Below are 57,671 nucleotides of genomic sequence, written 5' to 3'. Positions count from 1 at the left end.
CCTCGTTGGACACCTCGCCGGTCTCTGGGTTGTACTCGTAGAGCGACACCTGCATGTTGGCCAGGCGCTGCTCCTTCTGGTACTGGAGCGCCGAGTCGGGGTCGTTCTGGTCCTTCTGGCGGTCGAGGTAGCCGTCGATGAGGTCGATGTTGTCGTCGCTCGGGTCCTCCGGGTCGTCCATGGGGATGCCGCCGTCGTACATGTCGTCGCGGAAGGTGACGCCTTCCACGGTGACGGGCGCGCTGATGCCCACCTGGTAGCTGGTCATCTCGGCGTCGTAGGCGCGGTGGATGCGCTCCGGGTTCTCGAACACGTCGGTGTTGGCCGGATCGAGGAAGTAGTCCTTGTCGTAGGCCACCGGGCGAATCTCGAACGCCTCGGCCGTGGTGGCCACGAGCGCCGTCTCGTCCACGTCCGGGGTGTCCGGGTCGTCGGCGCGGTGCTCGATGTCCATCACGTAGTCAGCCTCGCCGTCGCCGTCCTTGTCCGGGCCGATGGCCAGGGTGGTCAGCGTGTAGCCGGAGTACTTCTTGGGGAAGGTGAAGCGCAGCTTGTACTTGCCGGGAATGATGTTCGACATGATCCAGTAGCCCTGGTTGCCGTAGTAGTCGCTCTCGGTGGTATAGGTGTAGGGGCCGCCCGCGTCGGCGTTGATGTAGCCGCCGCCGGCGTTGAGCAGAGGCTCGCCGGTCACCGGGTCGCACTGGATCCAGCGGCCGGTGCCATCGCCCGCCGCGCCCTCGAGCCACAGGGGAACCTGGCCGTCGCGGTTGACGGGGAAGCCGTTCTCGTTGAGCAGCTCCACCACCACGCCGTTGACGCCGGGGTCGTTGGTCTCGCCGTCGAAGTCCAGGTCCTTCAGCATATCGTCGCTGCGCAGCGTGGCCGGGTTGCCGTCCTCGTCGGTGCCCTCGTAGACGCCCTTCCACGTGCCCGTGGCCTCGTCGTACTCGGTGTCGGTCGCCAGCATGTAGCGGCCGTTCGGGCCCTTGTGGTAGGTGGTCGGGCGACCCTGGGCGTCGGTGGTGACGGGCGCGCCGTCCTTCGTGTCGTTCTTGAACTTGTCCCAGTTGAGGTCGATCCACACATAGTCGCCCACGTAGCCGCGCTCGTCGGGCGCAGCCACCACGGCGCCAGCCTGGCGGTTCTCCACCAGGCGGGCCGACGCGTCGCCCAGGGCGTCCGCGCCGGTGACGTTGACGCGCTGCGCGAAGCTGTTCCACTGGGTCACCTCGGCCAGGCGGGCAGCGCCGTTCGGGTTCAGGTTGGGGTCGGTGATGTCGAGGTTCATGTCGAACAGCGCGTCGCCGGTGGTCGAGCCCAGGTACTTGGGCAGGTTCAGCGGCGTATGCATGTCGTAGGCCAGCGAGATGTAGCCGGTGGGCGGCAGGTACACGCTGTCCTTCTCGGCCTGCACCCAGAAGCCGCGCAGGGCGTGGCGCAGGTTGAGCGACTCGTCCGGATGCGCCTCCACGTAGGCCTTGAGCTCCTCGAGCGGCATGAGGCCCGCCTCGCGCAGGCGCATGCCAGTCGGGTCCTCGCGCATCTCGTTGATGGCCTGGAGCTGGAGCGCCTGGCTCGGCTGCTTCCAAAGCGCCGGCAGCGCGTCAGCCTCCAGGGCCTTCACGTGGGTCACGTTGCCCTTGGCGTCGCGGGTCACCTCATAGGGGCCGGCCCACACGCTCACCTCGCGGCTCGGGCCCTCGCTGATCAGCTCGCGGCCGTTGGGGTGATCGGCGTCGCGCGGGTCGAAGCTCATCACCTTCACGGAATCCAGGTCCTCCACCCAGCCGTGCCAGGTGGACTTGCGGGGCACCGCCACGCGCTCCGGCTCGCCGGCCTCGTTGTACTCGAAGCCGCCGTCGAGCACCTTCGGGTCGCCCTCGTAGGGCAGCACGTCGAAGAGCACGGCATGGACGTACTGCTTGGCGATGGCATCGCTCGCGCCCAGGTTCTCGGCGCGGGACAGGTAGTCGTAGTTGCCGCCCTCGCCCACCATGACCGGGCCGTTGACGGCCTGGGTGTAGAGGGTGCCCAGGTCAGACGACGAGAACTTCGACTGGGCCTGGGCCGTGTTGGCCACGAAGCCCGCGCCCTCCAGCTGCAGGGAGAGCAGCATCTCGTTGGTGTTGTTGTCCAGGTTCACGTCGCGGGTGTCAAGGATGAAGCCCGTCTTGTTGTTGCCCTGCTGGGTGGGAATATAGGGGTTGTAGTTGCCCGACTTGTAGGCATAGCCGGTGGTGGTCATGAGGTCGGAGCTGATGGAGGAGTTGGCGTCCGCGCGGATGGGCATCATCATCTCGATGATGACGGCCTCGCCCTGCTGGAGCGTGCCGCGGATGTTGCCGCCGGCCGCCGACGTGAAGCGCCAGTTCATGAACTTGCGGTTGTAGCCCGAGCTCACCGAGCCCAGCTTGTCGGCGGTGGTGAGGCTGCCGCCCACGGTGGGCTGGGTCAACGTGACGTTGGGGTTCTCCACCACGCCCTGGGACACGAAGCTGTCGTCGAGCTTCTCGACGTGCCACGTCCACAGCGGCGTCTTGCCGTCCAGGTTCTGGGCGTACCGGTCGTAGACGACCTCCTGGTAGGTGTTGCCGTCCTCGTCCTTGAGCGGGTTGCCGTTCTCGTCCAGGATGTCCACCATGTGCGTCTCCGCCTCATCGCGGTAGCCGATGTTGAGCGGGCTCAGCGGCTTGCCCGAGGCATCGGTCTTGAGGCTCTCCGCATAGGGCACGTACTGGAACGACTTGCCCGACATGGTGGCCGCCGCGCCGAAGCCCTCGATGAAGGGCAGCACGATGGACAGGTCGGGGTTCGAGCAGAAGTCGCCCTGCTGGCCCACCACGCCGAGGGCCTTGAGCTGGGCGGTGCTCAGGTTGGTGAGCGTGATCTTGTAGCGCATCATGAGCGATGCGGCCGGGTCGATGGCCGGGCGGCCCACCACCCACTCGTAGCGCTCGGACGCGTTGCCGTTGTAGTAGGCCTGCTCCATGTCCAGCTTGAGCGTGGGGTACTCGGCCACGCGGTAGAAGCCCACGCGGTCGCGCTCGGGGTTGGCGTACTTCGTGTCGTCGTAGCGCAGCACGGTGGACACGAAGTGGTTCAGGTGGGCTTCCTTCGACACCTGGGTGGTGCCGCCATCGCCGTCGCCCGAGCCGTCGCCCGCGTCGCCGCCATCGGCCCCGCCGTCCTGCGCGAGCGGGCCGTCGGCCACGGTACGCAGGCCCATGGTGGAAAGCGTGAAGTCCTCCAGCACGAAGGTGTGGCACATGATGCCGGCCGCGTTGGAGTAGAGGCCCTGGGGCATCTGGGCCTTGGTCTGGAGCTTCTTGCGCTTGCCGTCGCTCGTCATGACGTACTTGCCGGTGGCCGCGTCCTTCTCCCACTTCCAGCCCACGTTCAGGCGCTGCGGGTCGAGGAAGTCGGCCTCCTGCTTGCCGATGGTGTCGCTGTAGTCGTTCAGGCCGTCGTCGTCGGCGCCAGTCACGTCGGGCACGGCGTCCACGTCCAGGCGGAAGCCGCGCGGCACCGGGTTGCGCTGCGCCATGGAGTCGTCGATGATGGCGTCCCAGCCGGTCTTGACCGGGTTGCCCGCGTCATCTTCCTCCACGGCCTTCACCACCCAGCGCACCTGGCGGATGTCGTAGCCGCCCGCGTTGCTGTACTGCGTGGTGTCGATGCGCGTGTTGGTCTTGTCGCGCACGGGATAGCCCGCCGGGTCGCCCAGGATGACCCAGGTACCCGCCTGGGAACCACCCCAGGTGCTCGGATCCAGGCCGTCAGCGGTGTTGCCGTCAGGATACTGGGCGCTGCCGCGGTCGTCCTCGCCGAAGAAGTAGTCGCGGTCGGCGTCGGTGCCCGGCAGCGCATAGTTCTCGCGCTCGTTGGGCGTGGGGCCGTTCTGCTCGCCGAAGACGGACTTCGCCTTGTCGGCGTCCTTCGTGGACGTGTTCACCACGCGGGCGAGCACGAACACGCGCAGCTTGTTCTCTATCCGCGCCTGCTCGTTGAGCGGCTGGTCGTAGACGTCCTCGTACTTGGGCTTCTCCTTGAACTTGGCCACGAACACGGTGTCCTTGTAGAACATGCCCGCCACGGCGGATTCGGCTTCGTCGCTCGCGTTGAGGTTCGCCTTCACCAGGTCGGGCGTCAGGGTAGCCGTTCCCGTGATATCGTCGTAGACCACCTCGATCCGGTCGTCGCGGTAGTCAGTCACCGTGACCACCGTGTTGTCGGGCAGCGTCTCCTCGCGCTCGAACTCGGTGCGCTTGTACCAACCCTCGAAGATGTAGCCCGTGTCGGGGATGGCCTTGGAGCCGGAGATGCCGTTGGTGGCCTTGTACGGCATGTCCAGGTTATAGGGGGTCTCCACGCTGCCGTGGGGACTCTTGTCCGCATCTGGGTCGAGCGGCTCAGCCAGGTAGTAGATGTTGTAGGTCTTCTGCTTGAAGTGAGCGGTGAACGTGGTCTGGCTGTACCGGATCTCACCGGTGGGCTTGCCGTCGGCGTCCGTCACCTCCGTCATGTTGAGGTTGGCGGCCACTATCTCGGGAGTCAGGGTGCAGGTGCCGTCCTCGGCCACCGGCACGTCGATGTCCTCCTCGTAGTTCTTGCCGTTCTCATCGGTGCGCATGACCGTCCAGCCCCTGACCTCGAAGTGGAGGTTCGGCGTGGCCGTCGACCCGCGGATGCCCTCGGTCGTGCCCTGGGGGATGTTGAAGTCATTCGTCACGCTCACCTTGCCGTCGATGCCGTCGGTCCGGTAGCTGATGCTGTACGTCTCGGACGGCGTCGACCCGCCGTCGCCGTCAGCCGCGCCTCCGTCGCCCTCGGCAACGGGCAGCGCGACCTCATCGGACTGCGGTGCCACGGGCTCGTCGGCCAAGGGCTCGTCAGACGCCGGGTCGGTGGAGTACGCGGCGATGCCCGCATCGTTCGCAGGCGCGCTGGCCGAGGCCGCGGCTGCGGTATTCGGCACCACCACCTGCTTGATGGACCACTCCGCGCCGGGCACCTCCCACACGCCGGTCTGCACGTAGCTCACGTAGGGGTAGGTGCGCACCACCGGCTGGCTCGGGTCAGCCAGCGGGGCGTCGTAGGACAGCGCGTTCAGGGTGCCGTAGTAGGGCACCTGCCAGTCGACGATGAAGCTGTTCACCGCCGAGCCGGTGTTGACGGCCTGGGTGACCAGAAGCTCGTTGTCGCCGGCCTGGTGCGAGTCGTCGGCCAGGTTGATGTCGAAGTCCTGGTCGGTCATGAGCGCGCGCTGGACGAAGGTGTCGCCGCGCACGCTGGAGCTGGGCTTCAGGATCTTGAAGAAGCCCGACTTGTCGTAGATGTAGCTGTCGGTGAGGTCGCCGTCGCGGTCGTAGTCCTTGGCGGGGATCTCCTCGCCCGTCACCGGGTCGATCTTGGCCACCTCGTCGTTGATGAGGCGCACGTAGCCGTTGTAGCGGCCCCAGCGAATGAAGCGGCTCATCTTCTGCTCGTTGAAGTCATAGGGCTTCTGGCCCGGCTCCGTGGCGGTAGGCGTCACGGGCTTGGTGGCCTGGGTGCCGGCCGGCGTGACGGCGCCGGTGTCGGGATCAGTCCAGTCGTTCTCGTAGACGTGCGTCCAGCCCGGGCCGCCGTTGGCCTGCTGGAGCCAGCGCAGGTTGGTGTCGTGCACCGTGGCGTACATGGTGGAGTTGCCGCCGTTCCACGTGCGGAGCTCCTTGAGCTGGTCGGCATAGCTCGTGTGCATGCCCGTGAGCGCGCTCTCCGCGTCGCCCAGGTTGTCGATGCGCGTGCGAACCTTGAGCGTGATGGCGTCGCCGATGAACATGTGGCCATCGGGATGCACGCCGCCCCACTGCGCCTGGAGCAGGCTGTCGTACTCGTCGAACTCCTCATCGGTGGCATCATCCGGCGGCGCCAGCTCGAAGACGACCACCTCCTCGTCGTGCGAGGCGGACTTGATGTTGTCGGGCGCCAGGTCATCAGGCTGGTCGGCGTCGGGCTTGCCGTAGTCGCTGCCGCCCTGGGTGGCATCGTAGTTGTTCGACGTGTAGTTGGGCTGGTCGACCACCTTCACCGTCCAGCCGTTGGCCACCAGCTGCTTGGGCGTGAGGTGCTCGGTCACGAACCCGTTCTGATGGCGATCCCAGTGGTGCCACTCCACCAGGAACTGGTAGTCGTCGCCCTCGTAGTCGGTGATCAGCTTGTAGGCCGCGTCCTTGGCCGCCACGGCCGGATCGTCGGTCAGCATCTTATCGGTGTAGAACGTCACCTGCTTGGGCAGGTGCAGCGCGAACACGATCTTGGCGTGCATGAGGCGGCCCGACTGGGCGTAGCCGTTGTTCAGGTTGGAGAACTTGGCCTGATACCACAGCGTGTCGCCGTACTGGAAGGCGTTGGCGTCGGGGATGGTGTTGGCCTGGCGGGTGCCGTCGCGGCCCAGCCAGTAGTAGAAGTCGTTGCGGCCGCCGCCCGACTTGAGGCTCTGGTCCCAGTAGGCGCCGTTGCCCATGGCCGAAGGCGTGGCGCCGTTGTCGCCGGTGCCGCGCGCCACCTCGTACTCCGCCTTCACGGTGGGATACGAGCAGCGGATCTTCAGGCCGGACATGAGGCCCTGGTCATCGCGGGAGTCGGCCACGCCGGTCTTGTTCCGCTTGAAGGCCTCGGTGCTGCGCACGGCGTCGTTGCCGTTCAGGCGATAGGTAGCCTGCGCGTCCAGCGCATAGCTCTCGCGGAAGCGGTAGTCCTCCACGATGACGCCCGCGTTGCCCGCCGGCGTCACGCTGTCCAGGCCGTTCTGGCTCTCGGTGTAGCGCTTGACGAAGCCGGGCAGGTAGTTGGTGGCCGGCTCGTTGGCACGGGTGTAGCTGCCATCGCTCACGGCGTTCTTGGGGATGACGCCCACCGAGCTGATGTTGTAGGGATACGCGCTGCCGCTGGCATTGCCCGTGTAGTCGGTGGTGTCCCAGAAGTAGTAGTTGTAGCCGTCGCGCTTGGACGTGCGGTACTGCGCCTGGCGGGCGTCGAGGCGCGTGTCATCGCCCACACCGCTCCAACGGCGGTACTGCACGGGCGAGCCCACCTGGTAGGGGTTGCCCGCTATGTCGGAGTCGGCCAGGAACTGGTAGCCGTCCATCTTCGACGACACGTAGGTGCGGATGTTCTCGTAGCTGCGCCACGTCTCGGGGTAGGCGGTCTCGTCCGCGTCGGAGCGGCTGGCGCCGGTGGTCATGATGTTGAACTTAAAGGTGTTCATGTCGTAGGCGCGGATGCGCTGCTCGCCGTTGCCCTTGCGGGTGGCGGCCACGTCAAGGTCTGCCGCGACGTTGCGCTTGGTGCTCGCGTCGGCGTAGCTGCTGTTGCGCCCGCCGTTCCAGGCGCCCTCCACGGCCACCTGATCCGGGTCGAAGCCGTAGGCGAAGTCGTCCACCTTCTCAGCGGAGGTGTCCACGTCGCCGCGGGCCTCGAAGCGGATGACGAAGCGGTACTGATCTACCGGCGGCTTGGCCGGCACGTTGCCCACCGCGGGCGTGCCCTCGTCCTTCACGTTCTCGTAGGTCACCGTGGCCTTGAAGTCGCGCCAGGCCTCCGGCGCGTCCATGTTGTTGGTCAGCTGGCCGGTGTTGCCCACCCGCGCCTCGCGGGCGTAGTTCACCGACCAGTCGCCGGCGGCGAAGCCCTGCTCCACGTCGGGGAGGCGGCTGTAGGGCTCGCCGTTGGCGCGCAGCGGCACGATGTTCTCGGGCAGCACCACGGTCACCACGGGCATGACGAGGTCGCCCTGCTGGCCGCCGTCGACGGAGTAGGTGTGGTACAGGCGCTCCCACCAGCCGCCCTCGTGGTACCAGTCTCCCGAGTTCTTGGTGGTGACGTTCTGGGCCGTGTGATCCCACCAGTAGCGGTTCTCCACGTGGACGTTGAGCTGGCGCACGGCGCCCTCGCTCTCCGCGTAGTACTCGGACAGGTTGCCGGTCACGCCGTTGGTTCCCAGCGTGTTCCACATGCGCACCACGGGCTTGCGCATCTGGGCGCGCGTACCCGTCTGGGCATACAGCGTGGGCGTGCCCTCCTCACCGTAGTCCTTGTAGGCGTTGTGCCAGCTGCCGCCAGCCGTGGTGTCGGTCACCTTCACGCCGGCCGGCACGGCCTTGCCGGTGTCGCGCCAGGTGCCGTCGGCGTTCTGCTCGAAGCGGGTGAGGCGCACGGTGTTGTTCTGCACCACGCGCCCGTTCACCGACGGCATGTTGGGCGAGCCGTAGGACTGGTCGTAGGTGCTGGGGAGGTTCCACGAGCTGTCGTTGTTGCGATAGCGCGCCGTCCACACGTAGTCCATGCCGAAGGGCTGGCTGTTGTTGGTGTCTCCATCGCCCTTGTTGGTGTCGGGCTCCCAGGCGGCCTTGCCCTCGTAGTGCTCGATGTCGAACAGCTGGTAGTAGGCGCTCGACTTGGAGGGCAGCTCGCCGGTAGCCGTGTCGGATCCGGTCACCTCGCGGGTGTCCACGGGGCGCGTGAGCACGCGGTCGTACCAGTAGCCCGACGTGTTGGTGGCGAAGATGTGCGACGGGATGTCCACGATCATCTTGTAGCCCTGGGTGCCGCTGTAGCTGTCGCGGTCGGCGGTGTTGGCAGCGTTGTTGTCGATGTCGCGGCCGAACCACTTGCCGAGCGGCTTGCGCACGGTCACGCGCACCACCCACGGCTGCGAGCTGCCCACGTAGTCCTCGCCGTGCAGGGTGGCGTCGCCGCCGCTCACGGCCTCGTAGCTGGAAAGCGCCGGGTCGACTGACAGGTCCTCGGAGCGGCGCGCCAGGCCGTTGCGGTAGTCGGCCGGGTTCTGCGAGTCGGAGGGCGCGTCATAGCCCTGGTAGGGGCCATAGGGCGTCTGGATGATCTCGGCGTCCACCAGGTCGTCTCCGATGCGCGCCCAGTTCTCCTGCACCTGCGCGTCGCTGTCGAGCCACGACGGCCCGCGGTTGTACCCGTTCAGGGTGTACGCGGCCAGCTTGAGGCTGCCGTCCTCGTTGAGCTGCGGCTCGGTGCCGCGCGGGAATATGTAGGTGAACTCCACCGCGTCGAGGTTGCGGTCGCCGTAGTTGAGCGCCTGGAGCCGCGTGGTGTAGGCCTGGTTGTACTGCATGGCGGTGTTGTACTGGTTCCACAGCACGCCCCGCTGGTCGCGGATGGTCTGCTTGTACAGGTTGTTGTAGTAGCTGTTGGTGTTCTCGTACCACCACTCGGTGGCGTCGCGGCCGCTCAGGTACTGGCGCTGCGTCTCATGGGTGCCGGTGGTGGCCCACAGGCCGCCGATGGCCGGCGTCGAGTCGTTGGTCGGATACATCTGGGACGACGTGGCCAGCCACGCCTTCTGCAGGTGCAGGCGCGTCTGCGACCAGATGAGCGGCGTCTCGGAGCCCCACTGCGTGGGCAGGCCCGTCGCGTTGCCCTCATCGTCGGTGTCCACGGTGTTGTCCACCCACGTGCGGCGGATGGTCACGAAGTTGTCGTAGTCGCGCCAGTAGCTGTAGCGGTAGTCGCGGTACCGGTCCGAGCGCTCGTTGACGCGCGCCACGGTGGAGTTCCAGCCCGAGCTGTACCCGTTCACCAGGTAGCGGGTGGTGGGCAGCGCGTTCTTGTGCAGCGCCGCCTGGCTTGCCGCGCTGAAGGGACGCTTGGGCGTGTAGCGCGTCCACTGCACGAAGTTCTGCGTCTTAGCGTCGGTGTCCAGGAACACGCCGCGGAAGCCGTCCTGGCCGTACATGGTGTTGGGCTGGCTGTTCCAATCGTAGCTGAGGTAGCGGTCGACGTTCTGGTTGGTGGCCTCGCCGGGGATGAAGGTGAGCGAGCCGTCCCACATCTCCCAGCGGTCGGTGTTCTTGGGCTTATCGGCGGTAAAGGCCGACTCGTGGAGCAGCGAGTCCATGTCCATGAGCACGCCGGCGTTGTTCACGTAGCTCGCGCCCGTGCCGGGACGCGACGCGCCGAAGCTGCCGCCGGAGAGCGGGTTGACGTAGACGCGGCCGGTGTTGGAATTCCAGCCGCCCGTGTTGCCGTTGGAGTGCCAGTACTCGCCGATGCGCGGGAAGTACGCGGGCTCCTTGCCGGTGGTGGTGGAGTACTGCGTCTTGGCCATGTCGCCGTAGACCTGGGGCAGGCCGTCGATGGCGGCGGTCACGTCGAACCACAGCTCGATGGTGTCGCCCACCTCCACGCACACGTTGCCCGGCTCCACCAGGTCGACGGGGGATATCTCCTCGCGCTCGTCGGGAACCACCGAGCCCGGCTTGGACGACGCCGGGTCGGGCACCCACTCGATGCGGAACAGCGCGAAGCGGGTGTCCTCGGTGGCGCCTGCCGTGGTGGGGTTCAGGTCGTTGAACGGCTTGGCGCCCATGTCGCGGGTGCTGTAGCCCACCGGCGCGTTGTTGTAGTTCATCATGCCGCCGTAGTCCTTGGCCACCTCCGGCGCGTCCTCCTCGGCTACGCGGGTGACCTGGAGCTTCATTCCGTTCAGGCGCGCGTCCTTCACGTCGCTGCCGTAGATGTCGTACCAGCGGATGTTGTTCTGCAGGCGCGCGGCCAGGTAGTCGGCGTCTATCTCGCCGGCGGAGCCGTCGGCCTTCTTCAGGTAGTCAAGCGGAATGCGCTCGTAGAAGACGGGATTGTACAGCTCGCCTTCCACGTCCATGTAGGAGTTGGTGCCGCGCGGCACGTTCCACAGGGTGTCCTTGTACCAGAACTTCTCGCCGGGGATGTAGCCGGTCTTCTGGGAGGCGTTCCAGCTCTTGGCACCCGTGCCCTTGGCCTGGGCCTCGGTCTGGAACACCTGGTTCTGGAAGCGGATGACGGGCGTGCGGCGGTACACCGTGAAGTTGACGTTCTTGCCGCTGTCCTGCTTGGTCTGCAGGACGCTCTTCGTCTGGCCCTCCACCGTCTTCTCGAAGTGCTTCACGGCCGGCGTCAGGATGGGGCCGCCCTTCTCGCCGTCGGCGCCCTCCTGGTAGAAGTCGAGCTGCGTCGTCTCAGCGTGGCGATGGGTGTAGCCGAAGTCCACCGGCACGCGGTCGGCCGTCCAGTACTCGTAGAGCTCGCCGGTGGAGTCGCGGTTGTCCTGGTAGCGGGCCACGCCCACCAGGGCCACGTCATCGAGCTTGTAGGCCGTGGTGCCGTCGTCGGACATGGTAGCCGGCAGGTCGTAGTAGGTCCAGCGCACCTGGGTGACGTAGCGGAACTTGTTGGAGTTCTTGTAGTAGCCCTCCACGGCCACGGTGGGCTCGCGGTCGGGCTGGGCGTTCAGGCGGTCGAGCTCGTCGATGGTGATCCAGGCGCCCTCGTAGGTGCCATCGGCGTTCTTGATGGCGCGGGTGTCCCAGTACTCGATGAGGATGGGGTCGCGGTCGCCGAGGGTCTCGGGCTCGTTGACGGACTCCTTGCTCAGACCCTCCTTCACGGCCGCCTTCTGGAACCGGGCGATGAAGGTGGTGTCGATGTAGAGGCCGGTGTCGTCCTTCTGCAGGAAGGCCTGGGCCTCCCAGGCGGAGAGCGTGAGCCCCGCGCCGTCGATCTTCTGCTCGACCTTCTGCTCCTGGATGGCGCCGCTCGCATCGGGCACGTACTCGATGGTCTCGACGAACCAGCCGACGAACTCGAAGCCGGCGTTGGCCTTAGCCGTGGCGCCGGTCACGCCATCGGTGCTCGTGGCGTCCAGGTTGGGGTTGGAGGTGACGTCGAGCGTGCCGTCCACCACCTTGTAGGTGACGGTGTAGGGGTCGAAGTCCTCGTCCGGCTCGTTGCCGCTCTTCTCGGCGAACTTGCACACCAGGAGCAGGTCGGCGTAGAGCCCGTCGGCGTCCTTGCGCTTCTCGAGCTCGGCCACCACCTGGTCCTTGGTGAGGGAGGCGCGGGCGCCCGCCACCAGCTCGTCCTTGGCGACGGACACGGTCTCGTAGACGAGGTTGCCGTTCTCATCCTTCTTGGGCTCCATGACGGGGTTGCCGTCCTTGTCGAGCACCGGCTGGAGGATGGGGTTGCCGTCCTCGTCCACGACCAGGCGATTCTCCTCGATATACATCGGCTCGCCGTAATCGTCGTACTTCTGGTGGCCGTCCTCATCGAGGACCGGAACCTTGACCTTCTCCCACTTCTCCTCCAGCTTGGGCACCATCACCTGCCGCTGCTCGTCCACGTAGGTGCGGACGTACCAGCCGGCGAACTTGTAGCCGTTGGCAGGCAGCGCCACCGAGCCGGTGACGCCCTCGGTGGAGAGCACCTGGATGTCGGCGTTGGTCTTGGTCTCCACCTCGCCGGCCGAGACCGACACCTCGGTGCCGTCGTCCTGCTCCTTGACGTAAGGGTCGGCCTCGTAGGTGACCGTGTAGGTGCGGTCGCCCTCTGCCTGGAACTTGGCGACGAACGCCGTATCGGCATACAGGCCGTCCTTATCCTTGGCCAGGCGCGCCTTGGCGTCGGCGGCGGTGAGCGTCAGGTCCTCGGTGACCTTGGCGTCGGTGTAGGTAGGCTCCCCGCCCTCGGACTCGGGCTCGCCGTAGGTGCGCAGGTACCAGCCGGCGAACTCATAGCCCGGCTTGACCGTGGCGGTGGCGCCCGTGACCTTGGCGGTGCTGAGCTTCTGGTCGACGTTGCTGGCCGCAGACACGGTGCCGCCCTCGGTGGCGGTATAGCTCACGGTATAGGTGAGCGCCGCGTCCGGCGTGAACTTGGCGGTGAAGGCGGTATCCGCGTAGAGGGTCTCGGCCGGCGTCTCGCCTTCCGCCTCGGTGGTGGTCGTGTTGAGCGCGGCGATGACCGCGGCGGCCGTGAGCTCGGCGTCGCTGCTGATGCGCTTCTCCGTGACGGCGCCATCGGCAGCCTTCTGGGTGACGTACCAGCCCTCGAAGGCATAGCCGGCCTTGCTGCGCGCCTGGACGCCGGTGACGCCCGCGGTGATGAGGGCCACGATGTCGGTGTTGGAGGCGCTCGCGCCCCACTCGCCGAAGCCCACTTCCTCGCCGTCCTCGACGGTGCCGAGGGTGCGCACCTCGCCGTTGCCGTCGGTGCCGTAGGTGACCGCGAAGCGCGCCTCGGTCTTGGGGCTGAACTTGGCCACGAAGGTCACGTCACCCGTGAGCTTGCAGCCCTCGCCCTCGGTGGTGAACAGGCCGGCCACGTCCTCGCGCGAGAGCACGGCAGCCTGGGTGACGGCCGTGTCGGTCACGCCGTCGTCGCCGGTGGTGCGCAGGAACCAGCCGTCGCACTGATAGCCCTCGGATGCCTGGGCCTCGGCGCCGGTGATGGTCGAGCCGTCGGCGGGAACCTTGCGGTTGTCCGCGCTCGTGCCCCACGCGCCGGGCTTCACCTCGTCGCCCGCGCCCGGCTTGTAGCCGGCAGTGCGCACCTGGCCCTCGCCGCTGGCGAGGTAGCTCACGGTGAACTTGCGCTGCGACTCGTCGACGAACTTCGCGACGAAGGCGGCGTCGGTGTAGAGGCCGTCATCGCCCTTGAACTGGGCGTCAAGCACCTCGCGCACGTCATCGGCGGTCAGCTGGAGCTCCTCGGTGACGAGGGTGTCCACCTCCGCGCCGCCCGCATCGCGCGTGCGCAGGTACCAGCCGTCGAAGATGAAGCCCGCAGCCGGGGCGGCGGTCGAGCCAGTCACCTGGGCGGTGCTGAGCGCCTGCATGGCAAGGTCGCCCTCGTTGGAGACGGTGCCCTTGTCCTTGTCGGAGGACGCGTAGGTCACGGAGTACTTCCGCTTGTCATCGGCCTTGAACTTGGCGACGAAGGTGGTGTCGTCGTAGATGGTGGCCGGCCCCGTGCTCGGCGGCTCGGCCTCGCCGGAGCCGTCGGCGTCGCCCGCGTCACCCGCGTCGCCAGAGCCGTCGCCAGAGCCGTCGCCGCCCTCGGCGTCGGCGCCGGGGCCGGGCTGCTCGGGCTTCTCGGTGTCCACCGCGGCCTTGGTGTTGAGGTTGGCCGCGATGAGCGAGGGGGTGAGCGCCGCCACGGCGCCCTCGATCTTGGTATCGGTGAAGGTACCGTCCTCGTTCTTGACGCGCTTGTACCAGCCCTCGAAGACGTAGCCGGGCTTGGCCTCGGCCGTCGAGCCCGCGATGTCGCCCTCGGCGTAGGCCGAGTTGGCCGGCAGCTTGCCGGCGAAGGACGGGTCGGTGCCCGGATCGACGTCCGGATCGACCTCGCCGCCCGTGTCGGCCACGTAAGATACCTGGTAGGTGGGCACGGTGGAGGGAATGTCCTCCACGTCGCCGCCGCCGCTCACGCCGCCGCCGGCCGAGCCGATGGAGCTCAGCACGTCGGAAAGCGTGCTGTCGCGGCTATCCAGGTTCAGGCTGGGCGGGATGTTGGACGGGTAGCGCAGGTTGATCATCTTGCCCTTGTCGGGGCCCTCTGCCGTCACGCGGCGCACGGCATCGGTGCCGGCAGCCAGCTTGGGCGTGTCGGTCAGCTCGAACACCTGGCGGCCGCTGCCGTTCTTGTCGAGCAGGCTCACCGTCACCGTGAGGTCGGTGGTGTGGTACGTGGGATTGGTGATGCCGCCGATGGTCAGCTGCGCCGTGTCGCCGTCCGCGCGCGGGCGGGAGTGCAGCAGCGTAGCCGGATCCTGGCCCGTGTACTTGAGGGTGATGGCGGGATCGTTGTAGTGATCCACGTTGCCGCGCGGACGATCGGCCCGGTGGTTGTAGAAGCGCACGTAGTTGTACACGCGCGAGCCGTACTGGCTGTGCACGCCGTCGGTGAGGTAGGTGCCGCGCTGATGCGCGGTGGTGTAGGAGCTGATCAGCCTCAGGCCCGTGTCGTTGGAGTAGCCCCACACGTCATGGTTGTTGTCACCGCCGCCGGGCACGATGTACTGCAAGTAGCCGTGCATGGGCGCGCTGGCCGCGTAGAAGTCGGCGCGCAGGGCGGCGTCGCGATAGGACGGCAGGTCGTTGGCGCTGCCGTAGGCTGCCGTGTTCTCGGACTCATGGTAGGCGTCGGTGCCCAGCTCTCCCGTCAGCTGGGTGATGATGCGGATGGCCACGTACTCGCCGGGCTCTACCTGGCGATCCTCCTGCGGGGTCATCACGTCCTCGTACACCGGCTCGCCCTGCTCGTTGACCTTGTCCGAGCCGTCGGGGTTCTTGGCCTGCTGCTCCACCCACTTGTCGGCGCCCAGCTTGATCATGAGCACGCGGTTCTGGTCGTACTGCTCCACGCCGCCCACGACGGAAAGGTCGGTCTGGGCCGGCGCGTCGCGCAGGGCCGCCAGGGCGTCGTCGCCTATCTCGGCGGTGACGGGCAGCCCCGTGGGGTTGTCCTCGGTCCAGGTGCCGTCGGCCTGCTTGACCTTCTGCACCTCCCAGCCCACGATGCGCTGGCCCTTCTCCACCTGGAAGCGGGCGTCCACCGATTCCAGCGGCACGTCGTACTTGCCGCCGGGGGCGTCGGCCGCCTTGTTGCCCACGCGCACCACGTATTCCACGTAGTCGCCGGCGTAGAGGGCGCCGTCGGGGATGTTGGCGTCCTTGGCCTGGGACTCCGGGCTGTAGGACACGGGCGAGGCCACGTCATTGTTGGAGTTGTCGTAGCCGAAGATGGTGGTGTCCACGCCGTTGAGGGTCACCTGCTTGCCGCGCACGCTGGAGGTCTCCATCTGCGCCAGGCGGTGGAACAGCACGTTGTCGGCGTAGGGGTCGTGGTTGAGCGGCCCCACTTGGCTCACATAGTTGGGATCGTTGACAGAGCAGTGGTTGGGATCGCGCGTGCGCACGCTCGTCACGGCGAGCGTCTCGCGGCAGTTGATGTCCGGATAGGCCATGCCCTGCTTGTTGCCGGCCGGCGTGGCGTACTCGTTCCAGTTGCCCTTCGTCAGGTCGGTGTAGGTGGTCTCCTGCGCGCTCAGGAAGTCGTCGAGCGTGCGGTCGACGTACACGCCGTCGTAGGCGAAGGCGTAGTTGTAGCGCCCGCCCTTGGCGTTGTCCGGGTCGCCCGAGAGGTACTGGCTCGCGTCGAGCATCGTGTCTTCCTGCTTGCGATGCGCCGTGGGCGAGTTGTAGCTGATGGTCAGGTCGCTGATGCGGCTGTTCACGTAGGTGCGGTTGACCGTGGTCAGGTCGGGCGCGTAGCCGGGGATGAGGTTGGTGGCCGACACGGCGGTGTAGGTGACCGGCTGGATGCCGTTGGCACCGCCGCTCGTCTTCCACAGGTTGAACTGCTCGCGCAGGTACTTCTCCAGGTCAACCTCGTAGCAGTCGGCGTAGGGGCCGCTGGCGAGCGGCGCGGCGGACACGATGCCCATGCCCGCGAGCGTCGGCCAGTCTACGGATACGGTACGTCCGTTGTAGACGAACGAGAAGTTCTCCACCGCCAGCCACGCGGGCTGGCCCTCCGCCGTCTTGGGGCAGCTCGGGTCGGTGGGCACGAGCTGCTTGGGGACGTAGACCTTCTGCATGCGGAAGTCGCCGGAGGTGGTGGCCTTGAGCGTCACCTGGTTGATGTGGGACGCGCGGCCGTAGTTATCCGGGTCGGGGTTCTGCGCGAGCGAGAAGCGGTCGCGGATGTTCCAGAAGCGCGCCTCGAAGGTGCCGTGGGCCGGTGCCAGGTTGTCGGCGGCGGAGAAGTGCGACATGCGGCCCGCGCCGGTGATGTCGTGCGTCGTGCCGTCGGCGCGCTGCATGCTGTAGTGGTAGCCGAAGGGAATGAGGTAGCCCAGCAAGAAGGCGTTGTCGGTGTTGACGAAGTCGTCGCCGCTGCCGGAGGTGCCCAGGCCGTCGGTGCCGTGCCAGTACTCCTGCTTGCCCTCGCCCAGGCCGTCGCCGTAGCGGCGCGTGAACGTCTGAGACGTGTTGTTCACGTCGGAGTTCACCGTGGGGGTCTGGTTGACGTAGGCGTAGGGACGGCCGTAGACGCGCACGTCGGGGTTGTCGCGGTCGGCGTCGTAGTCGGCGGCGTGCTTGCGGCCCACCTCCTGGGTATGATCGCCCGCGCCGCCGAACTCGTTGAGCACGATGTCGTAGCTGTCGACGAACTCCTCCGCGCCGAGGCTCAGGCGGTAGGCCGAGCCGTTGTCGATGGCCGCCTTGAAGTCGGTCGGCGACTCGGGAACGTCCTCCTTGAGCCCCTTCGGGCGGTTGAAGTAGATGTAGACGCCCTTGCCGGCGGCCTCCGCGGCATCCACGCCCAGGTCGGCGCGGCTCACCGTGACCGAGCGCGTGCCCGCGACGGTGCCGTCGGCGTTGTACTGCTCCAGGTGGAAGATGACCTCCTTCACGTGGGGCAGCACATGCTGGCTCGCGGCGTTGTCCTTGCCAAGGATCTGCATGCCGGTGGAGAGGAAGCCGTAGTAGTCCATCTCGGCATCCGGCTTGCACACGGGCATGACATCGCGCAGCACGGCCTCGTCGGTGAACGAGAGCTTGTTGCTCCACTGGTTGTACTGGGCCCACCCGTAGTGGCGCTGGAACGACACGGTGAAGTACTGGTCGCTCGCGAAGCGGATGGCGGTGCTGCCCTCCAGGCCGTTGATGCCGTCGCGGCCGTTGGTCAGGTTGCTCAGGTGGCCCTTGCGCGTGTAGGCGCCGGCCTCCACCACCGCCGCGCGGGCGCGCGTCCACAGGTGGCGCATCTTGTAGGGGGTGTGCCCGTGATGGCCGCTTTGCACGTAGTCCTGGTAGGACCAGTTGGAGCGGTAGGCCTGGGCGGCGTTGCGGTCGCCCGAGTCGTAGCGCACCTGCGCCTTGTGGTAGGGACGGTCGCCGCTGTTGCCGTTGTCCGTCGTGCCCGGCGCGGCGGCGGTGGAGGCGGTGTCGCCCAGGCGCATCTTCACGTTGGTGGTGGAGTAGACCTCGTTAGTCACCTTGTAGAAGCGGCCCGACACCTCGAAGGCGTCGTAGTTCGGGTCATTCCAGCGGAACCACGTGCCGAAGTCCACCTGCTTGGCGTGGGCCTCGGTGGCGTCGGTGTACTGGTCCTGGTTGATGGACACGTTGTAGACGATCTTGACCACGCGGTCGCCCGCGGCCGGGTCCGAGCTGTTCCAGTACCCGGAGTAGGCGTCCTTGAAGTAGGCGGCCTCGTTGTTGCTGAAGTCCGCCACGTGCTTGCCGGAGGCGTCCTTGGCCAGCAGGTTCAGGCGGAGGTACTTCTGGCCGTCCACGCCCGTGCCGTTGCCGTTGTGGCGGTTGGCCATGATGGAGGCCTTGTCCGCGACGAAGCTCGAGCCGTCGGCGTAGTAGACGGTGATGGAGTTGAGGTAGGGCACCGCCGCGTCGCGCACGCGCACGTAGTAGGCGTCGAAGGCGTCAGACGGGATGGTCTGCTCGAAGTCGAGCACGGCTGCGCTGTTGTAGGTGCGCCCGTCGATGGGGCTCGCGTGGTTGCCCGCGCGCCCTTCGGAGCACCAGGTGAAGATGTTGTAGCCCGTGCGGTGCTCAGTGCACCACTGGTTGCACCACTGGTCGTAGTGGCAGGCGGCCTCCACGCCGTTCGTCCCCGTCAGCTGGCGGAAGTCCACCGTGTAGGAGCCGAGCGCCTTGTAGCCTACCTCCAGCTGCTGGTCGATCTCGGTGCCGCCCCAGCCCCAGTAGCTGTTCCAGTAGTCATGATCCTCGTCGAAGGCGTACGACCAGTTCTCGTAGGCCTTGCTCTCGTTCGCCATGTCGTTGTAGGCCACGCGCGTGTTGGCGTCGAAGAACATCTTCGACATGCGCACCTCGGTGCGGTCGTTGCGCTTCATCTGGTAGTAGTAGTTGTCGTCTACCTGCGCGTTCTCGCGGATGTTGTTGAGGAACACCGTGGTGTTGGCGCTCAGGCCCGTGATGGTGGTGCCCAGGTCCTTGTCGCTGAAGCCGTAGAAGTAGATGCGCTGCACCTCCGCGCCGCCGGCAGCCTGGTAGGTGCGGCGCTCCATGTCGCGCCAGTCGAGCAGCTTGACGTTGGTGAGCTCCTGGATGCCCAGGTCGATGAGATCCTTCTCCGTGAGCTCGAAGCTGCCGTCGGCCTGGATGGCGAAGGTGCGCGCGCCGCTCTTGAAGCCGGCGAGGTCGCCGGTGGTCGCGTCGATCTGCGGCTCGAGGGTGGCCTTGAGCGAGGCGGTGGCCTCGGACGAGAGCGCGCCGGTCAGCTGGATCTTGCCTGGCTTGCCCCACTGCTGCAGGTACTCGGCCGCGATGACCATCTTGGTGGTGTGGAAGCCGGTCCACGCCGTGGCGCTGCCGGTCACGCTGCCGCCCGGGGGCGTGACGATGCCGCTCTCGCGCGCCAGGCCCAGGGCCAGGTCCACATCGGCGTCGTCGATCATGTTGTAGGCGTGGCTGTTCTCGAACTGCGCCCACAGCACGAAGTCGCGGTCATAGGGAACGCTGACGCGGGTGATGTTGTTGTCACTCGTGGCCGTGGTGCCGTAGCTGCCCTCGCCCATGTCCACGTACTTGCCATGGGTGGTCACGTTGAGGTAGGGGCGGCCCGTGAGCAGGCTCGGGTCTCGGCGCGTGGAGCGGGCGACGTAGTTGCCGCCGGGGAAGCCGGTGCCCGTCTGCACGGCGGTCATGACGCCGTCCATATGCACGGTGGTGTCGTAGTTCGACCACCACGTGGTCTGGCCCTTGAAGTCGGCGGTCATCTGCTGCCCGAAGTACGCCGGGTCTATCACGTCGTAGTTGAGCGTTACCTTGCGCAGGTACTTGGACGCCTGCGCGGTGAAGTCGGCGCCCGCCGTCAGGCCGGCATCGGCGTCGGTGTGCACCACCATCTTGTAGCTGCCGTCGGGCTGCTTGTAGGCCTGCAGCTGATCCGGGGTCAGTGACACGCTGGGCGTGGTGGGAACCGCGCCCGTAGCGGAGTCGACGAAGTAGAAGTTGACGGACTTGAGCGTGGACTTGCCCAGGCGCGAGTTGCCCGTGCCGTCATCCAGCTCGTCCCAGTACTTGCCCGCGTCCACCACGCCGGCGCTCAGCGTCACCTCCTTGGTAAGGAAGCCGTACACTTCCGCCGGGTTGCTCACCGTGAGCTTGTTGCCCACCGACGTGAGGTCGTAGGTGATGACGTTGTAGTCCGAGCGCGAGTTGGTGTTGTTGTTCGCGGTGAAGTGATAGCCGGAGCCGTCCGCGTAGTGTACGACCTCCACCGGGTCACCCTGGGCGGCGGCCATGAGCGGGGCCGTCTGGCCAGGGGCGGTGTACGCGTCGCGGTAGGCGTAGGAGCTCGACGCCCAGTCGAACCACCCGATGTAGCTGCGCCACGACTCCGTGCGGCCAATGGAGTGGTTGCCGGCAGCGTCGTTGTAGCGGTCGTCGATGGGTCCGAACGCGCAGCTGCCCGTGGTGTAGCGGTACTGGTACATGGGATCAGCCGGAACCCAGTAGCCGTTGTGCTGGCTCGTTGCCGGCACCCAGTAGCGGTTGGCGTTGTTCACGGCCGCGCCGTGGGTCTCCATCATGCCGTAGATGCGCGCCACCAGGGTCTTGTCGTCCTTCACCCACTCGTTGAGCGTCTGGTAGTTCAGGCGCACCTTCTTGACGCCGATGTTAGTCACCGTGCCGTTGACGTTGGCCTTGAAGGGCAGCGTCAGCACGCCCGAGGCGTCGATGAAGGGAGCCAGGTCGTCCATGGTCAGGCTCAGGGCCTTGGCGCCGGTGTGATCGTACACGTCGATGCCGTGCAGCGTGCCCGAGGAGTGCACCCACGCGCCCTTGTCGTTCTTGCTGAAGCCGGCTATCACCAGCTCGCGGCCGACGAAGCCGCGGAACTCGCCGCGGTTGGCGTCGGTGTCGGCGGCCATCTCGTCAACGGCCAGGTCGAAGTACACCTCATCGCCCGAGCACTCCGTGTTGTTGGTGAGCGAGTACTGGAACCACGCCTTCTCGCGGGCGGGGTTCTCTCCCCAGCGGTAGGGCACGACATCGGCCGCCACGTTGATGCCCGCGCGGTCGCCGGCGCCATGGCGCACGCCGGAGTCGTGGGCGGTGCCGTCAAGCGACCAGCCGGCCGCCATGGTGATCTGCGGGTTGATGGTGTTGGCCGTCAGCTTGGCCGACGCGGTGGAGGACTTCTCCTTCGTGTCGTTGTCGGCCTGGTCGCCCAGGTGCAGGGTGCGGAACGTGCCCGACATGGTACGCGTGCCCATCTGCGTGGGCATGCCGTGGATGATGACGGCCGTGTCGTCGTAGCTGCCCGTGGGCGTGGCGGTCACGTTGGGGTCGTAGCGGTCGAAGTACACCTCCACGCGGGCGAAGTACTCGCCGTTCCACGCGGAGGAGGGCAGCACGATGCTGCCCACGGCGTCGGCGCCGTACTCGGTCGCCTGCGCGCTGCCGGCCGCCACCAGGTACTGCTGGAGGTCGGCGCCGCCGGCCGCGCCCGCCCTCCAGGGGATCTCCACGTAGTTGTCAGCCTCGGCGTTCACCGAGTAGTACAGGCGCACCTTGCTGATCTGCCCCTTGGCCAGAAGGCCCTTGGTCAGCGTGACCGAGGAGGTGTCGTAGCCGCGCTTCTTCCCGTCGATCACCTGATAGGTCAGGTTGGACGTGCTGAACACGCCGGGGTCGACGTAGGAGTCGTTGGTGTTGCGCAGGCGGAAGTACCAGCCGGAGCGCTTGGAGTTGAGCGGGCCGGACTGGGTTCCCCCGGCGGCGCTGAACTTGGGGCTCTTCTTCACGTCGTAGGCATAGGCGTCCACCACCGGGCTGGCGTTGTACGGCGCCAGGATGGCCTCGCAGGGATAGCCGGCGATGTACGTGCCGTTCACATCCTTGCCGATGCTGCTGACGTTCATCGTCTCGTCGATCTGCTCATCGCCGTTGTCGTCGAGGTAGGTGTACCAGCTGCGCAGCTCGCCCTGGACCTTCAGCTGGCTGTCCAGCCAGGTGGTCGTGCCGTGAATCTTCACGCGCGGGCCATGGTCGTTGCCGCCGACAGCCGCCGATACGTTGGCGTTCATCTCGTCGAAGCGCACCTCGATGCGGCTGAAGTAGTTGTTGCCCCACTGGGCGGGCGTGAGCGTCACGCTGCCGTCGGCCGCCTTGAGCGGGGTGATCTGGTCGGTCGAGTCGTTCTTCTTCCAGGAGTAGGTGACCTCGTTGTTGTCGGCATCGAGCGCCACCACGACAATCTCGTTGACCGTGTTGTTGGTGCAGTCGAACACCTCGCTGGAGATGAGCACCGAGTCGGTCTCGAAGCCGCGGCGCGTGCCGTCATGCATCTCGTAGGGCATGGCGGTCGTGCGGAAGCGGCCGGGCTCGAGCGCGGTCGGGCTGTAGTTGCCCCAGTGGAACGCGAACCCGGAGCGATTGCGCAGCAGCGCCGAGGGACGCTCCCGGTTCCAGCTGCTCCATCCCAGGCCGTCCTCGTAGGCGTTGGCGTAGACGCGCGGCTGAGCCGGGTTGACGTTGAGCGTGCCGCTGCCCGTCGCCTTCACCGGCGTGCCGCCCAGCTGGTAGCTGGTGGTGAACGTGCCTGTCACCGTGTACTGGCCGGTGTAGCTGGTGGTACCGCGCAGGATGACGGTGGGCGTGCCCGTGGCAGCCGGCGAGGCCGCGTTGGGGATGTCGCTGGCGAACTTGTCGAAGGTGATCTCCAGGCGCAGGAAGTAGTTGTTGTCCCGGCCCGAGCCCGCCCACACCGACTTGGGAATGACCACGCTGCCGTCAGCCTGAAGGTAGGTGCTCGCCAAGGTAGCGCGCGGGATGTCCTTGTAGGTGATGTTGCTCGCGGACGATCCGGAGCCGAAGTTGTAGTTGGGGTTCTGGTACCACACGCGGATGCTGGAGATGTTCGAGTTGCTCCACAGCGCAGGCGAAAGCTCGATGGCGCTCGTATCGAATCCGCGATACTCGTTGATGCGCAGGCTGCCATCATACAGGCCGGTGAAGCGGTGGTCGGCCACGCGCATGTTGGTAGTGGTGAACGTGCCCGGCTCGATCATGGACGAGGAGTTGTTGCCCAGGTGGAAGATGAAGCCCGAGCGCGACTCGTTGAGCGGCGCGTTCTCGGTGCCGTTCCACGCGCTGAAGTTGGGCACGGCCGCGCCGTCGGGCGTGTCGAAGCCCGCGCCGCCCACCCAGGGACGCACGCCGCTCTCGGGCAGCAGGCTCGCCTGGGAGGTGGCGCCGTAGTACTTGGCGGTGTCGTACTTCTGCGCGGGGACCACCCACTGCTTGCGGCCGTACTCGCCGTCGACGGTGTTGGTGTAGCGGCCGTCCGCGCCGTTGCTGATGGGCGAGCGCATGATGCCGTGGATGGTGATGTCCACGGGCAGGTTGGTGTTCTTCGGCAGCTCGTTGGCCATGAGGAAGCGCATCTTGCCGGTGAAGGCCATAGACGTGCTCGTGCTGCCCACGACGGAGTTGCGCGGCTTGGCGGCGATGCCCCTGGCCTCCAGCTGCGCGGCGATGCCGTCAGTGCTGGTCGTGCCGCCCACGCGGTAGATGACGTAGGCGCTGTCGTTGGGGTCGGGGCCCACGTACTGCGGGCTTCCTGTCAAGGTCACCCACTGGCGCGGGGCGGTGGGGCCGCCCTTGTCAGGGCCGGTGCGCACCTCGAACTGGATAGCGCTCGCGGGGCTGCCCGCGCCGTCTATATAAAGGTAGTCGGACAGGTCGTAGGGGACGGTGTCTCCCGCCACCAGGTGATCCTTCTTCATGCGGAACTCGACGTTCACCAGCTCGTAGTTGTCGGGCATGGTGTCGTTGATCACCGCGCCAAAGGGCAGGGAGAGGTCGTTGGAGGAGACGGGCATGTTGCCCGTGGTCTTGATGCCGGAGATGCGGTACTTGGTCAGATAGCCCAGGCGGTCGCGCGCGTCGCCCGTCCAGTTGTTCCCCAGGCGGTTGTAGGCCTCCTTCGTGTACTCGAAGCCGTTCTTCGCCTCCTTGAACGAGTCGGAGTTGTAGAGCGTCTTGGCCCAAGAGTAGTCATCTTCGCCGCGGCCGCCGAAGTAGACGGTGGTCGTGGTGTCGAGCGACACGTTCGGATACACCTTGTTGCCGTTCATCGTGAACGGCGTGAAGTTGTTGGTATAGGGCAGCGCCAAGAGCATGACCATGTGGTCGTTGTCCCCCTGCGGAATGAGGGTGCCGCCTTCGTTTTCCGTAATACGGACAGAGATGGAGTTGTTGAAACCACCCGTCACGTACGGGAGCTGCGTGACCAGCGGCTCTCCCGTGGTCGGGTCGGTCTTGCCGAGGAAGTCGTCGATGTTGGTGAACTTGTCGAGGTCAAGGCCGCCGTTTTCCACGCCGCTCCAGATGATGTCATCCACATTGGTGACGTCATAGATGAGCACGCCGCCTTCCATCGGCTTGCCGATGAGGTTGTCGTTGCCGTTGGGGCCCTTCAGGTTGGCCGAGGGGTTCTTGATCGCCGAGCCGTCTTCGGCCCAGAAGGCCATGACGTCCTCAAGGCGCATGCCGCCGCCACCCTGCTCGTTGGTGGGGTACTTGAACACGTTGCCGAAGTAGTCGATGAGGGTGTCCTTGTCCTCCGACGTGTTCACCGTCTCCACGCGGTACACCATGTAGTTGTACCGGTCCCACATGGCAGGGCTCCACATGTTGGTGACCGTGGTGTTCCACTGCAGGTTGGTCTTGATGAAGGTCATGGTGCGGTTGTGGATGTCGCCCGTCTCCATCTTGCCGGGATCGCGGTGGAAGTTACCCGTGTGCTTGGTGGTCATGTCGTTGTAGAGCGTCGCGTCGCCGCCTATGAGGACGGTGGCGCCCGTGTTCTCGGGGATGGTGCCGCGGAACTCCACCTGGAACTCAGGGCGCTTGAAGTTGACGTCCATCTCGCCACGGGCGTTGAGGCCCTTGTAGGAGAACGTGAACGAGCCCACCAGGCCGTCCTTGTAGTGAATGTTGTAGGTGGATGCGGTGATGGAGCGGTTGCGGTCGTCCTTCACGTCCCACTGGGTGAAGAAGCTCGTATCGGGGATGAGGCGCAGGCTCATCTCGCGGCCGACGTTGTATTCGTGGTACTTCTTGATGGCCGCCTGGTAGTCGTCATAGGTGTAGGCCTGCCACACGGAGTACTTGTCGTCGAAGTACAGGTAGGGGATGTTCACCGTGAACTTCGTCTTGTTCTGCTGATCGCCCAGATAGCCGATGTTGAAGCTGAAGTCGGCCGTCAGGTTGATGCGGGTGATCTCCAATGACCCCTTGATGAGCCAGGTGTTCACCGTGCCCGGGAGCGCCTCGTTCTCGGTGAGGAGCGTGGAGTACGGATCCATGATGTTGTTCCAGTCCACCGCCGCACGCGAGCTGCCAGCGGCGCGGAGCGGAGAGCGCATGACGGTGAAGCTGCCGCCGACGGCCATCAGGTTGTCCACCGTAGGCGCCATCGGGACGGTCGGGCCGTCCTTGAGCTCGACCGACGGGCCGGTGGGCGGGGTGACGCCGTTCTCGTCGGGCTCGGCCGGGGCGGCGGGCTCGTCGGCGGCATCGGGGTCGTCGGCGGGCTCGTCATCGCCGGGAGCCGGCTGCTCGGGGGCCGCGCCGCGCTCGAAGGTGGCGGCGAGCTCGGTGATGTCGGTCAGGTAGACGGGCTTGCCGTCGTCCACCGAGCCGGCCTGCAGGCCGAAGGTGGCAATGACGGGCTGGTAGCCGGGCGTGGCGTCGGGCACGGCGCCCTCGGGCAGCGGCGCGTCGACGAGCGCCGACTCGGCGAAGGGCGCGGCCACCAGCAGCCGGCGCTGCTTCTCGGGCTCCACGCGCCCGGCGGCCTTGTCGCGCAGCACGCGGATGGTGCCGTCGGCAGCCAGCTCGTAGGGGATGGGCTCCAGGCCGAGCGCCTCGATGGTGGCGGGGTCGGCCGCGTCGATGGTGGCGATCTGGCGATCGGTCAGGTCGGTGACGTCCAGGATGACGGCGCCGCCCTGGCCGGGCACGCCGCGGTAGGTGTTCTGGGCCAGGGTCTCGGCGCTCACGTCGACGGCTGCGCCGGCGGCCAGCTGGTCGACGTAGCCAGCAGCGCGGGCGGCCTCGTCGTCCCCATCCTTCGCCACGCGGAAGCGCGCGAGCGATGCGGTGGAGATGCCGCCTTCGCCCTGCCAGTCGGCGCGCCACTGCGCAGTGAGCGCCAGGGAGCTCGCGGCCACCACGTCACGCGGCATGGCGAAGGTGGCCAGCGCGTGCCACCAGCCGGTGCCCGCACCGTCGGCTTGCGGCATCGTGGGGGTGCCCAGGCTGGAGACGGACAGCTCGGCCTTGGCCTTGGAGTCGGCGTTGGTGAGCGCGATGGCGCCCGACGCCTTGCGCAGGGCCTTGCCGACGGTCACCGTGGGCTGAGCCTCGGGAGACTCGGGGTCGATGGCCGCGGCGGCCTCCTGCTCCTCGGTGAGGGGCGCGGTGTAGCTCTGCAGCTCGAAGCCGTAGGAGACGTTGACGGACTCGTCCTCGGGCACAGCTCCGGTAAAGCCCAGCTCGAAGGAAGGGCTGGCCGCGGCCACGTCGACGGCGGAGAGCTGGCCGGGGCGCTCAGGGTCGGTGCCCTCCCAGCGCAGGATCACGCGGCCGGACACGCCGGCGCGCAGGTCGGCGTCGGTGAGCGCGACGTAGGCGCCGTCGTGCTCCTGCCACAGCGACCAGCCGGCCGGCACGCCGTCGGCGAACAGGGCCACGCGCGGGGCGCGGGCCGTGTCGTCGGGATTGGCGGCGCGGGCGGCGGCTGCGGAGGCCACGGCCTGGTAGTCGGCGGGCGCGTCGGCCTTGGAGGCCTCGGACCACAGCGCGGTGCGCAGGCGCCACTCCTCCTGCGAGAGCGTGGCGGAGAGCGCGTCATCGGACACGCGGTACAGGTAGGGCAGCTCGATGGTGGCCGTCAGCACGTCGCCGTCGGCCGAGCCGGCCACGTAGCCGCCCTCAAGCAGCTGGCCCAGGTTGCCCAGGTCAAGACGGGCCTTCGCGCGGTTGGACTTGGCGTAGAACGTGGTGCCCTCCATGAGCGGCGCGCCCCACACGTCGATGAACGGGTTGATGCGGCTCGCCACGGCGGCCGCGTCCTCGGTGTCGTCGGTGAGGCGGGGAAGCACGTCGGCCGCATCCGTCAGGGACGTCGGCTTGAGCGAGGCCAGCACGTCGGCGTCCAGCGGCTCGTCGGCCACCTGCTGCAGCAGGGCCGCCTTCGCGGCGGCGGGATCCTGAGGCTCGGCGGCGGGCTGGTCGGCAGCGGCGTCGTCCTCGGCAGAGGGCGCTTCGGTGTCGGTGTCGGCGCCGGTGGTGTCCTCGGCAGGGGTCGCGGCGTCGTTCGCGGCGTCTGCGGCGGCGGGATCGTCGGCATCCGCGGCGGCCGGGTCGTTCGCATCGGCGGCGGTCGGGTCGTTTTCGTCCTTCGTGGCGTCGTTCGCCTGCTCGGTGGCGGCGGTGGCGTCGTCGTTGGACACGTCGAACATCAGGGGACGCAGGCCCGTCACGTCGAACAGCGTGACGGCCAGGAGCACGGCCATCACCGCGGAGACCGCGCGCACCCAGGGACGCGTCCGGAACGAGTTAACCACCTGGTCAGCGGCGGTCTTCGCATCCCCGCTATATACGCGCGCGCGTGCGGCCGCGCGTGCGCGAGCGCGCTCAGCCCGCTCCAGGGCACGACGAGACGCACGGGAGCCCGTGGATCGCGCTGCTACGTACGCCTCGTATGCCTCCTCGCGGGTAGCGTCGTCGCGAGGAGGCTCGGCCGAATCTAAGCGCTGTCCCTCGTCCATGAGCGCCTGCATGCGCGACGGGTCTGCCTCGTGGTGATCGGGAAAGCCTGTTCTGCCGTTCATTGAACTCACCATTCTCACTCCAATGGAGCATCGCTGGACAGCGCAAAACGCCGCCCTCAGCTGATAGTTGTCCTTCTCAGAGCCGGCCTTGCCCCGCCGGCCCCTCCAAGAGCACGAAGCCCTCTGCCCAGAGCCTCGCCAATGCGCTTCTAGAAGGCACACTTCCCTCTGCCTTCAACCCCCAATTGTAAATATGGCGTTACATTTTTGCAATGAAATAGCTACATTGGGACCCCCCCCCGCACAAAAAAAGGGCGTGCCCCCCGTTAGGGGACACGCCCTTCGTGCGCGTGATAGCTGAGAGCTTGCTAGTTGCTCGTGGTGCCGCTTCCGCTCGCGGAGCCTCCAGAGGCGGGAGCGCCCGCGTCAGCGCCCTGCGCGTCGGCGCCCTGCGCGGAACCGGCGTCGGCGCTGCCCTGGTCGGCCGCACCCTCGGTCGCACCCGGGTCCTCAGCGGTCACGTCAGGCGTGGCAGCCTGGTAGGCCGAGAGGTCGATGGCATAGGGGAGCTTCTCCGGCATGGGGTTGATCACCAGGTCGGCCGCGTCACGGTAGTCGCTGTACCAGGAGTAGAACGAGGTCGTGCCCGAGCTGGCCGTCATGTTGGTGCGGACGGTCTCGACAATCTCCTCCGGCACCTGGCCGAGCTCGGTGATGCCGCCCTCCGGCACGTTGTACACGTCGGTGCACTTGATGATGTGGATGCCGTAGTCGCTCTCGACCAGGTCGCTCACCTGATCCTTCTCCAGGCCCTCGAGGGCGTTCTGGTAGCCGGTCACGAAAGACGCGGTGGCATCCCAGCCCACGTCACCGCCCTGGGCGGCGCTGCCGGTGTCGGCGGAGTACTGCTCGGCCGCCGCGGCGAAGTCTAGCTCACCGGAGTTGATGCGCTCGAGCACCTGCTCGGCCGTGTCGCGATCCTCGCTGTTGAAGAGGATGTGGCTCGAGCGCTTGGTGCCGTCAAGCAGCGACGCGCTGTCCTGCAGGTAGGCCAGCAGCTCCTCGTCGGACGAGCCGGTGCCTTCCTCGCTGGTGAGGGCCTCCTGAATCTTCTGCTGCAGAAGGTTGGTGCGGATGACCTCGTCGATGTACTCTTCCTCGGTCATGCCGCTCTGCTCGAGGGCTTCCTTCCACTTGTCCTCGCTCTCGAACATGGCCTTGGCCTGGGAGAGCTGGTCGTCGATCTCGGACTGCTCGATCTTGATGCCCTTCTCCTCGGCCGCCTGGTCGAGCAGGAGCTTGTCGGCGTAGAAGTTGATGACCTCCTCGCGGACGGACTCGGGCGTGTAGCCGTTGGAGACCATCCACTGGCCCCAGGCATCGTCGTCGGTGAGGTCGGCGGACTCGCGGAACTCGGCGACGTACTCCGTGATGGCCTTCTCGCCGATGGGCTTGCCGTTCAGGGTGGCGGCAGTGCCCTGGGAGGTATCGGAGATACCGTTGCCGCCGGCAGCGCAGCCGGCCATGGTGGCAACGAGCGCCGCGCTCACCGCCACGGCGCCGAAGCGTTTGAGATTCGAAAGTGTAAGCATCGTGTGGGTAGCCTTCCTGTTACGTTACGAAAACTGCCCCATTTTAGTCACTCGAACCTGAAAATAGGCTGAAAGAACCCCGAAACCGCCCCCGAAGCGCCAACTCTCCACATGATGGGACGACGAAAACGCGGCCTTTCACCGTCCCCTTCCTCCCCTCAGGTGCCCTTCGCTTCACTTCATCACTTGAGTCTCACTGAAATTCAAGTGATATGTCAGTGAGACTCAAGTGCGCCTCAAGTGAGCGCAAGGGTCGGGGCTTTTCCGGAGACAGACTCCTGGCGTTCTTGATAGCTAGCGGGAAGATTCGGGTCGGAGGCGCGCGCCGGATGCCACGCTGCGGTCCTCGGGCCACCCGGCGGCGGAACACGGAGGCGCGAGAACGCAGCGCAACCTGGATATATTACAGCTTGGCAACAAACCCTACAAGAGAGGCCGCGGCACTCACCGCCCCCTTCCTTCTGCTCAAAAGAAAAATCCTGCTTGTGAGCTCGCAAGGCGTCCGCTATACTACGTATTTGCTGCATCGGCGATTATCGCCGGTCGGCCTGTAAGCAGCGGAGAGGTGTCCGAGCTGGCCGAAGGAGCACGATTGGAAATCGTGTATGCGCCAAAAGCGTATCCGGGGTTCGAATCCCCGCCTCTCCGCCACTAAGAGTTAACAGCCCCCTTCCCCGTTTCACGTGAAACACTCCGGGAAGGAATGCGGCTCGGGAAGACGCAGCGCAAACCACCGCCCGCCTTCCGTCATAGGGAGCGTCCTCGGACGCCCGCCCCAAGCGGAGGGGTGGCAGAGTGGTTGAATGCGGCGGTCTCGAAAACCGTTTCACCGGTAACCCCGGTGACGAGGGTTCGAATCCCTCCTCCTCCGCCAGAAACAGCGAAACGCCCCGCCATCCGCGGGGCGTTTTTTGTTGCGTGGCGTGGGATGATGCCCGCGCGCATCGGATGATACGATGCAACCGGACGCATCACGCGGCACTGCAGCGGGCTCCACCCTTTCGCAACGTGTCACGTTGTTGAAGTCTCCCCGCAGAACCGTGGCGCGCTCTGATTATTCGCGACGTGACGTGTTGCGCTCCGACGATTCGCGGCGTGACGTGTTGCGCTGCCGAATGTTTCACGTGAAACATTCGTACGTTGATGACGAGCGCGGGTGAGCCAGTCCCAATCCCGCACGGCTCCTTCCATGCCCCCCTAGCCCCACGCACGTCATCGCAGCGCTCCGCATCGCACGCGGCCGGGTCTTCGCACCCCGCCGCAGCACGCCAGCGTATCGCCACGTCCACGCTATACACCCCGTCGTGCCGGCCCCATCGCATACCGAGCGCTCGCCGAGCGCCCCGACGTGCCAGCCCCATCGCACCCTGCGCTGCCGGCGAGCGCCCTCCGCGCCGGCCCCATCGTACCCTGCGCTACCGCAGAGCGCCTCATCCCACCAGCCCCATCGCACGCTCGCTGCGCGGTCGCCGAGCTCCCTCCACGCCGATTCTTCGTCGCAGCGTATTGCGGCGAAGAATGTTTCACGTGAAACATTCGTACGTCGAAAAACAGGAAGCCGATGGGCCCGGCGCTCGCCCGCGCCTCCCTTGGCCCTTCCTCTACGCAAGCAGGCCCCGCGTTCCCAGTGAAACGCGGGGCCTGCTCTTCCTGCGGCGGCTTGGTTATTGCTGAGCGCCCTGGGTTCCCTCGGCGGGCTGATCGGCGGCGCCTTCCTTCGCGGCATCGCCCTCGCCAGCGGCGGCGCCATCATCAGCGGCATCGCCTTCCGGCGCGGCATCGCCCTCGGTGGGCGCCTCGGGGGTCACGCCCTCGGTGCCGCCCTCGGTACCGGCCTCGGTGCCGGTACCCGTGTCGGGGTTATCCGCACCCTCGTCAGCCGTCTCGAACTGCGTCATGTCAACGTAGTAGGGCAGGCCCTCGGGCATCGGGTTCACTACCACATCGGCAGCCTCGCGCTGCTCGGTCAGCCAGGTGGTGTAGCCCTGCGAGCTCTGGCTCTGCGACAGCATGGTGCGGATGGAGGTGACGAACTCCTCCGGCAGCTGATCGGTGCTCGTCACCTCAGACGGCGCCGTGAACACGTCGGTGCACTTGATGATGTGGATGCCGAACTGGCTGGGCACCAGGCCACTCACGGCACCGTTGTCCAGATCGTTCAGCGCGGTCTGGTACTCGTCGACGAAGGTGGTCAGCTTGTCCCAGCCCACGTCTCCGCCATTAGCGGCCGAGCCGGTGTCCTTGGAGTACTGCTTGGCGGCCTCGGCGAAGTCGAGCTGCCCGGCGTTGATCTTCTCCAGCACCTCCTGGGCGGTGGCCTCGTCGCCCGAGTCGAACAGGATGTGGCTCGAGCGCTTGGCGCCGTTATAGGAGGAGGCGAACATCTGCGCGTAGGTCAGCATATCCTCGGCGGCAGGCTCGTCATCGGTGGCCACGGTCTCCATCAGGCGGTTGGAGAGCAGCGAGAGCTCGATGTTCTCGCGGTACTCTTCCTCGGTCAGGCCAGCCTGCTCAAGGGCGTCCTGCCACTGCTCGTCGCTCTCGTAGCGCGAGCGCATGCTGTCCACATAGCCGTCGATCTCGGCCGCATCCACCGTGATCTCCTGCTCCTTGGTGATCTGGCGAATGAGCTCCTCGTTCACCAGGCCGTCGATGACCTGCTCGCGCACGGTCTCGGGGGTGAAGCCGTTTTGGGCCATCCACTCGCCCCAAGCCTGCTCGTCGGTGAGGCCCATGCGCTCGCGAATGGCCTGCACTTCCAGCGTCACGTCGTCCTCGGGGATCTCGGTGCCGTTGACGGTGGCCGCCGTGCCACCAGTGAGCTTCACGCCGTTGACAGTGGTGCCGCCGCCGCAGCCGACGATGCCCCACGCACAGGCGAGGGCCAAGCTGGCAGCGCAGACGGATTTTGCGACAGATAGCTTCTTCATGATCGCCTTTCTCTATCATGGACGCCGGGATTGATGCACGATTTTAGGCATCGGCCCCCATGGTCATTTCGCGTGTATTCTTGCACACGGCGTAGAGGGGCGCGCGGCGGTTCACGATATGACCACTTTCGTTTCACAGCCGGTAAACAGCGCAGCAGGAAGTTTCCCGCTCCAAGCAAGCGTGTTTCACGTGAAACACGCTCTCGGGAAAACGAGCCGAGGGCCGTCAGGTCTCCCCCGACGGCCCTCGGCTCGTGCTTCTTCGGCGCCCACGCCGGCGAGAACGGCGACGCTCGGCAAACGCGTGGCGCCTCCATGCTGAGCATGTCCCGAGCGCGACCCGCTCTCCCGTCCCGCTCGCGACTAGCACGCTGCGGGCGTGCCCAGCCGCCGCTCTCTGCGCGGACGACGCAGGCGCGGGCGCACTCGGCGTTACGCGCGCTTGGCCGCCTTCTTGCGGTCAGTGGCCGAGAGCAGACGCTTGCGCAGGCGAATGGACTGCGGCGTCACCTCCACCAACTCGTCGTCCTCGATGTACTCCAGGGCCTCTTCCAAGGTGAAGGTGATGGGCGGCGTGAGCTGGATGGCCTTGTCGGCGGTGCTCGAACGCTGGTTGCCCAGGTTCTTCGTCTTCTCGACGTTCACCACCATGTCGCCTTCCTTGGCGGACTCTCCCACGATCATGCCCTCGTAGCACTCATCGCCCGGCGACACGAACAGCCGCCCGCGCTCCTGCAGCGTATCGAGCGCGTAGGCCACGGCCTTGCCGGTGGACATGGCAATCATGCCGCCGTTCTTGCGACCGGCCATCTCGCCGGAATAGGGACCGTACTCCTTGAAGTGATGGAACAGCACGGCCTCGCCGTGGCTGACGTTAAGCACGCGGGTCTTGAGGCCCATGGTGCCGCGCGAGGGGATGCGGAAGGTGAGGTGCGTCATGGTCTCATCCGACGCCATATCCTCCATGATGCCGCCGGCCGTACCCATGACCTCGATGACCTTGCCCGCGTACTCGCTGGGCACGTCCACCGTGGCCTCCTCGATGGGCTCGAGGCGGCTGCCGTCCTCGGCCTTCTTGTACACCACGCGCGGGCGGCCCACCTGGAACTCGAAGCCCTCGCGGCGCATCGTCTCCATGAGCACCGACAGGTGCAGCACGCCGCGGCCGGCCACCTCGATGCCGCTCTTGTCCTCAAGCTCGTTGATGCGCATGGAGATGTTGCTCTCCTTCTCGCGCAGCAGGCGCTCCTTCAGCTGGCGGCCGCCGACGATGTCGCCCTCGCGGCCGACGAGCGGGCTCGTGGAAGCCTCGAACACGATGGCCATGGTGGGCTCTTCCACCGCGATAGCCGGCAGCTCCACAGGGTTATCGGGGCAGGTGAGGATGTCGCCGATGTCCGCGTCCTCGATGCCGATGACGGCCACGATGTCGCCCGCGTGCGCCTCGGGCACCTCAACCTTGCCAAGGTTCTCGAAGGTGTACACCTTGCGAATCTGGGCAGTGCGCTCGGTGCCGTCGGCCTTCACCACGAGCACGGTCTCCTTCTCGTGGAGCGTGCCGCTGTGCAGGCGCCCCACGCCGATGCGCCCCTCGTAGCTGGAATGGTCAACCGTGCACACCTGTAGCGCCACAGCTCCGTCGGGGTCGACGTCCGGCGCGGGGATCTCCGCCAGGATGGTGTCGAGCAGCGGCACCATGTCCATGTTCCCGTCTTCCGGGTCCTTGCGCGCATAGCCGTTGACGGCCGAGGCGTACACGACGGGGAAGTCGAGCTGCTCATCGGTGGCGCCCAGCTCCACCATCAGGTCGAACACCTTATCCACTGCGCCTTCGGGGTTGGCGTTGGGGCGATCGATCTTATTCACCACCACCACGATGCGCAGGCCGCGCTCCAGCGCGTGCGACAGCACGAAGCGCGTCTGAGGCTTCGGGCCCTCGTAGGCGTCCACGATGAGCAGCGCGCCGTCAGCCATGTTGAGCACGCGTTCGACCTCGCCGCCGAAGTCGGCGTGACCCGGGGTGTCGATGACGTTGATCTTCACGTCCTTGTAGGTGATGGAGATGTTCTTGGAGAGGATGGTGATGCCGCGCTCGCGCTCCTGGTCGTTGGAGTCGAGCACGCGCTCCTCTACCTGCTGGTTCTCGCGGAACACGTGGGAAGCCCACAGAAGGCGATCGACCAGGGTGGTCTTGCCGTGATCGACGTGGGCGATAATGGCGACGTTGCGGATGTTCTCTTGCTGCATAGGTTCGGGGTTCTCTTTTCTCTTGCGATGGGATGCCCTGTCGACACGCGCGAAAAGCGGCTGCGAACACGGCGTTCGTGGTGCGTGCGTATTATACGCGCGCCGAACGCCACCAACAGATGTTTCACGTGAAACACGCGGAACGCCTCCTCGGCGGAGCCACCAGAGCCCCAAGTCGGCAGCCGGACGCGAAATCGGGGGAGCTACTCGTCGAGGAGCGCCTCGTATTCCCTACGCTGACGAGTCAGCTCGTCCAAATGCTCGTTGAGGGTCGTGAGGTTACGCTGCGACGACACTACCTGGACGATTCCCCACACCGTGGCGGCCGAGGCAGCGGCGGCGATGACGCCGAGAATGCCGAAGGGACGCCGCGCGGTGAGCAGTGCGAGTACCGCGCCGATGGCCGCCATGACCGCACCGTTTCGACGCTCGTCGAGCAGGGCGTCGCGCTGAGCCACCATCTGGACACGGGCGGCGGCGATACCTGCCAGCCGCGCGCGCAGCTCCGCGTCGGTGACGTATTCGACCTCGTTGCCATCCTCGTCCACCTCGACGTGCGGCCGCGCTGTTCCCGACGCCCCCGCGCCGGTGCTTGCGCCCGCGCTCTGCGCCCCCGCACCCTGCGTGCCGGCACCAGACCACCCCGCGGCGGCCGCCCCGCGGCGGCGAGCGCCCGCGTTCGCCCCGCCGGGGCGGCGCCCCGTCCTCCCCGCGTCCCTTTGCAGGAAGTCGTACGCCTCTTGCAGGCGCTTGAACTGCTCGGTCGCGCGATCTTGCAGCTTCTTGTTGGCGGCGAAGCGATCCGGATGAAGGATCTGCGCCGTCTCCCTGTAGGCCACCTTGATGTCCTCAGGCGTGGCATCGGAGTCCAGACCCAGCGCGCGCAGCGCCTCCATGCGGTTCACGGGCCTCTCCTTCCTTTCCGCCTACGAGCGGCGGCGGTCTTGATCGTCGTCGTATGGTAGCACGCCACGACGGGCAATTCCGAGGGCCCAAGCCGCCGGCCACAGCAGAACCACGGTCGATGCGACCGCGGGCGCCCATTCCGCGGGCGTCGTGCTGATATAAGTAAGGGGAAACGCGCCTGTCGCCAGCACCACCGGCGCAAAGTACAGCAGGTCAAACCCGAAGTGAACGCCAACGGGCACAGCCAGCCCGTCCAATCGCACCAGATTCGCTACGCCCTCCATCGCGCCAGACGCACTCGCCCCCGAGCAGCGCGTCCGAGAGAGCGAGACCAGGCGCAACCCGGCCATGGCGATGCCGAAGAGCAGCGCCTGCATCACCTTGAGCCCCGCAGCAACCGCAACTCCCACCGCGCCCCTGGATTCCGACGCGACCTCATCTCCCACCGCGCCCACAGCTTCCGACGTGCCTGCAGTTTCCAGCGCGTCGCCGGCTTCCAATGTTCTCGCAGCTTCTGGCACGTTCCCGGCTCCCACCACGCCCCCGGCTTCCGGCGCGGCCTCAACTCCCATCGTACCCCTAGATTCCGCCGCGACCTCCGCTTCAAGCGCCATCTCCCACGGCCACGGCTCTCCTGCTGCGGGAACAATATGCAGCGCCGCAAACACCATCGCGCTTCCCACAACGGCCACCAACGCCACCGTACCCGCAGCGCATCGCGATCCATGAGGCTCACTCGAATCTCCCCGCGGCTTCGAATGTTTCACGTGAAACATTCGAGAGCCCTTCCCCTCACCCCGTCCGTCACTATCGTACGGCGCATCGTTTTTCCCGTGATGTTTCACGTGAAACATCACGCGCTCCCCCGCGTACAGCAGCGCGTTCATGAGCAAGCCGCGAAAGAGCACCTCCTCCACAACCGCCGTCAGCGCGCACCCCGCTATAAGCACTAAGAAGTTCCGCAGAAGTTCGCTATAGTTAACATTATCGCTGATAGAGAGCACACACCCCGCCAAGCCGGCCGCCAGAATCACCACCACGATGGGCGTCCGTGCAGCAAGGCCCCCAATGGGGTTTTTCCGGGTGGCGCTCGGGGCGTTCCTCCCCTCTGTTTTCTGCCGTGTTTCGCTCATGCCCCCATAGTACGCCCCGGGCTCAACCCAATGGAGCGCAGGGTCGTCTATGATGTCCCCATGAGCAAGAGCGGCGTAGGCATATCCTCTTTCTGGCTGAAGGTGACGGCTATCGTCGCCATGACGTGCAACCATGTTGCCAACGTCTTCGCTTCGACGATTCCGACGGCGGCAATGGGGCTCTACCCTCTCGGCGGCATCACGTTTCCCATCATGGCCTTTCTGTTGGTTGAGGGCTACCACTACACCTCGAATGTGCGCCGCTACGCATTGCGCTTGGCGGCGTTCGCCGTGGTATCACAGGTGCCGTACTCGCTGCTGTGGGGTGCGGTACCGAATGTTCTGTTCACGCTGCTCGTGTCGCTCGGCGTACTCGTCGCGCACGACCGCGTCTCATCGCGACCGCTGTTCGCGCTGATCGCAGGCATGGCAACGCTGGCTAGCCTCCCCTTCGACTGGGGACTCATCGGCGTGCTGACGGTGCTGCTCTTCCATCGGCTTCGCCATCATCCACACGGCGTGCCGATGGCGCTGGCCGTCCCCTTCCTCGCCATAGGCTTGCCGCCGGCGCTCGCGATTGTCTCCCACGGCCCCGACGCAGTAGGCGCCCTCAGTATGCTGACAGCCGATCCCTTCGCTGCCGCAGCGCCATCATTCAGCGCCACTAATACCATCGACGACCTCGGCGCCCTCGCCGCGCTGTGGGCTACCGTTTTCTTTGCGCTTGTGGGGTTCTTCTTCGGAAGCGCTCTTATCACCTACTATAACGGTCGGCGTGGTCGCCCGATGAAATGGTTCTTCTACGCTTACTATCCCGTCCACCTGGCCGTCATCTGGCTGATGAGCGTGCTGATCATCTGATTTCCCCGCTCGCGTCCATGTTTTCGACACGCGCGCGATGTCTTTCCTAAAGCGCCGTGCCCCGCTTCGGCACGTAAAGGCCGTCCGCCTTCACACCCTCGTGCTCGAGCAACCACATCTTGCGCGTGAGGCCGCCCGCGTAACCGGTGAGGCTCCCGTCGGATCCTACTACGCGATGGCAGGGGATGACGATGCTGATGGGATTATGGCCCACCGCTCCCCCCACGGCCAGGGGCGCCGTGCGTCGTCCGCCGCGCTCTTGCGCTATCTGCTCGGCGAGGGCTCCGTACGTTGTCACCTCGCCGTAGGGGATCTTCGTGAGCAATCGCCATACCAAGCGCTGGAACTCGCTGCCGATGGGCGCGAGCGGAACCTTCTCAAGGACCGGGCGAGCGCCGGCGAAGTAGGCGTCGAGCCACGCGCGCAGCTCGTCGAAGCCGCCCGCCTGGTCGTTACGCTCCAGTTCCCCGGCGATGCCGGCGCCGTGGTACTTCTGCCCCTCGAGCCACAGGCCGCAGATAGCCTGGCCGTCGCTCGCCAGCGTCAGCTTTCCTACCGGTGAGTCGTATTCCGTCGAGTAATACACGGCAATCTCCCTTCGTCGTCCCATCCCCGCTGCGTCTTGCCGGACGCTGGCGGCTAGGGGCTCATCATCTCAGCCGTCTTCGAGCGAGTTCCACAGGCATACGTTGGCATAGCTGCGCCAAGGCCTCCAGCGCTCGGCGAGGGCGCTGCGCTCACGCGGGGTGAGCTCCGGCAGCGCCTGGGCCACACCCACATCAGTCTCCATGAAGGCATCCGGATGCCCCAGCGTGCGCATGGCCAGGTAGTTAGCCGACCATGGGCCGATGCCGCGTATCGCCAGCAGGCGCTCCATCTGGTCTTTCGCGTCTGCTTCGGGACAGAGCGATAGCTCTCCCGCTTCAATGAGACGCGCGAGCTCGACAATCGTGCGCGAGCGCGATCTGATGACGCCCAGCGTGCCAAACGCCGTTTCCACGTCATCAATCGCCAGCACCTCAGCCGGTGTGGGGAACGCGTGGGTAAGACCTGCTATCCCCGTTTCCACCAGCGAGCCATAACTCTCGACAATCCGCGCGGCGAACCGGCCGGCAGCTGCCACCGTCACCTGCTGACCGAGTACCGCGCGGCACGCGGTCTCGAACGAGTCGAAGCACCCCGGAACGCGGGTTCCCTCGACGGCGGCGCCCGGCGCCACCTCGTCGAGCAAGCGAAGGCCCTCATGAACGGCCTGCGGATCCGTCTCTACGTCAAACTGGCGGCGAATGCGAGCGCTCACCTGCGGCTCATAATTAATGAGTGATTCACTTATAGTAAGTATGAGTGACTGGGAGGAGGGATCGTCGGTGACCCGCAGCCATCCCTGCGCTTCATCGCCGCCAGGCAGCGCAAGCCGAACCGTCCGAGCGTAGGATTCCCCCTCGACCAGCTCGACGCCCTCCAACGCGCGGCGGCCGAAGAATGCAAGCAGCTTGTCGAATCGGTACGGCGCGCGGTAGCCTATCCGCACCGTCTCTTCGCTGGTCATTCGGCCACCTCCAGCCAAGACGTCGTTGTATTCCCCTTCTCGTCCACTATAGCGCCCTCAGGCGGCACTTGAGCGAAAACCGCACAAATGTTTCACGTGAAACATTTGATCCACAAAAAAAGAGGGCCAACTTAATGTTGACCCTCTTCATCATATTTGGTGGAGCATAGGGGGATCGAACCCCTGACCTCAGGCTTGCAAAGCCCGCGCTCTCCCAGCTGAGCTAATGCCCCGTGCTCGTTGCCTGGCTCGTTGCGCGTTCCGACAGCCTCAGCCATGTTTCACGTGAAACAGCGAGCGAAACGATCAGAGCAAGAACCGGCAGGGAAAATAATAAACGCTCCACCGGCTAACTCGGCTCACGGTGGAGCGTTTATCGCAAAAAATGGTGGGCCCGAATGGATTTGAACCAGCGACCTCACGCTTATCAGGCGTGCGCTCTAACCAACTGAGCTACGGGCCCTTGAAAAAGTGCTTGACTACCTTATACCAAGTGACAAAGGATGGTCAAGCACTTTTTGCCGTTAATTGGGATAATGTTTCACGTGAAACATCCAACGCCGCGAACGGCGGTCCCCGCATATTTGGAAGACAGGAGCGAGCATGATTCCCCTTCGCATTCTCACCCTCATCGTCACAGCCCCTGGACAGCCATCGGTGCTGGTGCTCGAGCCTATCGAAGACACACCGGAAGGGAAATCACGCATCGTCCCCATTTGGATCGGCACGCAGGAGGCCACCCAACTCGGCATCGCCATCGAGCATGTGCGTCTACCGCGGCCCACCACCCATGATCTGTTCCTCGATGCGGTCACCAACCTCGATGCGCGCGTTGACCACGTGGTCATCAGCGGGGCGAAAGGTGCCACCTTCTTCGCGAAGCTCTCCTTGCGTCAAGGCGGGCGGCTCATCGAACTAGACGCGCGGCCCACTGATGCGCTCTCGCTGGCCATTCGTCAGGAAGCTCCGTTCTATATTGACGAAGCGGTGCTCGAGCGCACGTCATTTCCCTGCGTGTTCCGCACGCGGGACGATGACGAGGCCGTCATGCAAGAGTTCCGCACCTTCCTCGACACCCTTGCCCCTGAGGACTTTGCCGACGATGGCCACGACACCCTCGACAGTTAACCGCCGCGCCTCCACAACGTCACACCGCCGCCACGTCGGTAAATCGCCCTTTGGCGCGCAAGAAAGTTAGCCATGGTTGAATGTTTCACGTGAAACATTCAACCACACGCCGCCGGCCAACCACCAGACGCTCACAACCGCTCCCGCCGATCAATCACCACCCGGCGCAGTGCGGCACCCGGCCCCCAGCGCCCGCGCCGCCGGCACCCGGCAACCGTCGTCCGGTGCCCGCCTGTAGACCGTCGCCCTCGCCGTGGCGTCCGCCCTCGCCGCCGGCCACACCCGCCCGGCAGCCGCCCTCCAACCACCACCCGGCGCCAACCTTCCACCACCTGCCGCCCTCACCGCCCCACCCACTCACAAAAAAAGCCCCGAAGATCCTCCTTCGGGGCTTTTCTCGCTACTCGCAGCGCCGTCAGCCGGCGCTTTCGCCGCAGTGCGCTACTCCTCCAGGTCGTCCAGGTCGTCCTCGCCGAGGACGCCGGTCTCAGACTCGGCCTCTAGCAGCGCCATCTGATCCTCGTCGATGTCCGCGCCCGGCTTGGCCTTGCGCTTCTTGCCGGTGCTTGAGATGGCCACGGCCGTCACGCGGTCCTTGTCAGCCACGCGCATGACCATCACGCCCTGGGTCGAGCGCCCCAGCTCGGAGATGCCCTCGACCGGGGTGCGCACGATAACTCCCTCCTCGGACACGATCATGATCTCATCCTCAGGCCCGACGATCTTCATCACCGCGAGCAGGCCCTTCTTGTGAGTCATGGTGATGGTGTACACGCCCTGGCCGCCGCGATGGTGCTCGGGGTACTCCTCGATCTTCGTGCGCTTGCCGAAGCCCTTCTCGGTGATGACGAACAGATCGGTGCCGGGTCGCGCGATCTCCATGCCCAGCACATGAGCATCGGCCGGCACGTTCATGCCGCGCACGCCCATGGTGTCGCGACCCATGGCGCGCACCTCGTCCTCGCTCCACATGATGGCCTTGCCGGCGCTCGACACCATGATGACGCGCTCGTCCTTGGCCACACGGCGCACGGCGATCAGCTCATCGTCGTCCTTGAGGTTGATGGCGATGAGGCCGTCGCGGCGGGTGCGGTCGTACAGGTCCATGGACGTCTTCTTCACCATGCCCTGCGCGGTGGCGAACATGAGGAACTCGTCCTTCGGGAACTCCTTGGTGGCAATGACGGCCGAGATGGTCTCGCCCTTCGCCAGCGGCAGCAGGTTCACGATGGCCGTGCCGCGGGCGTGGCGCGATGCCTCGGGGATGTCGTACACCTTCAGGCGGTACACCTTGCCGGCGGTGGAGAAGAACAGCATGTAGGAGTGGGTCGAAGCAACGAACAGGTGCTCCACGAAATCGGAGTCCTTGAGGTTCACTCCCTGCATGCCCTTGCCGCCGCGCTTCTGCTGGCGGTAGGTGGTGACGGGCAGGCGCTTGATGTAGCCCGCCTTCGTCATGGTGACCACCATGTTCTCGTCAGCGATAAGATCCTCGACGTCGATGTCCTTGGCCTCACCGGTGATGCGGGTGCGGCGCACGTTGCCGTAGCGCTTCTTGATGTCGCGCAGCTCCTCCTTGATGATGTCTCGCACAAGGGATTCATCGGAGAGCACGCGCTTGTAGTAGGCGATCTTCTCGCGCAGCTCAGCCAGCTCTTCCTCGATCTTGGTGCGCTCCAGGCCGGTCAGGCGGCGCAGGCGCATCTCGAGGATGGCGTCGGTCTGCTTCTTCGAGAGCCCGAAGCGCTCGGTCAGGCGCTTGGCGGCTTCCTTGTCAGTCTCCGACGAGCGGATGATGGAGATGACCTCATCGATGTTGTCGAGCGCGATGATGTAGCCCTCGAGAATATGGGCGCGCTCCTCGGCTCGAGCCAGCTCGTAGCGCGTGCGCCGCAGGATGACGTCCTTCTGGTGCTCGATGTAGTAGAACAGGATCTCCTTGAGCGAGAGCACCCGGGGGCTGTTGTCCACCAGCGCCAGCATGTTGATGCCGAATCCCACCTGCAGCTGCGTATGCTTGAACAGCTTGTTCAGCACCACCTGCGGGATGGCGTTCTGCTTGAGGTCGATGATGATGTCGATGCCGTGGCGGTCGGCCGCGTCGTGGATGTTGCTGATCTCGGGCAGCTTCTTATCACGCACGAGCTCGCCGAGCTTCTCCAGCAGGCGCTTGCGGTTCACCTGGTAGGGAATCTCCTTCACCACGATGGCGGAGCGCCCGTTCTTCTTCTCCTCGATCTCGCACTTGGCACGCACGGTAATGTTGCCATGGCCCGTCTCGTAGGCGTCGATGATGCCCTTCTTGCCCATGATGATGCCGCCGGTGGGGAAGTCGGGACCAGGCAGGGCCTCCATCAGCTCCTCGGTGGTGACATCCGGGTTGTCGAGCATCAGGCACGTGGCCTCGATGGTCTCGCCCAGGTTGTGAGGCGGGATGTTGGTGGCCATGCCGACGGCGATGCCGTTGGAGCCGTTGACCAGCAGGTTGGGGAAGCGGGCCGGCAGGACCTTGGGCTCCTGGAGCGACTCATCGTAGTTCGGCTGAAAGTCGACCGTCTCCTTGTCCAGGTCGCGCAGGAGCTCCATGGCCGCCTTGTCCAGGCGCGCCTCGGTGTAACGCATGGCAGCGGCGGAGTCACCGTCGATGGAGCCGAAGTTGCCGTGGCCGTCGATCAGGGGAAGGCGCAGGCTGAACGGCTGAGCCAAGCGCACCATGGTGTCATACACCGCGCTGTCGCCGTGCGGGTGGTACTTGCCGATCACGTCGCCGACGGTACGGGCCGACTTCATGTGCGGCTTGGTCGGGGTGTAGCCCGACTCGTTCATGGCGTAGAGGATGCGGCGGTGTACCGGCTTCAGGCCATCGCGCACGTCTGGCAGCGCGCGCGAGACGATAACGCTCATGGAGTACTCAAGGAAGGAAGTCTGCATCTCCTTGCCCAGGTAGGCCGCGCGCACCGTGGTGCCCTCGCCGCCGTTGGCGCCCTCGATGATGGAACCGTGCGGGTTGGGCATGTCCTTCAGCATCGAGCGGGCGATGTCCTCTTCGGAAGCGTATTCCTCCACGGTGGACGATGCGCTTGCCTGCTCGGCGTCCTCGTCGCCCTCCTCTTCCTCGTCGATGTCCTCGAAGTCCTCCTCGGCGCGGTCGAGCAGCCTGTCCAGGCTGTCGTCGTCCGTGCTCAGGCCGTCGTTGATCTCGTTGTTCTCGTCAGACACGGGGCCTCCTTAGATGTCCAGGAAGCGCACGTCACGCGCGTGCTTCTGAATGAATTCCTTACGGGGCTCCACCTGGTCGCCCATGAGCTCGCTCACCACGCGCTCAGCCTCGACGGCATCGTCGATGTTCACCTGCAAAAGCGTGCGGGTGGCCGGCTCCATGGTGGTTTCCCACAGCTGCTCGGGATCCATCTCGCCGAGGCCCTTGTAGCGCTGCACATCGTACTTGCCGGGATCGTCGTACTCCGCCAGGGTGGAGGACAGCGCCTTCTCGTCGTAGATGTAGCGCTCAATCTTAGGATTGCGCGAGTTCTTCTTCTTGATGCCGAAGATAGGCGGCTGCGCGATGTAGATGTAGCCGCGGTTGATGAGCTCGGGCATGTAGCGGTAGAAGAACGTGAGCAGCAGGCAGCGGATGTGCGCGCCGTCCACGTCAGCATCGGTCATGATGATGATGCGGTGATACCGCGCCTTGTCGGCGTCGAAGTCCTCGCCGATATTGGTGCCGATGGCCGTGATGAGCGAGCTGATGGTCTCCGAAGACAGCGAGCGATGAAGGCCTGCGCGTTCCACGTTGAGAATCTTGCCACGCAGGGGCAGGATCGCCTGGAACTTGCGGTCGCGAGCCTGCTTGGCCGAGCCACCTGCGGAGTCGCCCTCTACGATGAAGATCTCGGAGAGCGAGGCTTCCTTCGACGAGCAGTCCGCCAGCTTGCCCGGCAGCGCGAAGGAGTCGAGCACGTTCTTACGACGCGTCATCTCGCGCGCCTTGCGGGCCGCCTCGCGGGCCTTGAGCGCCTGGGTCGCCTTACCGACGATGCGCTTGGCCGGCGTCGGGTTCTCTTCCAGGTACTCGGCCAGGCCGCGGGTGACCGCGTTCTGCACGAGCGGACGGATCTCAGTGTTGCCGAGCTTCGTCTTGGTCTGACCCTCGAACTGCGGGTCATGCAGCTTCACGGAGATGATGGCGGCCAGGCCCTCGCGGGCGTCCTCGCCGGAGAGATTGGAGTCCTTCTCCTTGAGGAGGCCCTTCGCGCGCGCGTAGTCGTTGATGGTGCGGGTGATGGCCTGCTTGAAGCCATCCAGGTGCGTGCCGCCCTCGTGGGTGTTGATGTTGTTGGCGAAGGCAAGCACCGACGTAGTGGAATACGAGGTCGACCACTGCAGGGCCACCTCCACTGTACCGTCAGCGTTCTCCGCCTCGAAGTACACGGGCTTGTTGAGCGTTTCCTTGCCCTCGTTGAGGTACTTCACGAAGTCGACGATGCCGCCTAGGGCCTGGAACACCTCGGTGCGCGGGTTGCCCTCCGCGTCGGTCACGCGCTCATCGTGGAAGATGATCTTGAGCCCCTTGTTGAGGAAGGACATCTCGCGGAAGCGGTTAGCCAGGGTGTCGTAATCGTAGATGGTGGTCTCGGTGAAGATCTCCGGGTCGGGCCAGAAGGTGGTCTTGGTGCCGGTGCCCTTCGCCTTGCCAATCTCATGGAGCTTGGTGGCCGTCTTGCCGTGGTCGAAATCGATGGCGTATTCCTTGCCGTCGCGCTTGACGCACACCTCGACGCGCGTGGAGAGCGCATTCACCACCGACACGCCCACGCCGTGCAGGCCGCCGGACACCTTATAGCCTTCGCCGCCGAACTTGCCGCCGGCGTGCAGGATGGTGAGAACCACCTCGACGGTGGGAATCTTCTCCTTGGGGTGCTTGTCCACGGGAATGCCGCGGCCGTTATCCGCGACGGTGATTGAGTTGTCGGGATGAATCCACACCTCGATGGTATCGCAGTAGCCCGCAAGGGCCTCGTCGACGGAGTTGTCGACTACCTCGTAGACCAGGTGGTGCAAGCCGCGCGGGCCCGTCGATCCAATATACATGCCCGGACGTTTGCGCACGGCCTCGAGGCCTTCCAGGACTTGAATGTCAGAACCATCATAGTGATCTGGTTTACTCGCCACTGACACGCTCCTTTTCCAGATAGAGAGGGTTTCAGGCGCCTTGCAACCCAGGACGAGGCCTGTAGAATCGGCTATAAGGCGGAATCTGACTGATTCTATCATATTGATATAGGTAAAAACGCTCATAACCGCTCATAGACGCTGTTTTAAGCCGTTCTAAGGCGGGTTTCTCTACTTTTCCTCTATTGGTATCGATTCACAATAAAAACAAGTGCTTAGATCGGCGCTTATTCAGCAATTGGTAGAGACACCACTTGAGCCGCGCTCAGCATCCGCTCATCGAAGTAGGCAAGGTTTGCCGTGGTGATGAAGGTCTGTACGTCGTCTGATATATAGGAGACGAGCGCGGAGCGCCGAGCCTCATCGAGCTCGCTCATCACATCGTCAAGGAGAAGTACCGGCTTCTGATCGAGTACCTCCTCGATCACAGCCGCCTCCGCCAGCTTGCAAGCCAGCACCACCGAGCGCTGCTGGCCTTGGCTTCCGTAGAGCGTCGCATCCATTCCGTCGATGGAGAAGCTGATCGTATCGCCATGGGGCCCGACGACTGCGCGCCGCCGGGCGCGCTCCTCGGCCCGACGTCCGACGAGGGCCTCTTCGAGGGCGGCGCGCGCGGCATCCCGGGTGAGTTCTCCCCAGTCTGCGCCTGGCTCAGGGGCGGCGCCCGCGCGGCCGTCATCCCATGAGGGGCGGTAAGTCGCGCGCAGCTTCTCGGCGCTCCCGGCTATTTCGCCGTAGCGCCGGGCTATCTGAGGCTCAAGTCGCGCGAAGAGCGACGCGCGGTAGCAGGAGAGCTGCGCTCCCACAGTCACCAGCATCTCGTCGATGCTGTCGATCATCACCTCTGATGCCTCTTCCTTGAGCAGGCGATTCTTATAGTGGAGCACCTTCTCGTAATCTTTGAGGATGAGGTAGTAGTTGGCCGAGAGCTGCGACCCCAGCGCATCAAGGGCCTTGCGGCGCACGCTCATCGACCCCTTCACCAAATCGAGGTCGTCCGGCGTGAACGTTACCGAGGGAACAAGCCCCTTCAGATCAGCCGTCTTCTTGGCCTTCCCGTTGAGAGAGTAGCGTTTGGTGTGACCCTCTAGGCGCAAATCGACATCAAGCTCGCGACTCCCATCGCTCACATGAGCGCTCAGCCGGGCCGCCGCCGCGCCGTGGCGCACCATCTGCTCGATGGTGGGATGGCGAAACGAGGCGAGCGCAGTCAGGAGCTGAATCCCCTCGACGATGTTCGTCTTGCCCACCGCGTTCGGCCCGACAAACACCGTCAGGGGGCCTAGGCTGCCAAGACGCAGCTGGTCGTAGCTCCGAAAGTCACGGAACGCTATGCTCTGGATGCTCAACGTCATGGGTGGCGGCCTCGGGCCGACGCTGTCTTAGGACAGGCGCACGGGCATGACCAGGTACAGGAAGTTCTCCGGCGCCTCAGCGCGGAAGATACCCGGCTTCATCGACGACTGCGCTTCCAGGTACACGCGCTCGGTGCCCACCGACTGCAACCCATCCAGCACATAGGCATAGTTGAAGGCAATCTCCACGTCCTCGCCCTCAATCTCGCAGGTCAGCGTCTCCTGAGCCGACCCCACGTCTTGCGACGCCGCCGAGATCTGCGCCGTCTGCGAGGCGGCGTTCAGGTCGAACCGCACCGGAGTGGAGCCGGTTCCCAGAATGGAGGCGCGCTTGACGCTGGCCATCAGGCGATCGACCTCCAACGTGGCACGCGTGACGTAGGCGTCAGGCAGCAGCTGCTTGTAGTTGGGGAAGTTCCCCTCGATACGGCGGTTGATGAACACCGTATCCTCGCAGGTCACGACGATCTGATTCTCCGCCAACGCCAGCGTCACCGGAGACTCGGTCTTGGGAAGCGACGCAATCTCCTGCAAGAAGCTGCCCGAGATGACAGCCTGGAAGGGATCGGCCGAAGACTCCTCCAGCTCTGCCTCGGTGATGGCCAGACGATAGGAGTCCGTGGCCACCATGCGCAACAGGCCCTCCTCAAGCGTGATGAGCACACCGGTGAGGATGGCGCGGCTCTCATCCTTCGAGACCACGCGCGCAACACGGCGAACCATGGAGGAGAACTGGGCGAAGGGGACTTCGATGCGCTGGGTCACGTCAACCGACGGGAAGCCGGGGAAATCCTCGTAGTTGAGGGCCTTGATAGAGAACGACGAGGTGTCACAGGTGATGAACGCCTGATCCTCCCCGGCGTCCACATGCACCGCTGCATCGGGAAGGTTCTTCACGATGTCCGAGAACAGCTTGCCGGGAACCACGGCCTTGCCCTCCTCCTCGACGAGGGCAGCCACCGAGTATTGAATGGAGAGCTCCAGGTCGGTCGCCTGGAGGGTGATCTTATCGCCGCGCGCCTCAATGAGGATGCCCGAGAGCACCGGCAGCGTCGAGCGCGTGGACACGCCCTTCAAGACGATGGAGATGGCGTTCTGCAGTTCCGTGCGATTGATGCTGAATTTCAAGGCGTCCTCTTCCCTCGCGCTCCACCCCTCGGCTCAGAGGCAGAGGGGTGGTGAATATCTTTCGGAATATCGGTCATTATAGACAATGACGACCGCCCCCGAAGGCCGCGCGGCGCGTGCTTCCCTTCCTCTTCGGCGAGATGCTCGGAGTTTTCCACTGTTTTTTCCAAGAGCATTGTGGAAAATGTTGAAAACTTTGCCGAACAAGGGCTTACGCTGGCCTTCCTTCGTCAAAGCCGGTGCAAATCTCAAGGGGCGTCATGGTTTGTTTCTTCGGAGCAAAAGCCGTCGCCCTTTTATGAAAAACTGAAAATTAGCTGTTTACCTGGTGTTTTACAAAACCTCCATCGGTTGAGAGCCACCTCACGCCCACTTTTCCGCCAAAGGGGCGAACAAAGGAGCGCTTCCTCGAAACCCCTTCTCAATTAACCTGGCGAAACGCAAATGCCTTAAAAGTCAAGCAAATTCTTCCCTAGTTTTTCACCACGCGAACAGGTTTTCAAGAATCTGGAATTCATAGTTTTCAGCGTTTTCCACTTTTGATGAATAAATTGTTGATAACTCTGAAAACAGCAGGTCAGATATGACTGAACTTTCCTGAAAAGCTGAATTCGCTGCTTTTCATCCACTGAAACCGCAGGTGGGCTAGATTTAGGTCGGTGAATAACGTTAAAATGCCCTTGGAATTTCCTGAAAACGCTGAATAATCGAAGAAAAATTGGAATGACCTTGAATAACGCTGAATCACATAACCCCGTGGAATCCCTCCCCACCGAGGATCCCTACGGGTTTGACTTCACCTTCGTCCACACCACCGCGCGTATCGCCCTCTACGACGACCTGCGCAGCGCCCCGCGGGTAGTGGAGGTTGAGCCTGCGGGCACGACGCAGTACATCGAGAACCTGGCATCGACCATCTACCGCGAGGCGCAGCAGGCTGGCGGAACCATCCCCTACACGGTTATTCGCGAGGTGTCGGAGAACTTCATCCATGCGCGATTCCGCGAGATCGTCGTCTCCGTGCTCGACCGCGGCAACACCATTCGCTTCGCCGATCAGGGGCCGGGCATCCCCTTCAAAGACCAGGCCCAGAAGCCCGGCTTCTCGTCAGCCGTCGAGCCTATGAAGAAGTACATTCGCGGCGTCGGCTCCGGGCTGCCCATCGTGCGGGATTACCTGGACATATCCCATGGCAACATCTCCATCGAGGATAACCTGGGGCAAGGCTCGGTGGTTACCATCAGCGTTACGCCCAACCCCTCGGTGCCTCCCATGCTGGGAGCCGGCGGATGGCCGGCCCAACAGCCCGCGCAGCCCCTGCAGCAGCCGGCGGGTGGATACGCCATGCCCGCACCGCAGCCGACGATGCCCTTGCAGCAGCCAGGCGGAGGCTACGGCGCACCAGCTCAGACCTACGGCGCGGCGGCTTATGGCACGGCGCCCGCAGACCCCTACCATGGCGGCTACGCCCAGCCCGCGCCAGCCTTCGACGCCTACGGAAACGCCATTCCCCCGCAGCAGTTGGCCGCGATGGGCGGCGTACCCACCCAGAGCTACGCCGTGGTTCCCACCACAAGGCATCCCCAGATTCCCGTACCCCCGCTTTCCGATCGTGAGCAGGACGTTCTTCGCCTGCTCTACCAGGATGGCGAGCTGGGGGTCACCGATATATCCAAGTACCTCGAGGTAGCCCAGTCGAGCGTCCACAACATTCTTGAGAAACTCGAGCAGGCGGCACTCGTGGTGAAGGGGCAGAACAAAAAGAGGCGCCTCACCGACATGGGGGCTGCAGTGGTCCAGGGGCTCTAGCGGCCGGAGACCGCCGTATCGCGGGGCTTATGAGCTCGGCGACCCTTACTTATATACAATGGTAGCCCGCTCGCGGGTGAACCAGGCAGGAACAAGCGCCGCGGCGCTGCGCAGGAAGAGGAAGACCTATGGACAGCGTGAAACTCAACGAGAACTGGAATGAGGTCTGCAACCTCGTCTGCAGCTACGAGGGAGTGGAGCCCTCCCAGTTCAAGGCCTTCTTCTACCGCCTCCAGCCCCAGGCCCTGAGCGAGGGATTCCTCATGCTCACCTCAGATAACGACTTCATCAAATCCTGGGTTGAGCGCCATTACCTCGATGCCATCCGCCGCGCGCTCTCCCAGCTGCATGGCGGCATACCCTTCACCGTCATCATCGAAGTCGACCCGGGTTCTGCGGCCAGCGCCGCGGCCACCGGTCCCTCCGGCGTCTCCACGGCAGGCGCCGTCCAGACCGTGGCCAGCTCCTCGGCCACGCCGGGTCCCTCGGCCGCGCCAGTCATCGAGGCGCGCCCGGCCGATCCCCTTCCCACGCAGGCCTCCCCCGCGATCGTTCCTGGCATGGGCGCCTCCCTGCCCGACCAGGCTGCCACCTACTATCCACCCGCCGAGCGCGGCGAGGATGCGCGCGCCCTGCCGCCGCTCGACTTTCCCGCTCCCGGAGCCGCCCCCTGCGCGAACGCTGCGGGCGGCGCGGCCGAGGGACCCTCTTCCACCCTCACCTTCGAGAACTTCGTCATCGGTGACTCCAACCGCATGGCGTACTCTATGGCGCTCAACGTGGCTGAGCAGCCGGGACACGGCCCCCTTAACCCGCTGTTCATCTACGGTAAGAGCGGCTTGGGCAAGACCCACCTCATGTTCGCCATCCAAAACTACATCCGCGAGACCCAGCCGCAGCTGCGCACGGTCTACGTAGACTCGTCCGATATGCTCACCGACTACATGGAAGCCGGCGCGGCGCATGACAAGGAGAAATCGAGCTACAAGAACTTCAAGGCCCGTTACGAAGAGGCCGACGTACTCCTCATCGACGATATCCAGTACCTCCAGGGCAAAAAGCAGACGCTCGACATCGTGTTTCAGATCTTCAACAGCCTCATCAATCAGCGTAAGCAGATTATCCTCTCCGCCGACCGCGCGCCTAAGAACATCGACATCGACGAGCGCTATCACTCGCGCTTCAGCCAGGGGGGCACGGTCGACATCCAACCGCCGGAGATCGAGACCAAGCTCGGCATCGTCAAGTCGTTCATCGACGAGTACTGCCGCACCGAGGGACTTGAGCACTTCTCCATCCCCCAGGATGTCCAGATGTACATCGCGGAGAACTCCAGCTCCAACATCCGCGAGCTCAAGGGCGCCGTCACCAAGGTCATCTACCAGATGACCGTCCTCCAGCAGCCCAACTTCTCCGTGGCCGATGTGCGCTCGCTCCTCGAGAACCACTTCTCAGGCGGCGCCTCTCGCAACCTCTCTATCGAGGATATTCAGAAGGAGGTCGAGGCCTTCTTCAAGGTCAAGCACTCCGACCTCGTGGGAAAGAGTCGCGCGCGCCAAATTACCTACCCGCGTCAGATTGCCATGTACCTGTGCCGCCAGATACTCGACGTGCCGTTTAACGCCATCGGGGAGAAGTTCAACCGCGACCACAGCACCGTCCTGCACGCGGTGAAGCAGGTCGAGGAAATGATGAAGCAGCGCGAGGTCCAGGAGGAGATCGAGACCCTCACCCAGATCATCCGCGAGATCTAGCCTCCTGTTATGAGCCGGATAACCTGAGGATATCCGGCTCATAAACCCCTTCCTTTTCCACAGCGCACGTTCACTGATAATCAAAGCGATAAATACCTGTGGAAAGCACCTACGTTTCCTCAACCGCCAAAACTAACCGTTTCTCTTCCCCCACCAGGCATTTCTTTGGTTTTCAACCATTCAACCGCCGTTATTATTATTGTTATTCCTCACCCTTCTCTTATTCTTGCTGCCATGATGAGGGCGGGAGCGCTTCTTCCATCCCCACCCCCCCCTCCTCGCAGCTCTCCCGATTTTTAGGCATTGAGAAGAAAGCGCCGTTGACAGCCTATTTCACCCGGTGTATAGTCTTGAGGCTATTCTTTTGAATATGAAAGGGAAAAGACGATGAAACGCACCTACCAGCCCAATACCCGTAAGCGCGCCAAGTGCCATGGCTTCCGTGCCCGTATGTCCACCAAGGCCGGCCGTGCCGTGCTCTCTGCTCGTCGCGCGAAGGGCCGCAAGCGCCTCTGCGTCTAGTCGGAGGAGTCCGTTGGATACCATCAAATCCAGCGCAGACATATCACACCTCTTCTCCACGGGGAGGCGCCTGAAAACTCCCTACCTTACGCTTATCATCGGTGGGGAGGGGAAATCGCCAAGGGCATCGCGACACGACCTCCAGGGTCGTGTCGCTTTTATTGCGGGGAAGAAGCTGGGTAACGCCGTATGGCGCAACTCCTCCAAACGCCGCATGAGGGAAGTCTGCCGCGCGCTCGGCGGCCCGTGGCCCGGCTACGATGTGATATTTCTCGCGAAGTCATCACTTACCGATGCGTCTTATAGTAAAGTGCTAAAGGCGTGTGACAAGGCGGTTGCTCACTCATGCCTGGGTGCCGTGGAGGAGAAGCGTGGATAAGGTGCGTAGGGCGCTTGTGCGTGTGCCCTCTATGATCGCCATTGGTCTCATCTTGTTCTATCGGGCGGCTCTATCGCCCCTCTTTCCCTCCTGCTGCCGCTTCGTTCCCACGTGCTCGGAGTACGGGTTGACGGCCTTCCGGCGCTACGGGTTTCGCAAGGGATTCGTGCTGACGGCAAAGAGGCTGATGAGATGTCGTCCGGGAGGGCCACATGGCTACGATCCCGTTCCCTAGGAGGGGGCGGAGCCAGGGCGCTCCTTCTTGCGCTATAGAAGGGAATGTTCATGTGGGAAGTATTTAAGGACTGGATATTCAACGTTATCGAGTTCTTCTTCAACTTCTGCGGTGACTGGGGCCTTGCCATCATCATCGTTACCGTCATCTTCCGTATCATCCTTGCTCCGCTCATGCACAAGCAGGCGAAGTCGAACTTCCAGATGCAGAAGATCCAGCCGAAGATCGCGGCCATCCAGCAGAAGTACGCCGACGACCAGGTTCGTCAGTCCCAGGAGATGCAGAAGCTCTACGCCGACGCTAAGTTCAACCCCCTGGCTGGCTGCGTCCCCATGCTGCTGCAGATGCCTATCTTCATCGCGCTGTTTCAGACCCTGCGTGAGATGGGTGCGCGTCCTGAGGTGGCGGGCAACTTCACCTTCTACAACATCGTTCCGAACCTTACGATGACGCCATCTGACGCGTTTGCCCAGGGTTTTGGAACATTTGTTCCCTACCTGGTGCTGATGATTGTCTTTGCCGGCGCTACCTTCTTGCCGATGGTGCTCATGCAGATGAAGAGCGAGAATACCCAGCAGAAGAATCAGACCCTCATCATGGCGGGTGTTATGAGCCTCTTCATGTTGTGGATCTCTTGGACGTCTCCTGCGGGCGTGCTCTTGTTCTGGGGTACCTCGTCGCTCATTGGCATTGGCCAGCAGCAGGCGAGCCTGGCTATCTGCCGCCGTGCTGATCAGCGTGCCGCCGAGGAAGAGGTCATCGAGGTCAAGCCGGTTGAGGTCAATGTCACTCGTAAGGCCAAGAAGCCACGGCCCACTAAGAAGCGCTAGATCAATCTTTTGTAGGACGGAGGAGTGTTTCACGTGAAACACTCCTTTTGTTTTATATGAAAGGAGACACCATGGAAGAAGAGAACGTAGTTACCGAGGTTGTCGAGGAAAGCCAGGAGCCCGAGATCACCGATGAGATGCTCGACAACATCGCCGATACGGCCATCGCTGCACTTCAGGACATCTTGAAGTACTTTAACGTTGGCGAGGTTACCATTGACGAGTACGAGGGTGACGAAGGCGAGCTCATTCTGGACATCACCGGCGATGATCTGGCGGTGCTCATTGGTCGTCATGGTAAGACCCTTGATGCGCTGCAGTTCCTGGTGTCCGCCATTACCGTGCGCACCATTGGCTTCCGTTATCCGGTAGTCATCGATGTTGAGGGCTATAAGAGTCGTCAGCGCCAGAAGCTTGAGTCCATCGCCCGCACGAGCGCCAATCGCGCTGCCAGCCAGGGTCGCAGTATTAAGCTGCGCCCCATGACCCCCTATGAGCGACGCATCGTTCACATTGCTCTTCGCGACGACGATCGTGTCGAGACCGCCTCTGAGGGAGAGGGCAGCGCTCGTCATGTGGTAGTTATTCCTGTTTAGTTTTTGCCTTAGGTGATCAGGAAAGGCCCGGGGAGATTGCTCCCCGGGCCTTTTTGTTTAGTAGAATGTTTCACGTGAAACATTCTCAAGCCAGGGAGTCAAAATGTTTCACGTGAAACATTTTGATTGAAGGAGTTGCTCGATGTGTGAAGCTGAACTCATAGATCGCTATCTCGATCTTATTCTTGAAGCGAATAAGACGACCAATCTCACGCGTATTGACTCAAAGGAGAAAGCCCAGCTTCTCCATGTGGAGGATTCACTCGTTGCCCTGCCAGAGATAAACGAAGCCCCTGAGGGGCTCTATGGTGACCTTGGCACTGGCGGGGGGTTTCCCGGAGTCCCCGTTGCCATCATGACGGGCCGAGAAGCTGTTCTCGTTGATTCAGTGAAAAAGAAGGTGGCCATTGTCGATAAAGCTGTTGAAAGTTTGGGGCTTAGTGATCAGATTTCCACTTTTAGTGGACGAATAGAGGATTTAGCCTGTGAACGCCCTCGTCAATTCTCGGTTCTAACCGCCCGCGCCCTCTCACAGCTCCCCTCACTCCTTGAACTTGCTTCCCCCTTACTCAAAGAGGGCGGAGCGCTCGTCTGCTATAAGGGTGAGGCAACGGCAGAGGAGCAGAAAAATGCGGAAAAGGTTGCACGGAAGGTGGGAATGGTCTTTGTGTCGAAGAGATCTCTAACGCTCAGCGATGGGGAAACTCATCGGGAGGTGTTTCTCTATCAGCGTGAGGGAAAGCCAAAGGTAAAGCTTCCGCGACGTATCGGACTCGCTCAGCATAAACCACTCATAGACTGAATACCTGCCCCCGCATCGCGGGGGCAAATTGTTTCACGTGAAACACTGCAGAAGGGCTGTCGACGTAAATGGAATGTTTCACGTGAAACAATTTGATGAGGCAGCGTTGTAGAGAGAATGTTTCACGTGAAACAATTTGAAGGGGCGTCGACTTGGTAGGAATGTTTCACGTGAAACACTCTGACAGGGCGCCGACGTGACCAGAATGTTTCACGTGAAACAATTTGCTGGGAACAGATGAGGAAATGTTTCACGTGAAACATTTCGTCGCGGGGCAGCGGCTCCCAGGGGGATGAGAGCAGACGCCCCTCCGTCCAAATGCTGCCCTGGCGTCGCCGGGGGCATTACTATCTCTCTTATCGTTACGATGAGAGGAGAGAAGCCATGGAAAAGACCCATAGACAAATTATGTCCGAACGGGCAAAGCGACTGCGAAAAGAAATGACTCGCCAGGAGCGGAAGCTGTGGTATCAATTTCTCTGTTCCTACGAGTTCCCCTTTGTGACGCAGAAGGTCATGGGGAACTATATCCTTGACTTCTATTGCAGAAGACTTCACTTAAGCATTGAACTCGATGGCTCTCAGCATTACGAGCCTCGCGGGCTAGCGTATGATCGCGTTCGTACTACCTATTTAGAGTGTCAGGGAATCAAGGAGTTACGTTTCTCTAATCGTGAGGTTGACCAGGAATTTGAGGGAGTTTGCGAGGTCATCCACCGAGAGGCCCAAAGTCGTCGCCCTGATGTGATGCAATTCCAGCTAGACTTCAGTAAACTCATCAACAGGAGCTAGAAATGTTTCACGTGAAACATTTCTTGTCAGCTACTTCGCATTCCCAACTTCTAATAGGCACCCCAAAATGTTTCACGTGAAACATTTTGCTATACTCTGAGCGACTTGAGAAAGGGGTTAGACGTGGGCTTGTTAGACGGTCTAAAACGAGACAAGCCAGAGGAGGAAAAGTCCCCACTAAGTGAGGACTCTACTTCTGATGGCATCGATGTGGAGAATGCCGAGGTTGTAGTAAGAGAACCTGCTCCTACGGTTGTCGATCAGTCGGATAAGAAGCAGATCAAGTCCTATAAGGATAAGGCGCCAGTGCGTCATGTGGTGGGCCAAACTAAAATCGCCGCTATCATTAACCAGAAGGGCGGCGTGGGGAAGTCTACGACAGCCATCAACCTCTCTGCAGCCCTCGGTGAGATGGGAAAGCAGGTTCTGCTGGTTGATCTCGACCCTCAGGGTAACTCCTCAAGTGGCTTGGGCATTGAGAAGGCAAACCTGGAAAACTGCATCTACGACGTGCTTCTTAACGACGTGCCGCTTGAGGATGTCATCATTCCCGATGTGTGTCCTGGACTGGATGTTGCTCCCGCTACCATCAACTTGGCTGGCGCTGAGGTCGAGCTGGTATCCGAAATGGCTCGTGAGAACCGCCTGAAAGATGCTGTTGGCAGCATGCGGGGCAAGTATGACTTCATTTTTATCGATTGTCCCCCCTCTCTGGGTCTTCTGACGGTGAATGCCCTCGTGGCTGCCGACAAGCTGCTCATTCCCATTCAGTGCGAGTTTTATGCGCTGGAGGGTGTGACAAAACTTCTTGAATCAATGAAACGTGTCAAAACGCGCCTTAATCCAAGCCTGGATATCTACGGCGTGCTGCTGACTATGTTTGATAGCCGCACAAAGCTGTCGGTGGAGGTGGCGGACGAAGTTCGCGGTTATTTTGGTCGCGCGGTATTTGATACGCCTATTCCCCGCACCGTGAAGCTGTCTGAGGCTCCTAGCTTTGGGCAGCCCATTACACAGTACGAACCTCGGGGTAAGGGTTCTATCGCCTATATTGAGCTTGCGAAGGAAGTGATAAGCCGTGGCTAAAGCAACGAAAAGCGGCCTGGGACGTGGTTTGAATTCCCTGCTAGGGGATCCTTTTGAGGAGAGTTCCTCCACTCCTGCCCCCGTACCGTCTAATCCCGCTCGCCAGCGTGTCATGGTTGAGCCTGGCGAAATCCCTTCCTATGATCCTATTCTCGAGCCTCGAGATGTTTCACGTGAAACAATTGTGGCTCGTGATGAGGAAGTCGAGCAGCCTGCCCTGATGGAGGTCGAGGAAACGGCGCCTGAGCATATCACTATCAAGGGTATCGCGACGCGTAATGTAGATGAGGTGCCCATTGAATGGGTCACCCCCAATCCTGATCAGCCTCGTACTCATTTTAAGAGGGAAGAAATCGAGGAGCTTGCGGCCTCTATTGAGAAAGACGGTCTCCTTCAGCCTATTCTCGTGCGTACTCTTGGTCGCAACCGATATCAGATCATCGCCGGCGAACGTCGCTGGCAGGCATGCAGTCTCTTGAAGCTTGAGAAGATCCCCGTCCGCATCAAGGATGTGGATGACGATCGTGCCCTTGAGCTGGCTCTGGTTGAGAACGTGCAGCGTTCTGACCTCAATCCCATTGAAGAGGCCTACGGCTACCGGCGACTCATGGAGCGCAAGAACATGACCCAGTCGGATGTCGCCCAGGCTATGTCGAAGGGTCGTTCCACGGTCGCCAATGCGCTTCGCCTTCTCGATCTCCCTCAAGATGCCCAGCAGCTGCTGTTTGAGGAGAAGATTACGGCGGGTCATGCGCGCGCTATTCTCTCTATTCCCAATCAGGAGGGTCGTGAGAAGCTGACCAGCAAGCTTCTGGAGGAACGCCTCAACGTTCGTGAGACGGAGGCGCTTGCCCGCCTTCTTTCAGGACGTCCTAAAGGTGAGGAGATGCCAGTTCGCCAGCCTCTGCCTCCGACGTATAAGAAGGTGGCTAAAGCGCTCCGCGATGTGCTTAAGACCAACGTGCGCGTGAAATCCTCTAAGGGGCGGAATAAGATTGAGATTGAGTTCAAGGACGAAGAGGAGCTGAGCCGCTTGTTTGAGGAGTTGCTCGCGTCCATCTCATAAAAAAAATGTTTCACGTGAAACATTTTGAAACGCCTCGGAGCAATGAACTGCGTCCCAAAACTTGGACGAATTAGTAAGGACTAAGCTGCTAAGGACTGATTTCGGAATTCCTCCGGAGTC

At 63.9% G+C, this 57,671-nt stretch carries 25 protein-coding genes and 4 tRNA genes (1 of these 29 running past the window's edge); 15 read left to right on the top strand and 14 right to left on the bottom strand.

What is annotated here, in order from left to right; genetic code table 11:
* Both D1643_RS00825 and D1643_RS00820 read right to left on the bottom strand, forming a co-directional pair.
* On the bottom strand, window positions 1-27,739 hold the 5' portion of the coding sequence (locus tag D1643_RS00825) for an InlB B-repeat-containing protein (RefSeq protein ID WP_160707681.1). Its footprint begins 8,909 nt before the window's first position; only the first 27,739 of its 36,648 coding nucleotides appear in the window; the start codon lies at window positions 27,737-27,739; the stop codon falls past the left edge of the window.
* A gap of 308 nt (window positions 27,740-28,047) precedes the next feature.
* Complete coding sequence (locus D1643_RS00820) at window positions 28,048-29,271, bottom strand: peptidylprolyl isomerase (RefSeq protein ID WP_160707680.1); 1,224 nt, start codon at window positions 29,269-29,271, stop codon at window positions 28,048-28,050.
* Between the two features lie 559 nt (window positions 29,272-29,830).
* On the opposite strand from D1643_RS00820, the gene D1643_RS00815 reads away from it, so the two are divergent.
* Both D1643_RS00815 and D1643_RS00810 read left to right on the top strand, forming a co-directional pair.
* Window positions 29,831-29,922 (top strand) — tRNA-Ser (locus D1643_RS00815).
* A 130-nt stretch (window positions 29,923-30,052) separates the two neighbouring features.
* Window positions 30,053-30,145, top strand: a tRNA-Ser gene (locus tag D1643_RS00810).
* Window positions 30,146-30,935: 790 nt separating this feature from the next.
* On the opposite strand, the gene D1643_RS00805 is transcribed toward D1643_RS00810, so the two are convergent.
* The 4 genes from D1643_RS00805 to D1643_RS00785 form a co-directional block, all read right to left on the bottom strand.
* Window positions 30,936-32,201: a peptidylprolyl isomerase gene (locus D1643_RS00805; RefSeq protein WP_160707679.1), complete on the bottom strand. Its 1,266-nt coding sequence runs from the start codon at window positions 32,199-32,201 to the stop codon at window positions 30,936-30,938.
* A 432-nt stretch (window positions 32,202-32,633) separates the two neighbouring features.
* Window positions 32,634-34,448 (bottom strand): translational GTPase TypA, encoded by a 1,815-nt coding sequence (typA, locus tag D1643_RS00800; RefSeq protein ID WP_160707678.1) that lies wholly within the window; start codon window positions 34,446-34,448, stop codon window positions 32,634-32,636.
* Window positions 34,449-34,651: 203 nt separating this feature from the next.
* Window positions 34,652-35,353, bottom strand: a complete 702-nt coding sequence (locus D1643_RS11700; protein ID WP_370520236.1) for a J domain-containing protein — start codon at window positions 35,351-35,353, stop codon at window positions 34,652-34,654.
* A 21-nt stretch (window positions 35,354-35,374) separates the two neighbouring features.
* On the bottom strand, window positions 35,375-36,394 hold the full coding sequence (locus tag D1643_RS00785) for a CPBP family glutamic-type intramembrane protease (protein WP_160707677.1): 1,020 nt from the start codon (window positions 36,392-36,394) through the stop codon (window positions 35,375-35,377).
* A 153-nt stretch (window positions 36,395-36,547) separates the two neighbouring features.
* Between D1643_RS00785 and D1643_RS00780 the strand changes: the two genes are divergently transcribed.
* Window positions 36,548-37,348, top strand: coding sequence for a TraX family protein (locus D1643_RS00780; RefSeq protein WP_160707676.1), 801 nt, complete (start codon window positions 36,548-36,550; stop codon window positions 37,346-37,348).
* A 46-nt stretch (window positions 37,349-37,394) separates the two neighbouring features.
* On the opposite strand, the gene D1643_RS00775 is transcribed toward D1643_RS00780, so the two are convergent.
* From D1643_RS00775 to D1643_RS00760, 4 genes are all read right to left on the bottom strand, one after another.
* Window positions 37,395-37,958: a methylated-DNA--[protein]-cysteine S-methyltransferase gene (locus D1643_RS00775; RefSeq protein ID WP_201750885.1), complete on the bottom strand. Its 564-nt coding sequence runs from the start codon at window positions 37,956-37,958 to the stop codon at window positions 37,395-37,397.
* A 45-nt stretch (window positions 37,959-38,003) separates the two neighbouring features.
* Window positions 38,004-38,897: a DNA-3-methyladenine glycosylase gene (locus D1643_RS00770; protein WP_160707675.1), complete on the bottom strand. Its 894-nt coding sequence runs from the start codon at window positions 38,895-38,897 to the stop codon at window positions 38,004-38,006.
* A gap of 157 nt (window positions 38,898-39,054) precedes the next feature.
* Window positions 39,055-39,130: transfer RNA gene (locus tag D1643_RS00765), tRNA-Ala, on the bottom strand.
* Between the two features lie 153 nt (window positions 39,131-39,283).
* Window positions 39,284-39,360: transfer RNA gene (locus tag D1643_RS00760), tRNA-Ile, on the bottom strand.
* A 140-nt stretch (window positions 39,361-39,500) separates the two neighbouring features.
* Between D1643_RS00760 and D1643_RS00755 the strand changes: the two genes are divergently transcribed.
* A complete protein-coding gene (locus D1643_RS00755) occupies window positions 39,501-40,025 on the top strand; it encodes a bifunctional nuclease family protein (RefSeq protein ID WP_160707672.1) in 525 nt (174 codons plus the stop codon).
* A gap of 441 nt (window positions 40,026-40,466) precedes the next feature.
* Here D1643_RS00755 and gyrA read toward each other — a convergent pair whose 3' ends face one another.
* The 4 genes from gyrA to dnaN all read right to left on the bottom strand — a co-directional run bounded on the left by gyrA (window position 40,467) and on the right by dnaN (window position 47,680).
* Window positions 40,467-43,040, bottom strand: coding sequence for a DNA gyrase subunit A (gene gyrA, locus D1643_RS00750; protein ID WP_201750889.1), 2,574 nt, complete (start codon window positions 43,038-43,040; stop codon window positions 40,467-40,469).
* Window positions 43,041-43,253: 213 nt separating this feature from the next.
* A complete protein-coding gene (gyrB, locus tag D1643_RS00745; protein WP_160707670.1) occupies window positions 43,254-45,197 on the bottom strand; it encodes a DNA topoisomerase (ATP-hydrolyzing) subunit B in 1,944 nt (647 codons plus the stop codon).
* Window positions 45,198-45,424: 227 nt separating this feature from the next.
* A complete protein-coding gene (locus D1643_RS00740; RefSeq protein ID WP_160707668.1) occupies window positions 45,425-46,552 on the bottom strand; it encodes a DNA replication/repair protein RecF in 1,128 nt (375 codons plus the stop codon).
* 27 nt (window positions 46,553-46,579) lie between these two features.
* Window positions 46,580-47,680, bottom strand: a complete 1,101-nt coding sequence (gene dnaN / locus D1643_RS00735; RefSeq protein ID WP_160707666.1) for a DNA polymerase III subunit beta — start codon at window positions 47,678-47,680, stop codon at window positions 46,580-46,582.
* 723 nt (window positions 47,681-48,403) lie between these two features.
* Here dnaN and D1643_RS00730 point away from each other — a divergent pair.
* From D1643_RS00730 to D1643_RS00680, 11 genes are all read left to right on the top strand, one after another.
* Window positions 48,404-49,489, top strand: coding sequence for an ATP-binding protein (locus D1643_RS00730; protein WP_160707664.1), 1,086 nt, complete (start codon window positions 48,404-48,406; stop codon window positions 49,487-49,489).
* Window positions 49,490-49,617: 128 nt separating this feature from the next.
* Complete coding sequence (dnaA, locus tag D1643_RS00725) at window positions 49,618-51,243, top strand: chromosomal replication initiator protein DnaA (protein WP_160707662.1); 1,626 nt, start codon at window positions 49,618-49,620, stop codon at window positions 51,241-51,243.
* A 387-nt stretch (window positions 51,244-51,630) separates the two neighbouring features.
* Window positions 51,631-51,765, top strand: coding sequence for a 50S ribosomal protein L34 (gene rpmH / locus D1643_RS00720; RefSeq protein ID WP_160707660.1), 135 nt, complete (start codon window positions 51,631-51,633; stop codon window positions 51,763-51,765).
* 13 nt (window positions 51,766-51,778) lie between these two features.
* The gene (gene rnpA / locus D1643_RS00715; protein WP_160707658.1) at window positions 51,779-52,144 is read left to right on the top strand and encodes a ribonuclease P protein component; all 366 of its coding nucleotides are present in this window, start codon (window positions 51,779-51,781) and stop codon (window positions 52,142-52,144) included.
* A gap of 31 nt (window positions 52,145-52,175) precedes the next feature.
* Window positions 52,176-52,379 (top strand): membrane protein insertion efficiency factor YidD, encoded by a 204-nt coding sequence (yidD, locus tag D1643_RS00710; protein ID WP_201750887.1) that lies wholly within the window; start codon window positions 52,176-52,178, stop codon window positions 52,377-52,379.
* Window positions 52,380-52,429: 50 nt separating this feature from the next.
* A complete protein-coding gene (locus D1643_RS00705) occupies window positions 52,430-53,209 on the top strand; it encodes a YidC/Oxa1 family membrane protein insertase (protein ID WP_160707656.1) in 780 nt (259 codons plus the stop codon).
* 71 nt (window positions 53,210-53,280) lie between these two features.
* Window positions 53,281-53,805, top strand: coding sequence for a R3H domain-containing nucleic acid-binding protein (locus D1643_RS00700; protein WP_160707654.1), 525 nt, complete (start codon window positions 53,281-53,283; stop codon window positions 53,803-53,805).
* A gap of 142 nt (window positions 53,806-53,947) precedes the next feature.
* Window positions 53,948-54,607 carry a 16S rRNA (guanine(527)-N(7))-methyltransferase RsmG gene (rsmG, locus tag D1643_RS00695; protein ID WP_160707652.1) on the top strand — a complete coding sequence of 220 codons (660 nt, stop codon included), beginning with the start codon at window positions 53,948-53,950 and terminating at the stop codon, window positions 54,605-54,607.
* A gap of 384 nt (window positions 54,608-54,991) precedes the next feature.
* Window positions 54,992-55,399, top strand: a complete 408-nt coding sequence (locus tag D1643_RS00690) for an endonuclease domain-containing protein (protein ID WP_160707650.1) — start codon at window positions 54,992-54,994, stop codon at window positions 55,397-55,399.
* Window positions 55,400-55,522: 123 nt separating this feature from the next.
* Window positions 55,523-56,485 (top strand): ParA family protein, encoded by a 963-nt coding sequence (locus D1643_RS00685; RefSeq protein WP_370520234.1) that lies wholly within the window; start codon window positions 55,523-55,525, stop codon window positions 56,483-56,485.
* The gene (locus tag D1643_RS00680; RefSeq protein ID WP_370520233.1) at window positions 56,478-57,551 is read left to right on the top strand and encodes a ParB/RepB/Spo0J family partition protein; all 1,074 of its coding nucleotides are present in this window, start codon (window positions 56,478-56,480) and stop codon (window positions 57,549-57,551) included. Before D1643_RS00685 ends, D1643_RS00680 begins: the two co-directional genes overlap by 8 nt.
* The last annotated feature ends 120 nt before the right edge of the window (window positions 57,552-57,671 follow it).

The sequence above is a fragment of the Enterorhabdus sp. P55 genome (assembly GCF_009911695.1).
In the GTDB taxonomy this organism is placed as follows: Bacteria; Actinomycetota; Coriobacteriia; order Coriobacteriales; family Eggerthellaceae; genus Enterorhabdus.
The sequence above is the reverse complement of the archived record's forward strand: the minus strand, read 5'-3'. Positions and strand labels throughout refer to the sequence as shown.

Excerpts from the sequence above, each read along its gene's own strand:
- D1643_RS00820 (WP_160707680.1), bottom strand. The coding sequence starts at position 29,271 with ATGCTTACACTTTCGAATCTCAAACGCTTCGGCGCCGTGGCGGTGAGC.
- D1643_RS00805 (WP_160707679.1), bottom strand. The coding sequence starts at position 32,201 with ATGAAGAAGCTATCTGTCGCAAAATCCGTCTGCGCTGCCAGCTTGGCC.
- typA (WP_160707678.1), bottom strand. The coding sequence starts at position 34,448 with ATGCAGCAAGAGAACATCCGCAACGTCGCCATTATCGCCCACGTCGAT.
- D1643_RS00780 (WP_160707676.1), top strand. The coding sequence starts at position 36,548 with ATGAGCAAGAGCGGCGTAGGCATATCCTCTTTCTGGCTGAAGGTGACG.
- D1643_RS00775 (WP_201750885.1), bottom strand. The coding sequence starts at position 37,958 with ATGGGACGACGAAGGGAGATTGCCGTGTATTACTCGACGGAATACGAC.
- D1643_RS00770 (WP_160707675.1), bottom strand. The coding sequence starts at position 38,897 with ATGACCAGCGAAGAGACGGTGCGGATAGGCTACCGCGCGCCGTACCGA.
- D1643_RS00755 (WP_160707672.1), top strand. The coding sequence starts at position 39,501 with ATGATTCCCCTTCGCATTCTCACCCTCATCGTCACAGCCCCTGGACAG.
- gyrA (WP_201750889.1), bottom strand. The coding sequence starts at position 43,040 with ATGCCCAACCCGCACGGTTCCATCATCGAGGGCGCCAACGGCGGCGAG.
- D1643_RS00740 (WP_160707668.1), bottom strand. The coding sequence starts at position 46,552 with ATGACGTTGAGCATCCAGAGCATAGCGTTCCGTGACTTTCGGAGCTAC.
- D1643_RS00730 (WP_160707664.1), top strand. The coding sequence starts at position 48,404 with ATGACCTTGAATAACGCTGAATCACATAACCCCGTGGAATCCCTCCCC.
- dnaA (WP_160707662.1), top strand. The coding sequence starts at position 49,618 with ATGGACAGCGTGAAACTCAACGAGAACTGGAATGAGGTCTGCAACCTC.
- rpmH (WP_160707660.1), top strand. The coding sequence starts at position 51,631 with ATGAAACGCACCTACCAGCCCAATACCCGTAAGCGCGCCAAGTGCCAT.
- yidD (WP_201750887.1), top strand. The coding sequence starts at position 52,176 with ATGATCGCCATTGGTCTCATCTTGTTCTATCGGGCGGCTCTATCGCCC.
- D1643_RS00705 (WP_160707656.1), top strand. The coding sequence starts at position 52,430 with ATGTGGGAAGTATTTAAGGACTGGATATTCAACGTTATCGAGTTCTTC.
- D1643_RS00700 (WP_160707654.1), top strand. The coding sequence starts at position 53,281 with ATGGAAGAAGAGAACGTAGTTACCGAGGTTGTCGAGGAAAGCCAGGAG.
- rsmG (WP_160707652.1), top strand. The coding sequence starts at position 53,948 with ATGTGTGAAGCTGAACTCATAGATCGCTATCTCGATCTTATTCTTGAA.
- D1643_RS00690 (WP_160707650.1), top strand. The coding sequence starts at position 54,992 with ATGGAAAAGACCCATAGACAAATTATGTCCGAACGGGCAAAGCGACTG.